A 57,671-nucleotide genomic window follows, 5' to 3' on the forward strand; every position below is an offset into this window, starting at 1 on the left:
TGCCCGCAGGTCCGTAACCGAATCGCAGACCTGCATCAATGCTCCAGCCGTAAAGCGACTGGCTTTGATCTGACCAATCAGCCGTTCATCGGCAAGATCAGGACGGTAGGCATTGAGACGACGATCAAGCATGCTCACAATGGTAACTCCCTGGCATTGGCAATCACAAGATCCCCCAGTCTTTCGACATAAAGCGCCCCTGTGACAGTTCTCTTTACGAGTACATTTCTGCGATCTTTTTCATCACGATGCCGGGATACGAGATCAAGCGCTCCCATCGTGTCGAGTGCGCGCGTAATCACCGGCTTGCTGACATCAAGCTTTGCTGCAAGCCCACGCACCGTATGGGGCGGGGGTTCGAGATAAATGGTCAGAAGAATCGCTGTCTGCCGCGTTGTGAGGTCAGGCATTTCATCGCGCACCTGCGCCAGCGACAATGTTCTTAGCAATGTCAGTGCCTGCAATGGCTTCAGTTCAACGGGCATATTTTACGCAACGCTCAATATCGTTTCGGTTCCGTATTATTCAACGCCGTTTTCACTTTGCAGGCAAGCGATTTCACTGAGCAGGATATTTATGCTTGAGATATGCATAGACTGCACGAATGGCCTGTGCTTCCCCACCCACAGGCGAGGCAGGTTTTTCAACGGGCACCCAGCCAAAAATATCGAAATGCACCCAGCTTTTTGCTTTCTCGACAAAGCGGCTGAGGAACAGGGCAGCCGTCACCGAACCGGCAAAGCCATCGGTGGTGACATTGTTGATATCTGCCACACGTGAGGACAGTTTTTGCGCATAGGGCTGCCAAAGCGGCATACGCCACAGCGGATCGGCGCTCTCAACGGCCTTTGCGGCAATGTTTTCAGCCAGAACATCATCATGAGTATAGAATGGTGGCAGATCCGGGCCAAGCGCCACGCGTGCCGCACCCGTCAGTGTCGCCATATCGATGATGAGTTCCGGTTCTTCCTCATCGGCCAGTGTGAGCGCATCAGCCAGAACCAGACGGCCTTCCGCATCCGTATTGCCGATTTCAACACTCAGTCCCTTGCGGCTTTGCAATATATCGCTTGGCCGGAAAGCATTGCCTGCAATGGAATTTTCAACAGCCGGAATGAGTACGCGCAACCGCACAGGCAATTTTGCATCCATGATGATGGAAGCAAGGCCCAGCACATTTGCAGCTCCGCCCATATCTTTTTTCATCAGCAACATGCCGCTTGCTGGCTTGATGTCGAGACCGCCCGTATCAAAACAGACGCCTTTGCCAACCAGCGTGATCTTTGGATCGCTGTCCTTGCCCCATTGAAGATCGATAAGACGCGGCGCAATACTGCCTGCGCGACCAACCGCATGAATCATCGGGAGATTCTGTTCAAGAAGCGCTTCACCTTCAACGGTGCCAAGAGACGCGCCATTTTTAAGTGCAAGATCACGTGCAGCCTGTTCCAGTGCATCCGGGCCCATGTCGTTGGTCGGCGTGTTGATGAGATCGCGTGCAAGCGTCACTGCATAGGCGATACGTTTGACTTCAGACGCATCCACATTGTCCGGCACGGCCAGACGGATCACCTTGTCGTTGCCCTTGCGGTAACGCGTGAAATTATAGCCGCCCATCAGAAAGGCAAGGGTTACGAGTTCTGCATGATCTGGTCTGCCTTCAATATGCCACTCACCCTCGGGCAATCCGCGTGCAAGCTTTCCGGCAAGCAATTGTGACTGTCCGCCTTGCTCCGCCTCACCTGTACCAAAAAGCGCACCTGCAATCGTGCCGTCTTTACTGGGGAGTATGAGAACACGACCTGCCTCACCGTTAAAATCATTGGCCTTTGCCCAAGCGCTAGCATCCGGCGCAAGCCCCGCCTGATCGATTGCATTCTTTCCGATAAACCAGACAGGGCGGCTATCGGCTGATTTCGCAGTAATGATTTCAACGGTCATGACATTCCTCGGCGATTAAAATACGAACCAATCAATAAACAAATAGCCAGCTGGCGTGAACCGGCTGGCTATTCAAATCTCTATGAGGTGAAATAACTCAGTTTCGTTCGGTCATCTGAATTTGTGCTGCCTGATAGTCAAAGGCAGAAGCAGGCTTGCCGGCAAAAAGTGCCATGCCACTGATGACAGCAATAATTGCAAGCGCAGCGATGAGTGTGCATTCAATCATCGCTGCACCTGATCTGTTTTTAAAGAAGCGCGTCATCAAAGCCGGCATATTATTTACCCTGAACTGAAGTCTCGTTGGGGTTCCTTTTAGTGCCTGCCAATTGTGATGAGTTTAAGAAATAAGGAAAATAAAACCTTAATATAGCCCGGCTTCTGCTTCGATGTGGTTTGGGTTAACGGATGGCAAATGCCGGCAACTGGCATTATATGACCCTGACAGCTTGTTTCTTTTCTGCCTGAAAGATGAAAAATGCCCGAATTGCCAGAGGTTGAAACTGTTCGCCGTGGTCTGGAACCTTTCATGGAGGGTTCAAAGATCGAAAAGATCGAGCAGAACAGGCCCGATTTACGGTTTCCTTTTCCGGATCATTTTGCTGAACGCCTTTCGGGGCGGCACATCAAATCTCTCGGGCGACGGGCAAAATATCTGACGATACATCTTGATGACGGGGTGTCGGTGATTTGTCATCTGGGCATGTCCGGTTCATTTCGAATCGAGGCTGATGACACGCAAGCCATGCCCGGCGGCTTTCATCATGAGCGATCCAAAATCGCTAAACATGACCATGTGGTTTTTCATCTTTTATGCGCAAATGGCTCGACAGCGCGGATTATTTATAATGATCCGCGGCGCTTCGGTTTCATGCTTCTTGCAGAAGATGGTGCTCTTGATGAACATCCTTTTCTTAAAGATCTGGGAGTTGAACCAACGGGCAACAGCCTTTCAGGTGAATTGCTCGGCTCACTCTTTGCAGGCCGAAAGACACCGCTTAAAACAGCGCTTCTCGATCAGCGGCTGATTGCTGGCCTTGGCAATATCTATGTCTGTGAGGCGCTGTGGCGCTCACATCTGTCACCGATGCGTGCAGCCGGTTCCATTGTTGATGACACAAATCTTCTCAACCGTCTGGCTGAAGATATTCGCAATGTGATTGCCGAGGCGATCAAAGCCGGTGGATCAAGCCTGAAAGACTATATTCAGGCTGATGGTGCACTTGGTTATTTCCAGCATTCGTTCTGTGTCTATGGACGAGAGGCTGAGCCCTGTCGCGCACCGGGCTGTAGCGGTATTATTGAGCGTGCGGTACAGTCGGGTCGTTCGACATTTTTCTGCGCATCCTGCCAAAGTTGAGGTTTAGCGAACCTTGCCAAAGCGAGGCAAGCGGTTCAACTTGGCTGCAAGATACGAACAGATTAAGGGGAAGAGGCTTTTCATGGCTTATGAAACGATTGTTGTAGAAACCCGGGGTGGCGTAGGGCTTATCCGTCTTAACCGGCCACAGGCGCTCAACGCGTTAAACAGCGTGGTTCTTGAAGAGCTGACCGAAGTTCTGGGCACGTTTGATGCGGATGGCAAAATCGGCGCAATCGTTCTTACAGGCTCTGAAAAGGCTTTTGCGGCGGGTGCCGATATCAAGGAAATGCAGCCGATCAATTTCGTCGATGCCTATTTGCAGGACATGTTCGCCGACTGGCGCAAGGTCGATCGGGTGCGTAAGCCAATCATTGCGGCGGTTTCAGGCTATGCTTTGGGGGGCGGCTGTGAGCTGGCCATGATGTGCGATTTTATCATTGCTGCCACCAATGCCAAATTCGGCCAGCCGGAAATAACCCTTGGCATCATGCCGGGCATGGGCGGCTCACAGCGCCTTGCACGCTTTGTCGGTAAATCCAAGGCGATGGATATGTGCCTGACGGGACGGATGATGGATGCGCAGGAAGCCGAGCGCTGCGGTCTGGTTTCACGACTTGTTGCACCGGAAGAACTGATCGAGGAAGCACTGAAAGCCGCCGAGCGTATCGCATCCTTCTCACAGCCATCGGTGCAGATGGTAAAAGAATCGGTCAACCGTTCGTATGAAACCACCCTTGATGAGGGATTGCGGTTTGAACGCCGTCTGTTTCATTCGCTTTTTGCAACACAAGACCAGAAAGAGGGCATGTCGGCTTTTATCGACAAACGCACGCCTTCATTCAAGAATCGCTGATTTTATGTGTTTATTTGGCCGCGCTGATCTTTGCAGAGGCAGAAAAAATTGCCGGAAGGCCGTATATCCGGCCTTTTGGCAGGTGTTGCGATCAGAATCCTCGTTGACGTGAACTCAAAGCTGATCTATAAGCCCGCCACGGATCGGCGGCCCTAGGCACTATGGCTGCCCTAGAGGTTTTGTGCCCGACGGTTATTGACCATGGGCTGCTGACAGAAAAAGAGAGGCATTTATGGCCAATACTCCTTCGGCCAAGAAGGCAGTGCGCAAGATCGCTGCCCGCACCGAAATCAACAAGTCGCGTCGTTCGCGCGTTCGCACATTTCTCCGCAAGGTTGAAGATGCGCTTTTGAGCGGCGACAAGGAAGCAGCATCGATTGCATTCAAGGCAGCTGAGCCTGAACTGATGCGCGCTGCTTCAAAGGGCGTTGTTCACAAGAACACTGCTGCACGTAAGGTCTCTCGCCTTGCTGCACGCGTTAAGGCTTTGAATGCTTGATATAGCCTAAATTTAAAACTGGATTTTAGAACCCGGCTTATTGTTAGCCGGGTTTTCTCTTTTTGAGCATTTTTCGAATGCCGGATAACATTGTTTTTGAATAATATTTTTTAGTATTCTTGCATGTTTATGCAAAACGGCTTCAGGAAATATGAAGGGATTAATAGAATTTCTCTTATTTTTTCAAAAGCTTGCAGAATATTATCCACATTTATCCACAGGGGCTTTGCAGGACTCGGAAGGGCTATTGAGTCAAGAAGATTTTTAAAAATTATTTTCTCAGAGGAGATATCGCGGTCTCCTAAAAAAACGCCAATCAAAACACATTGAATCCAAAGGCCTTATTTCTTTTGCACCCGATTCCCTTCATCGGCAAACATGCATTGCAAGCCTTGATCGAAGAAAAAACTACAGATTCGAGGCTTGCTCTTTGCTGCAAGGCTTCGCTAAGGTTAAGCCATAAGAGGGTAGGCCTTGAGCCTGGAGTTAGCATTAAATCAATAATTTGTCGGCGTGGGCAATCTTGCCTGCGATAGCTAAATTCTGGTCTTAAGTTCCTGTTCCTATTAAGTTTGTCATCTTTTGATGATTGCTTACTATTCATTAACTGGAATGCTGCTTTAGGCACATCCTCGTCAATTGAATGGTTGTCGCCAGAGTCGTTTGAGGCAATTGGCCTTGAGCAGGAATGGCAGCCTGATGAGCAGGGATTATATGTGTCTGAACACCGGGCCGGAAAGGAGAGCTTGGACATTGGTCCATGATCGATGTTTGAGGCAGTGATTTTTGAGTTTGTGTCTGACCTTCCTGGATGAAGTGTCAGTTTGAAATGAGTATCCGCGAGGTGGCTGGATCACATGATCAGCTAACCTTATGCAGGAAATAACGACAAGCGCCGTAAAAATGGCGCGTAAGAATGTGAAGGCAGGCGAGACGATGGCAATGATGACCGATAAGTCGGCGGCAACGATGGGTGATAATGCGCATGCGAACCGTATCCATGGATCTTCTGCAACAAGAAAAGAAAACGGCCTTGTGGTGAGTGCCGAAAATACGCTGAATGATGATGCCTTTGAACGCCTGACTGCAAAGCTCAAAGCACGTGTGGGCAGTGAGATTTATTCGAGCTGGTTTGGCCGTCTCAAGCTTGACGATCTCTCCAAGAGTGTTGCGCGCCTTTCTGTTCCGACTGCTTTCCTTCGTTCATGGATCAACAATCATTATTCCGAATTGTTGACCGAGCTCTGGCAGGAGGAAAACCCGCAGATTCTTAAGGTCGAAGTGGTCGTGCGCGGCATGAGTCGCGTTGTTCGCACCGCGGCACCTGTTGAAACGCCGGAAGCCGTCGAAGCCAAATCGCCTGTCACTATGCGTGAAAAGATGGTGTTTCCTGTTGGTCAGCCTAGTGCTGAAAAGCGGGGTTCTGCTGTGGTTGCCGATTCGGTTGCAGCATCAGGTGCTGTGCTCGGCTCTCCCCTTGATCCACGTTATACGTTTGATTCTTTCATTGATGGCGCTTCTAATCGCGTTGCTCTTGCGGCCGCCCGCACCATTGCAGAAGCAGGCTCAAGCGCCGTGCGCTTCAATCCGCTTTTCATTCATGCATCCGTTGGCCTTGGCAAGACTCACCTTCTTCAGGCTATTGCCGCAGCAGCTCTCCAGCGTCAGGAAAAAGCACGGGTTGTCTATCTGACGGCTGAATATTTCATGTGGCGTTTTGCAACGGCCATCCGCGATAACAATGCCCTGTCCTTCAAGGAACAGCTGCGCGACATCGATCTTCTGGTTATTGATGACATGCAGTTCCTTCAGGGCAAATCGATCCAGCATGAGTTCTGTCATCTGCTCAATACATTGCTCGACAGCGCCAAGCAGGTTGTGGTTGCGGCTGATCGTGCGCCATCGGAACTGGAATCTCTGGATGTTCGTGTCCGTTCGCGTCTTCAGGGCGGTGTGGCACTTGAGGTTGGAGCGCCAGATTATGAAATGCGCCTTGAAATGCTGCGTCGTCGCTTGACCGCAGCTCAGGTTGAAGATCCGAGCCTGAATATTGAAGATGAAATTCTGGCCCATGTTGCCCGTACAGTGACAGGATCGGGCCGCGAACTGGAAGGTGCATTTAACCAGCTTTTGTTCCGCCAGTCTTTCGAGCCGAATATTTCTATCGACCGTGTTGATGAATTGCTTGGGCATCTCACCCGTGTGGGCGAACCAAAGCGTATTCGTATTGAAGAAATCCAGCGCATTGTTGCCCGTCATTATAATGTTTCAAAGCAGGATCTTTTGTCCAATCGCCGCACGCGTACCATTGTGAAGCCGCGTCAGATTGCCATGTATCTGGCCAAGATGATGACGCCGCGCTCGCTGCCTGAAATTGGCCGCCGCTTTGGTGGACGCGATCATACGACTGTTCTTCATGCCGTGCGCAAGATCGAGGATCTGGTTGGTGCTGATGGCAAGCTGGCGCAGGAGCTTGAGCTGTTGAAGCGCCTCATCAATGATCAGGCTGCTTGATTAAACAGGCTTGGCCACTGTTTTGGTGGTTATCAACAAAAACGCCCACGCACTGACCTTTCGTCGCGTTGCGTGGGCTTGCTTTTAGGCACAAAAATCTGCCACTTTAGCAAACCTTCTGGCGCTCTGGCGCCTTATTGATGGGGGCGTCTGCCCATTGCGCAGTTGCCCTGTCCTAGAGAGCGAGTGCGTTTCAATATGCGTGTAACCCTGGAACGGTCGAACCTTCTTAAGTCCCTTAACCACGTCCATCGTGTGGTGGAGCGGCGCAACACGATTCCAATTCTTTCCAATGTGCTTTTGCAGGCCGAAGGTGCAAGCCTTGCACTCAAAGCAACTGACCTTGATCTTGAGGTCAATGAAGCAACCGCAGCCATGGTGGAACAGGCGGGTGCAACGACGGTTCCTGCACATCTTCTTTATGACATTGTGCGCAAGCTGCCGGACGGCGCTGAAGTGATGTTGGCCGCCAACCCCGATGGCGGCTCGATCTCGGTTATTTCCGGGAAATCCTCTTTCCGTTTGCAGTCGCTGCCCCAGTCTGACTTTCCGGAATTGACAGCCGGCTCTTTCACGCATTCTTTCCGCATTGATGCGCAGGCTTTGAAGCGTTTGATTGATCGCACGCAGTTTGCGATCTCGACGGAAGAAACCCGTTATTATCTCAATGGTATTTATTTCCATGCTATTGAAAGTGACGGTGCGCTGAAGCTGCGTGCAGTTGCAACCGACGGGCACCGTCTGGCCCGTGCCGAGCTTGAAGCGCCGGCAGGGACCGAAGGCATGCCGGGCATTATTATCCCGCGCAAGACGGTCGCTGAACTTCAGAAGCTCGTTGATGTACCGGATACGATTGTTTCAGTCGAACTTTCGGACGCAAAAATTCGCTTTACTGTTGGCTCGGTAGTTCTGACATCAAAGCTTATCGATGGCACATTCCCTGATTATCAGCGGGTGATTCCTTCGGGCAATGACAAAAAGCTGACTATCAGTCGTCAGGACTTTGCTGCATCCGTTGACCGCGTATCGACAATTTCCAGCGAGCGTGGACGTGCGGTAAAACTCTCCATTGCTGATGGCCAGCTTACCCTGACGGTTAACAATCCTGATTCGGGCAGCGCGACCGACGAACTCGCAGCAGATTACGATGCTGATCCGATCGATATTGGATTTAACTCGAAATATCTGCTCGATATCACCAGCCAGCTTTCAGGCTCTGATGCTATTTTCATGCTGGCCGATGCCGGCTCGCCTACGCTGGTTCGTGATACAGGCGATGAAGACGTGCTCTATGTTTTGATGCCGATGCGCGTTTAAGCTCTGAACACTGGTCGTGAGTATTTCTGAAACCATTACAAGCCGCCCGGATCGTGTCTTCGTCCGGCGGCTTAAGCTTGTCGGTTTTCGCAACTATGCAGAGCTTACGCTTCCGCTTGGTTCCGGTCATGTGGTGCTGACGGGTGAAAATGGGGCAGGCAAAACCAATCTGATTGAAGCTGTTTCCTTTCTGTCTCCAGGCAGAGGGTTGCGACGCGCTTCTTATGATGATGTTGCATCTGCAACGGCACAGGATGGTTTTGCCATTCATGCCATGCTTGACTGTATGATCTATGGCGATGTTGAAATCGGCACAGGTACCGCAGGGGTGAGCGAAGGCGGGCGCAAGGTTCGTATCAACGGTAATACTGCATCAAGCGACGAATTGCTCGATTATGCACGTATTTTATGGGTTGTCCCCTCAATGGATGGCTTGTTTACCGGTGGCGCTTCCGAAAGGCGGCGGTTTCTTGACCGTATGGTGCTGGCCATTGATACCGGCCACGGCAAACGGGTGCTCGATTATGAAAAGGCCATGCGTTCGCGCAATCGTCTTTTAAGTGACGCAAACAGCGACAATCAGTGGCTGGATGCGATTGAGAGCCAGATGGCCGAGCTTGGCATTGCCATTGCTGCGGCGCGTGCCCAATGTATGCAGCTGATTGCAGCGATGATTGAACGCCTGCCTTCTGAGGGACCATTTCCCAAAGCGGATTGCTTTCTTGAAGGTTCGCTTGAGCAGCGTATAGGTCTTGAAGCAGCCCTTGATCTGGAAGAGGATTTTCGCCGTATTTTGCGCGATGGCCGTATGCGTGATCGCTCAGCCGGGCGCACGCTTGAAGGCCCGCATCGCACTGACCTGATTGTCCAGCACCGACCCAAATCCATGCCTGCCGCTCTCTGCTCTACCGGCGAACAGAAAGCGCTGTTGATCGGTCTCATATTGGCCCATGCAAGACTGACCGGAGAACTGTCCGGCATGGCACCGATTCTGCTTCTGGATGAGATAGCCGCCCATCTTGATACGGGGCGGCGTGCGGCACTGTTTGGCATTCTCGATGATTTGGGCGGACAGGCTTTCATGACCGGCACTGATCAATCACTGTTTGAAGCGCTTGAGGGTGACGCGCAGTTTTTCAATGTTGCGGCAGGCAAATTGACAAGGATTTGAAAATAGTCGCTGACAGCGCAGTGCAGCAGGCTTATGCTTGAACATTATGAACGTATCCTCAAAGCCTTTTTCATCTGAAGAACTCGAGCGCTATGCGCGCCATATCGTGCTGCCGGAAATCGGTGGGCCGGGTCAGCAGAAGCTCAAATCTGCCCGGGTGCTGATTGTTGGTGCCGGTGGGCTTGGTGCGCCAGTCGTGCAATATCTGGCAGCAGCAGGTATTGGCACGTTGGGTATTGTTGATGATGATACGGTTTCGCTTTCCAATCTGCAAAGACAGGTGATCTTTGATACGCAAAGCATTGGTCAGGCGAAGGTGGAGAGTGCCAAAGCATCTATTGCCCGGATTAATCCGCATGTGCATGTTGAAACCCATGCATTGCGTCTGGATAGCGACAATGCACAGTCGTTGATTTCAGAATATGACGTGGTGGTCGATAGTTCGGATAATTTTGCCACCCGCTATACGCTGGCAGATGCTTGCGCCCTGGCAGAGCGTCCGCTGGTAACGGGGGCTATGGGGCGCTTTGATGGTACCGTTACAGTGCTGATGCCTTATGCAAAAGGCGCTGACGGTTTGCAAAATCCGTCCTATCGCGATCTGTTTCCCGATATGCCACCACCGGGCACTGTACCGACCTGTGCGCAAGCAGGTGTTCTTGGTGTTTTGCCGGGGGTGATTGGCAGTTTGCAGGCTATGGAAGTCATCAAGCTGATAGTGGGGATTGGCGAACCATTGGTTGGCAGGCTCCTGCTTTACAATGCGCTGAATGTGCGTTTTGAAACCATTCGCTACAAGGCCCGTAAACCCAAATGATATAATGATGCGTAAGAAATTTGGATGCGCAAGATATTTGCGCATCATGTCTGGTGTCCTGAACCTAATATTGTGTGGTCCGGTCAACCACATTTTCCAGCGTTCCATCCCGTTCAAAAGCTTCAATCTGGCGGATGATTAATGGAACGATTGCGTTCGCTGATGAGCTGGCCGCAGCATGTGGAGTGATTGTCACCTTCGGATGCGCCCAGAGTGGGTTGTCGGCAGGCAAAGGCTCCTGATTGAACACGTCAAGCGTCACTGCCGACAGCAATCCGCGATCAAGGGCGGCCAGAATATCGGCTTCATTCTGCAAACCGCCACGACCTGCATTGATCAATACAGGCGCACCAAGCGGCCCATCACTTTTCAATTGCGCAAACATGGACATAGACAATATGCCCTTGGTGTCTGGCGTCAAAGGCAGCAGGCAGACAAAAATATCGGCGCTCTTGAGGAAGGATGTAAAACCGTCCTTGCCGTTAAACGTTTGAACACCGTCCAGCTCCTGTGGGCGGCGGCTCCAGCCGCTCACATTGAAACCCAGCATTTTGAGCTTTTCGGCGGCATCGCGCCCCAATACGCCAAGCCCCATAATGCCGACAGTGACTTCATGCGCTGCCGGCTGGCGCGGGTCTTCGTGCCAGACGTGATTTTTCTGCTGCTTGCGATAGTTTGCACCAAGGCGATGATGATCAAGCACCTGCCAGACGACATATTCGCTCATACGCATGGTGAGATCATCGGAAATAACACGCACCAATGGCACATCCGGGATATGCGGATCGTGGAAGACATGATCAACACCGGCGCCCAATGAAAAGATCACTTTGAGATTGGGCAGATTGGCGAGCGATCCGGGCTTTTGTTTCCACACAAGCGCGTATTCAATGCTGGGATCATTATCTGCATGATCGGTTACGACAATGCGTTCAGGCGCATGGGCCTTGAAACTGTCGATCCAGATGGATGGATCCCAATTGGTCAGAGATAAAAATATCTTTTTATGATCAGATGTCATTGTTTTATTCCTCCCCCGGTCGCTTCCATATGGAAAGCTGCCGCCATCAGCGCTTTGGTATAGTCGGTTTTGGGATTGGCAAAGACTTCCTTTGACGTTCCATATTCAACCGCCTTGCCATTGCGCATGACCAGCACATCATTGGCCAGTGCCCGCACCACTTTCAGATCGTGACTGATGAAAAGATAAGCGAGTTCATGCTTCTTTTGCAATGCACGCAAGAGATCCACCACCTGCGCCTGAACACTCATATCAAGTGCCGAGGTCGGCTCATCCAGCATTACGAATTTCGGGTTGAGCACCATGGCGCGTGCAATAGCGATACGCTGGCGCTGGCCACCGGAAAATTCGTGCGGATAGCGAAAGCGGGTTTGCGGGTCGAGATTGACTTCTGCAAGTGCTGCCACCACCCGCTCATCACGTGCGTCAGCGGAAAGCTTTGGTTCATGCACCAGAAGCCCTTCCGCAATAATATCCGCAATGGTCATGCGTGGGCTGAGTGAACCGAACGGATCCTGAAACACGATCTGCATTTCACGCCGCAGCGGACGCATATCCTTGAAGCTGAATTGCGCAATATCGCGGCCATCAAAACGAATTTCGCCTTTTGATGAAATCATGCGCGAAAGTGCGAGACCAAGTGTCGTCTTGCCCGAACCCGATTCGCCCACCACGCCAAGCGTCTGGCCTGCACGCAGTTTTACATCAATACCATCCACCGCCTTCACATGATCGACTGTCTTGCGCAGAAAGCCTTTCTTGATCGGAAACCAGACACGGATATCCTTGCCTTCCATCACCGTTTTAGCGCTGAGATCGGCTACGGGTGGTTCGCCCTTTGGCTCTGCTGCAAGCAGGTGCTTGGTATAGTCATGCTGCGGATTATCAAAGATTTCTTTTGTTGGTCCCGTTTCGACAATTTTACCTTTGCTCATCACGCAAACCCGGTCGGCAATCTTGCGCACAATGCCAAGATCATGGGTGATGAACAGCATCGACATGCCCTGCGCTCTTTTAAGCTCGGCAAGAAGCTCCAGAATCTGCGCCTGCACCGTTACATCAAGCGCCGTTGTCGGCTCGTCTGCAATCAGCAGTTTTGGCTTATTGGCAAGCGCCATGGCGATCATCACACGCTGACGCTGGCCGCCGGAGAGCTGGTGCGGAAAGGATGCGAGACGCTTTTCCGGTTCGCGGATACCAACTTCTTCGAGCAGTTCCAGCGTACGCTTGCGTGCCGCCTGATCACCCATGCCCTGATGCATTTTCAGGATTTCAGTGATTTGCTGTTCCACCGTATGCAGCGGATTGAGCGAGGTCATCGGCTCCTGAAAGATCATTGTCACGTCATTGCCGCGCACACGCCGCAATTCAGGCTCGGATGCCTTCATCAGATCCTTGCCGTTGAAGATAATCTCACCGCAAGGATGACTTGCTGCCGGATAGGGCAGAAGCTTGAGGATGGAGAGCGCTGAAACCGATTTGCCGGAGCCTGATTCTCCCACCAGCGCGACAGTCTCCCCTTGCGCTATATCGAAGGAAACGCGATCAACGGAAATCCGTTCTTCCCCATTCTGGCGGAAAGCGACAGAAAGATCGCGAACGCTGAGCAGAGGATTTTTTACTGATCCACTCATTGAAATGCCTTTCGTGGATCGAATGCGTCACGTGTTGCTTCGCCGATGAAAATCAACAGCGACAGCATGACAGAGATCACCACAAAGCCGGTTATACCAAGCCATGGCGCCTGTAGATTGTTTTTGCCCTGAGCAAGCAATTCACCAAGTGAAGCCGAGCCGGGTGGCAGACCAAAGCCAAGGAAGTCGAGGGCGGTCAGCGTTGTGATCGAACCATTGAGAATGAATGGCAGGAAAGTCAGCGTTGCCACCATCGCATTGGGCAGCAGGTGCCGCCACATGATCGTGCCATTCTTCACGCCAAGCGCACGCGCTGCATTGACATATTCAAAGTTTCTGGCACGCAGGAATTCGGCACGGACAACGCCGACAAAAGCCACCCATGAAAACAGAAGCATAATGCCCAACAAGACCCAGAAACCGGGCGGTAATATCGCAGCAATGATCAGCAAGAGATAAAGCACAGGGATTGAGGACCAGATTTCAATCACCCGCTGGAAGATCAGATCGACCCAGCCGCCGAAATAACCTTGTACGGCACCCGCTGTCACGCCAATGACTGCGGAAAAAAAGGTGAGAATAAGCCCGAACAGCACGGAAATACGGAAGCCATAAAGCGCACGCGCAAACACATCTCGCGCCTGATCATCGGTGCCAAGCCAGTTGAAGTTGCCAAGAATACAATTGGGATCATTCACACCGAGCGGATAGCGCTGGCAGCGCTGTTCTGCTGTGTAAAGCCAGAATGGTTTGGAGGGCGCAGCTTCAGGAATATCATTATTGACGGTGTTGTAGGAATAGCGGACCGGCGGCCATAGCGCCCAGCCATTGCTGTTTATCTCGTCCTGAATAATGGGATCGCGATAATCGGTGACGGCATAAAAACCGCCGAATTTTTCTTCCGGGTAATCGACGAAAACAGGTGTCAGCAACTCGCCCTTATACGAAACGAGAATCGGCTTGTCATTGGCGATAAACTCAGAGCAGAGTGCTGCCACAAGCAAAAACAGGAAAATCCAGAGCGACCAGTACCCGCGCTTATTGGCCTTGAAATTCTGCCAGCGGCGTTTGTTGAGCGGCGAGAGAAACGGGCGCTTTACCGGCTTTATGGAAGGGGTGAGAGTGGTATCTGTCATCACACATCCCTCCGGTCAAAGTCGATGCGTGGATCAATCCATGTATACATCAGATCAGAGAGCAGGCCGACCAGAAGCCCGATCAGCGAGAAGATAAACAGGCTGGCAAATACCACAGGGTAATCACGATTGATAATTGATTGATAGCCAAGAAGCCCCAGACCATCGAGCGAGAAGATCGTTTCAATCAGCAGTGAGCCAGTGAAGAAAGCCGAGATGAAAGCGCCCGGAAAACCGGCAATGACGATCAGCATGGCATTGCGGAACACATGGCGGTAAAGCACCTGATGTTCGGTTAATCCTTTGGCTCGAGCCGTGGTTACATATTGTTTGCGGATTTCTTCCAGGAATGAATTCTTGGTCAGAAGCGTTGTCGTGGCAAAGGCTGAAAGCACCAGCGCCGTCACCGGCAAGACCATATGCCAGAGATAATCGCCAATCTTTCCCCATAGTGACATTTGCGCAAAATCAGGCGAGGTGAGGCCACGCAGCGGGAACCAGTCAAAGAATGAGCCACCGGCAAAAAGCACGATCAGCAGGATTGCAAACAAGAAGCTCGGAATAGCATAGCCGACAATGATGATGGCGCTGGTCCATGTATCAAAGCGCGTACCTTCCTTGATTGCCTTGCGAATACCAAGCGGAATCGAGATCAGATAGGACAGGAAAGTGAGCCAGAGACCAAGCGAGATTGATACGGGCATCTTTTCTTTGATGAGGTCGATCACGCTGATGTCACGGAAATAACTGCGGCCAAAATCAAAGCGCATATAATTCCAGAGCATATGTCCAAAACGTTCCAGCGGCGGCTTGTCGAAACCGAATTGCTTTTCAAGATCGGCAATGAATTGCGGATCAAGACCCTGTGCACCGCGATATTTGGAATTGACTGATCCGCTGTCTATTCCCATTTGTCCGGCATCGGCACCGCCGCCGGAAATACGGTCGAGAGCATCGCCCCCTTGGCCGGAGAGCTGCGCAATGACGCGCTCGACAGGTCCACCGGGTGCGAATTGAACAACAGCAAAAGAGATGGCCATGATGCCGAGGATTGTCGGGATCATCAAAAGCAGGCGGCGTAAAATATATGCGCCCATCAGCTCTCACAGCTCCGCATGTTCAGATTGTTTTCATGGCTTGCCAACAGCTTCCACTTTCTTTTCATCAATCCACCAAAGCGTCTCAACCGGGAAGCCATAATCGGGTTTTGGCTCTTTGAAGCCAAAACGATCCCAATAGGCAACCAGATGATTCGCTGCTGTCCAATTTGGAATCCACTCCAGTCGGATACGCAAGTACCGATCAAGCACCTTGATTGTTGCAATCAGTTCATCGCGGCTTGAAACCTTGCCGACATCATCAATCAATGCATCTATTATCGGGTCAGAAGTGCCGGGAAGGTTGTAGCTGCCCGGTGTTTTGGCTGATTGCGATCCAAACATGCTTGCGAGCGATTCTTTAGTCGGCGTTGCATTAAATTGCATGGCCATGCCCACCAGATCAAAATCGAAATCCTGTAACCGCGCCTGATACTGGCTGGGATCGACCAGCCGCAAGCTGGCATCAATGCCGATTGCCCGCATCTTCTGTACAAACGGATTATAAATACGCGAGAAGCTTTCCGAATTGCTGAGAATTTCCAGCGAGAATTTCTCGCCATTCTTGCTGTGGAACTGACCGTTCTTGCGCTCAAAGCCTGCTGCATGCATCAGTTCAATGGCACGGGAAAACTGCTTGCGGTCTCGCCCGGAGCCGTCTGATACGGGCATGAGAGGCACCTCGCCAAAAGCCGCTTCGGGAATTTTTCCGCGATAGCGCTCCAGCACCTTCATTTCGCCGGGCGTTGGTAAGCCCACGGCCTGAAAGTCTGATCCATTGAAATTGGATTGTGAGCGTTGATAGGTAGAATAGAACAGATTTGCATTGGTCCATTCAAAGTCGAAGCACAGATTGATTGCTTCGCGTATGCGCGGGTCACGAAACCGTTCTCGGCGCTGGTTCAATGCCCAGGCCTGCATCAAGGGGCGCTTTTCTCGCGTAAATGTGCGTTTGATGATTTTCTTTTGCTCGATAGCCGGAAAATCATAAGCGGTCGCCCAGTTTTTGGCGACACTTTCCTGCCGGAAGTCGATATTGCCCTTTTTGAAAGCTTCAAATTCCGGTTGGCGATCACGATAAAACTCGATTTTCAGGCGATCAAAGTTGTTCAGGCCGCGCTGCACCGGCAAATCCTTGGCCCAATAATCTTCAACGCGTTCATATTCGATGGACTGCCCGGCGACCACTTTGCCAACGCGATAAGCACCTGAACCAAGGATGGTTTCCATATTGGCGGCGTCGAAATCGCGATCTTTAAACCAGTCTTTCGATAATATAGGCAGCGTTACGGCATCAAGAATGGCGTCAGGACCACGATCAGTAGCAAAGCGCATCTGCACTTCCCGCTTGCCTTTTTCTTTCACGGATTGCAGTGCGGCAAGGGTTTGCCGGATAAGCGGATGACCTTTTTCCTTTAATATTGTGTAGGTGAAAACCACGTCTTTTGCTTCTATGGGCGAGCCATCATGAAAGCGTGCTTCCTTGCGCAGCCGGAAGAGACAGGTCTGACGGTCTGTAGAAAGCGTTACGCTTTTAGCAATCAGGCCATAGACGGCATCGGGTTCATCCAGCGCGGAAGCCATGAGGCTGTCAAAGGTCAGCTCCATGCGCGGCGGTGCGTCACCCTTGAAAGTGAGTGTGTTGAGCGTGTTGAAGGTGGATACATTCTGGTTCCAGAACCATGTGTTTGGTGCCAGTGTAAAAGTGCCGCCTTTGGGCGCATCCGGGTTTACATAGTCAAAATGGCTGAAATCTGCCGGATATTTCAGCTCGCCAAAGGCCGAGAGACCATGCAGCGGCTTATTGACGGCAAGCTTTGCAAAAGCCGTTGCAGGTAGACAGGCTGTGATTGCGGCACTGCCTGAAAGCCCGAGAAAATGGCGGCGATTCATGCGAAGAAAGGTCATTTTCTCGTCTGCCTACTGAATAGCGCTTTTGATTTTAGCATCCTTCGCAGGGTCTACCCACCAGGAGAACGGGTCAATTCCCCGATATTCGGGTTGCTTCTCAGGCATGCCGAACTTGTTCCAATAGGCCACATTGATATGGTCGGAATACCATTGCGGAATGACGTAGTAATTCCACAACAAAGCACGATCGAGTGCATGGGTTGCAGCAACCAGTTCCTCACGATCCTTGGCATAGATGACGCGGTCGATCAGCTTGTCGATAGCAGGGTTCTTGATGCCGGCATAATTGCGGCTGCCTTTGAAATCTGCGGCCTTGGAACCCCACATGTCACGCTGTTCATTGCCTGGAGAATCGGATTGAGGGGTTAGCGCAGATATAACATCATAGTCAAAATCATTGACCCGAGCCTGATATTGCGCGGCATCAACGGTGCGAATTCGCGCGTCGATACCTATTTTTTTCAGATTCTGGATATAGAGATTGTGAACGCGCTCAAATGCGCTGCCGTCATTTAGAAACTCGATGGTGAACTGGTTGCCATTGGCATCAACCAGCTTGTTGTTCTGTAGTTTCCAGCCAGCTTCATTTAAAAGTTGCAGCGCCTTGCGCAGATTATCGCGCGTCGCCTGTGGCGTATCATAAACGGGTGCCTTGAATTCATCTGTCAGTGCTGCTGCAGGCAATGCATCCTTTACTGTCTCAAGAATTGCCTTCTCTTGCTGAGTGGGTGCACCCTCGAGCTGCAACTCATTGCCCGAGAAATAGCTGTTGATGCGGGTATATTGATTGAAAAACAGCAGACGGTTCATTGTTTCAAAATCGAAAGCATAGGTAAGCGCTTCACGCACTTTCGGATCTTTGAACTTGTCTTTGCGGGTGTTGAGAAAATAGCCCTGCATCCGGCCTACAGCATTATATGGGAAGGAAGCCTTCACGACATCGCCGCGCTGTACGGCAGGGAAATTATATTGTTCAGCCCATCTTTGTGCACGATTTTCATTGCGATAATCATATTCGCCGCCTTTTTTAAAGGCTTCCCATGTCGCATCTTCGCTTAGATAATATTCGTAGCGCACTTCATCGAAATTGTTGCGACCGACATTTTCCGGCAAGTCTTTGCCCCAATAATCAGTGACCCGTTCCCAGACGACTGAACGTCCCGGTACAGCAGTTTTGATTTTATAGGCACCTGATCCGAGCGGAATTTCCAGTGTCGGACGGCTGATATCGCGCTGTTTTCCCTGTGCGTCCTTGCCTTCCCACCAATGTTTTGGAAGCACAGCAAGTTGCCCCACAATATGTGGTAATTCGCGGTTGCCTTTTTGTGAGAAGGTGAACTTCACTTCACGCTCGCCGGTCTTTTCGGCTTTTTCAACATCGCCATAATATTTGTTGTAAAGTGGTGACTGTTTTTTGAGGACATCAAACGACCAGATGACATCATCAACGGTAATCGGTTGTCCGTCATGCCATTTCGCTTTTTCGTTGAGCCTGAACTTCACCCAGGAAAAATCGTCGGGATATTGCAGTGCTTCAGCGATTTGCGGGTATTGGGTGGACCCTTGATCAAGGGCGTCACTCATCAGCGTGTCATAAAGCATTCCGCCGCCGAAGTCAGAAAGACCGGCCGCAGCAACACCTTGAATGACATAGGGATTAAAGCTGTTGAATGTACCGACTGCGACCTGATTGAGGGCGCCACCTTTGGGTGCGTCGGGGTTTACATAGTCGTAATGCTTGAAATCTGCCGGGTATTTGGGTTCGCCGGTGAGGCTGGAAGCGTAACGCCATTGGGGTTCGTTATCTGCCGTAAACCCGAAGGATATTGTGCTTGCCAACAAGGTTATTGCGAAAGCACCTGCCCAAAAACCCCGCATCCTGCATCTCCATTTTTGTTTCGCCCGTTCTGGAAGCGATTCTTAGGGCTTTTTGCGGAGGAAGAAAGGCAGAAGTTGAAAAAACATGCGTGCAATAAGAAAGCCGGATTAATATCCGGCTTTCTTGCAATATTCCAATCAGCTCAATTTGCCGGTTCTGGTTGAGCCGGTTCTGGTTGAACTGGCGCGTCCCCGTTGCTGGCCGGAGCCTGTTGCTCAGGCTTTGCTTCATCACCCTCAGCGGGTGCTGCTTCAGCCGTTGGAAGCGGAGCAGGATTGTCAGAGAGCGTGCGCAGGAAAGCAATCAGATCTGCACGTTCATTGTCCTTCTTGTCGCCGGCAAAGCCCATGGCTGTGCCTTTGATATAGCCCTTTGGCGAAGTCAGGAACTTGTTGAGATGTTCATAATCCCATTTGTTTCCATTCGCGCCAAATTCCTTCATGGCAGCCGAATAGCCAAAGCCCTCAACAGAAGCTGCCGGGCGATCCAGCACATCCCAAAGATGAGGCCCAACCTTGTTGGCCCCTCCTTTTTCAGATGTGTGACATGCGGCACAACGTTTGAAAACTTTTTCACCGCGTTCAGGATCAGCAGATTGCATAAGAACGGCAATCGACACTTCTTCCTTGGCAGGCGCAGCTCCGCCACCTGTCGAAGCTTCTGCGGTTTCGATTATATAGCCTGGCTTTTCAGGCGCGGGCGCATGAAACAGCGAGTCGGACAGGATGCCCGTTGTCATGACAACGAAAACCGTTGCCAGAAAAGCCATGATAAATTTATTTGTCCGGGTTGAATTCATCGCCGGTCAGCGCTCCCTCTACTCAACGCCTCCAAAGGCCGGCATGCAAAACATAAGTCTGGCAAGTCTCTCCCCGGCATCGGGCGAAAACTAGGTGGTTTAAGGGGGGGATGCAACACCTATAAGCGGTTCTGGCCCCGTGACTTTTTGACACTTTTGCTGCAAGGCATGGGTAGATAAATGTCGAAAGAAGGCGCAATAAGAGTTTTTGGCCAAACCACATATGAAGAGGCGGTCATGCTTCAGACTTTGAAAACACTGACACTTATCCCGGCACGTATGGCTTCGGTTCGCTTGCCGAACAAGCCGCTTGCCGATATTTGCGGCAAGCCGATGATCGTGCATGTGGCTGATCGGGCTGTGGCAGCAAAGCTTGGCCGTACGGTGGTTGCAACCGATAGTGAAGAGATTTTTGCCGCAGTTCAGGCTCATGGTCATGAAGCCATAATGACACGCAGCGATCATGAGTCGGGCTCGGATCGTATTTATGAGGCACTGCAAAAACTCGATCCGGATGGTGAAATAGAGGCGATCGTGAATGTGCAGGGTGATCTGCCGACAATCGATCCCGAAACGATCCGGCGTGTATTGTTGCCGCTTGTTGATGGACCTGCCGATATTGCCACACTGGGCGTCGAGATTACTGTTGCTGAGGAAAAGACCAATCCGAATGTCGTCAAGATTGTCGGCTCGCCCAAGGTTTTAGGTTCGCCCAGGGTTTTAGGTTCGCCCAAGATTTTAGGCTCGCAACAGAATGAGGGTCAGCGTTTGCACGCGCTTTATTTCACCCGTGCGACTGCACCCTATGGCGATGGACCGCTTTATCATCATATCGGGCTTTATGCCTATCGCCGGGCAGCACTTGAGCGGTTTGTAAAGATCGGCCCATCTGCACTTGAAAAGCGTGAAAAGCTTGAGCAATTGCGCGCGCTTGAAGATGGAATGCGCATTGAAGCCGAGATTGTCCGCGCTGTTCCGCTTGGTGTTGATACACAGGCTGATCTTGACCGGGCGCGTGAAATTATCGCAAAGGGATTATGACGAACAAGCTTCGATTGTTGCGGAGCATTTGAGAAAGTACAAACACGATGAAGACCAACCGGATTTCCTTTCAGGGTGAAGCAGGCGCCAATTCCGATACGGCTTGCCGCAACATGTTTCCCGATATGGAGCCTTTAGCGTGTCCGACTTTTGAAGATGCTTTCAATGCGGTTGAAACTGGCGCTGCCGATCTTGCGATGATTCCTATTGAAAACACGCTTGCTGGTCGCGTTGCTGATATTCACTATCTTCTGCCGCTGGCTGATATGCATATTGTCGGCGAATATTTTCTGCCGATTCATTTCCAGCTGATGGTGCTGCCCGGCGTCAAGCGCGAAGAGATCAAAACGGTTCACAGCCATATTCACGCGCTTGGTCAGTGCCGCAAGGTTATCAGACAGAATGGCTGGAAGCCGGTGATTGCCGGCGACACTGCAGGTGCTGCACGCCTTGTAGCCGACATGAAGGATCGCTCGATGGCAGCCTTGGCGCCAAGTCTTGCGGCTGAACTTTATGGCCTTGATATTCTGGAAGAGAATGTCGAGGATTCGGAAGATAATGTGACCCGCTTCGTTGTTTTGTCGAAGACGAAGAAATGGGAGCCTCGCCCCGAAAACGATGAACGCATCATGACGACCTTTGTGTTCCGCGTCCGCAACGTGCCAGCAGCTCTTTATAAGGCGATGGGCGGTTTTGCGACCAATGGTGTCAACATGACCAAGCTTGAAAGCTATCAGCTTGGCGGGCGTTTCATCGCTACGCAGTTTTATGCGGATATTGAAGGCCACCCGGAAGACCGCAATGTGCAGCTCGCTTTGGAAGAACTGGCCTTTTTCTCAAAGGAAGTGCGGATTCTGGGCGTCTATAAGGGCAGCGATATTCGCGGCACGCAATTGCTGGCAGCGGAATGATCAAAGCATGTCTCTCAAAACTGGGAACCGGTTTTGGGAGACATGCATTAAAACAAATAGACTCTAGCTTTCCGCCCAGGCTCTGATCAGATGGGTTGCGATGGCACCGGATGCCGGTACGTGCAGCCCGTTTTCATGGCTACCTTCAATCATGGCACGTACCTCTGCCTTGCTAAACCAGCGACCATCTTCCAGTTCTGAACGGTCAATGGTGAAGTCATCGGATAGCACTTCCGCATGACAGCCGATCATCAGCGAATAGGGGAACGGCCATGGCTGGCTCGCATAATAGCCAACGCGACCGATTTGAAGCCCCATTTCCTCAAGACTTTCCCGTCTTACCGCAGCTTCAATTGTCTCGCCATGTTCGATGAAACCGGCAAGGCAGGAATAAGATCCAGCGGTAAAATGTGCGCTGCGGGCCAGAATGCATTTTTCACCACGAATGGGCAGCATGATTGCCACCGGATCGGTGCGCGGAAAATGCTCCGCCTGACAATGCGGGCAGACACGTTTTGCACCTCCGGCACGCATTTCACTCTTGTTTCCGCAACGTCCGCAAAAGCGGTGATTGCTGTGCCATGCTGTCAGTGCCGCAGCCTGTGCCAGCGCACCAACAATATCTGAAGGGACCAGACCTTCCATATAGATGCTGCGATAGTCCTGTGCGCGAAAGGGATGTTGGAGGGTTTCTGGATCAAGTAACGCCATTAACGCCACAATCGGCGTGCCATCCTGCAAACCGAGCAGGACGGGTTCATGCAAATCTGGCGAGAAAGCCTGCGCTTGCTCAAGCGAAAACAGAGCGCGGGGTGCCAGTTCCTCAGTATAATCGAGCAACAGCTTATTGCCGCCCAGAATCATTATGCGGGTCTCAGGCAGTTCCAGTGCAGTGAAAGCAGAATCATCCTGCCGTTTTTCGGAAAGCCGGTCGATGCGGTTTGCTGCAAAGCCAACAAGCTGGCTCGGCTCAGTCTCCGGCAGGTCGTAAAGGCGAAAAGCCATCATGTTCTCGGAATATAATGTGAGGGAATCAGAGTGCTGCGCGAATATCTTCGATCAGTTTTTGTGCGTCGTTATCATGATAGGCTTCGCGAGTGCCGTGGCCCCAGACAGGGCCGGGCCAGCCCGCATCGTCTTCATTGCGGGCAATGACGTGGATATGCAACTGGCGTACGATATTGCCAAGCGCCCCGCTGTTGATTTTTTGGCATTTTGTCAGCGTCTTGAGCGCCTGTGCCACAATGCCCGTTTCAAAAGTCAGCATGGTCTGGTCAAGCGGCGTCATATCGTGAATTTCACTCAAGTCAATACGGCGCGGAACAAGGATCAGCCATGTCCAGCGCCTGTCATTCATAAGTCGCAGCTCGCACAGGCCAAGTGAGACCACTGAAAAAGTGTCGGCTGAAAGCCGTTTATCGAGTTCAAACTGTTTCATGGGATAATTCTATCAGTTTTTTTGCCTCTGCGCTTGCTTTTTGCGTATTAATTGACGATATGCAGCGTGGGAGGTTGGTGGTGGACGAGCCACTCGCCAACCGGGTCAGGTCCGGAAGGAAGCAGCCCCAACGAGCACGGCACGGGTCATCGTGCCAGCCTCCCACCTTTCTTCACGACGATAATGGTCCTTCATGACGATCATGACTGTTGATGGTTGATAAGCCAGTGTTGAAGCCACTTTCGTCTCCCGTCCAAACTGTTTAGAGTTTGTTGATCGGAACAGCGAACAGAGAACGGAAGGGTCGCAATGGACACAAAATCCGAAACTGGCGCTTATCGCGTTCTCGCCCGCAAATATCGTCCGCAGAATTTCAATGATCTGATCGGCCAGGAGCCGATGGTCCGCACGCTGAAAAATGCATTCGAGACAGGCCGTATTGCGCAAGCCTGGATGCTGACCGGTGTGCGTGGTGTGGGCAAGACGACCACAGCGCGTATTCTCGCGCGTGCGCTCAATTACAAGACTGATTCTATTGATCAGCCGACCATTGATCTTTCCGTGATGGGTGAGCATTGTCAGGCAATCATGGAAGGCCGCCATGTCGATGTGATTGAAATGGATGCGGCTTCGCATACAGGTATCGATGATATTCGCGAAATCATCGAACAGGTGCGCTATCGTCCTGTGTCGGCGCGTTACAAAGTCTATATTATCGACGAAGTACACATGCTCTCCAATCAGGCTTTCAATGGCCTGTTGAAGACGCTGGAAGAGCCGCCGCCGCATGTGAAATTCATCTTTGCGACCACAGAAATCCGTAAAGTCCCGATCACGGTCTTGTCGCGCTGTCAGCGATTTGACCTGCGCCGTATCGAATCGGGCACGCTGGCCGCACATCTGCGCCGCATCGCACAAGCAGAAGCAATCGAAGTCGATGATACTTCACTTGCGATGATTGCGCGTGCAGGCGAAGGCTCGGCACGCGATTCGCTGTCAATTTTTGATCAGGCGATTGCCCATGGCGCGGGGCATGTCTCGGCGGAAGCTGTGCGCTCTATGCTCGGTCTTGCTGATCGTGCGCGTATTATCGATCTGTTTGAAATGTTGATGCGCGGTGATGTGGCCGGTGCTTTGACCGAATTTCGGGCGCAATATGATGTTGGAGCCGATCCATCGGTCGTGCTGACGGATCTGGCTGATTTCAATCATCTGGTCACACGTCTGCGGTTTACGCCCGATGTGGCGGACGATGTATCGCTCTCGGAAGACGAGCGCGTGCGTGGTCGCGATTTTTCGCAAAAACTCTCAGTGCGTGTGCTTTCACGCACTTGGCAGATGCTGCTCAAGGGCATTAACGAAGTGGATACCGCAACGCGGCCCGTACAGGCGGCGGAAATGCTGCTGATTCGTCTAGCCCATGCAGCCGATCTGCCAACGCTTGATGAAGCGCTGAAGGGGCTGGAAAATGGCTCTGTTTCTGCACCACGTCCGCAGCCTTCAGGAGGGGCGAGGCCGAATGGCGGCTCGCAGCCAGAAGCGCGTGGCCCAGAAACCAGTAGTAATGTTGATGCGGTTTCATCTTCGGTTGTGCCTGCATCAGGTGGTCCTGCAACGGCCATGCGTCTGGTGGAAACACAGCCGCAGCAGGTCCAGCCGGCTGTTGCGCAACCATTCGTCGATAATACGCCGCAGCCTTCGGTTCCGATTAACAGCCTTGACGATATTGTGGCGCTGGCTGACAAATATCGCGACATGCAGTTCAAGATTCTGGTCAAGAACTGCGTGCGCCTTTCGTCGATTGCCGCCGGGCGGCTTGAAATTGGCCTGACCGATGATGCGCCTAAATCGCTGCCGAGCGATATTTCGCTGCGTTTGCACAACTGGACCGGCATTCGCTGGGTGGTGAGCGTTGCACGCGATGTTGCGGGGCAGACTGTTGCAGAAGTGGAAACCGAGCGTCGCGATAATCTTGTGACCGATGCGCGTGCTGATCCTGATGTTGCTGCAATTCTGGCAGCTTTTCCGGGTGCAAGGATTACCGATGTCCGCATTGCCGTTGCAGAACAGGGTGATGATGACGATATAGATCTTGATGTGGTTGAAGACGTGCCCGGTGCGCCTTCTGACGACGACTGAGTTTTTACAGATAATGGAGTGAACCCATGCGTGACATGATGGGCATGATGAAACAGGCGAAAGAATTGCAGGCCAAGATGAAGGCCATGCAGGATGAGATCGCCAATCTGGAAGCAACTGCCTCTTCGGGTGGTGGTCTGGTAACAATCACGCTTTCGGGCAAGGGCACCTTGTCTTCGCTCAAGATCGACCCTTCGATGATGAAGGAAGAGGACACTGAAATCCTCGAAGACCTGATCATCGCAGCACATAACGATGCTAAAGCGAAGCTTGAAGCTGAAATGGCCGAAAAGACCCAGTCACTGACCGCTGGTCTGCCAATTCCTCCGGGGCTCAAGCTGCCATTCTAAGACCATTCGGGGGAGCGCTTCAGCTCCCTTTTTTACCCCTTTATGATACCTCAACCTTTTATAGCAAAATGTCCAAACGTATTGCCGGCCCTGAAATCGAACGTCTGATCCAGCTTCTGGCCCGCGTGCCGGGATTGGGGCCGCGTTCTGCGCGTCGTGCGGCGCTGCATCTGATCAAGAAGAAAGAGGCGCTGCTGGTGCCGCTTGGCGGCGCCATGCAGGAAGCGGCTGAAAAGGTGCGTATCTGCTCGTGCTGCGGCAATGTCGATACATCCGACCCCTGCACGATCTGCACGGATGTGCGACGTGATCTGTCGATGCTGATTGTGGTCGAGGATGTGTCTGATCTTTGGGCGCTGGAACGTGCAGGCACCATGAATGTGCGCTATCATGTGCTGGGTGGTCGCCTGTCGCCGCTTGATGGCATTGGTCCGGATGATCTCAACATCAAAGGTCTGGTGGAGCGTGTGGCATCGGGTGAAATCAGGGAAGTGATTCTCGCAGTCAATGCCACTGTCGAAGGGCAGACGACGGCGCATTATATCACCGATCAGCTGGCAAATTTTGAAGTCCGTGTCACCCGGCTTGCGCATGGCGTGCCGGTTGGCGGTGAGCTTGATTATCTTGATGAAGGAACGCTTGCGGCGGCTTTGCGCGCACGCACAGCACTCTGATATTCAATTCGGGAGACATATATGAAGGCTGCATTCTGGAAACTAAGCCTGATGGCGGCTTTTTGTATCGCTGCATGCGCTGTCTCCCCATCTGTTGCCGCCCCTTCCAAAGCGCAGGTCGAAAGACAATATCGCAACTGGATTGAAAAAGACCTCTGGCCAGAGGCAAAAGCAGCAGGCGTTTCGCGTGCAATTTTTGATCAGGCTTTTGCAGGTGTCAGCATTAACTGGAAACTGCCTGATCTGGTCATTCCGGGCGAAAAGCCGACAACGCCGAAAGAGCAGAAGCAGGCCGAGTTTGGTGCTCCGGGCAAATATTTCAATCCGAAGACTATTGGTGGCGTCACCAATGGCGGCAAGGCGCGTCTTGGTCAGCATGCAAGCCTGCTCAAACGCATCGAGAAACAATATGGCGTGCCGGGGCGTATTGTTGTTGCCATTTGGGGGCGTGAATCGGGCTTTGGCACCGTAAAAATTCCCTATAATGCTTTTGAAGTGCTTGGTACCAAGGCTTTCATGGCAACGCGCAAGGATATGTTCCGTAAAGAGCTGATTGCGGCCCTTCAGATCACGTCACGCGGTTACATTGCCAATGGCGCGATGAAAAGCTCGTGGGCGGGCGCTCTGGGTCAGCCGCAATTCATGCCGACTTCCTATCTCAAACATGCCGTTGATTTTGATGGTGATGGCAAACGTGACATCTGGAATTCGGTGCCCGATACACTGGCTTCAATTGCCAATTATCTTAAAATCCATGGCTGGCAGGCAGGGCGTGACTGGGGTTATGAGGTCAATGTGCCTCAGAATATTTCGTGCTCGCTGGAAGGGCCGGATCAGGGCAAGACATTTGCTGAATGGGCAAAGCTTGGCATCACCCGCACCAATGGCAAGGCATTTCCGGCCAATGAAATGCGGGGCGAGGGCTTCTTGCTGATGCCCGCTGGCCGCTATGGCCCGGCCTTTATCGTGACGCCGAATTTCTACGTTATCAAAGATTACAATATGAGCGATCTTTATGCGCTTTTCATTGGTCATGTTGGCGACCGTATTACCTATGGCGCGGGTGATTTTCAGACGCAATGGGGCAATGTCGGCACCATGTACCGTTCTGAAATTCTGGCGATGCAGAAACGCATGCAGGCGCAGGGCTATGATGTTGGCAAGGCCGATGGTCTGCCGGGTTTTAAAACCCGCCGTTCGATCGGTCTTTGGCAGTCAAAACATGGCATGGCGCCGACCTGCTTTACCCAGTCTGAACTGGTAAAATCCATTCGTTAAAATAATTTTCCGGGAGGCAAAAGCTCCCGGAAAATCGTGTTTAGGGTCAGGACCCATTAGTTTGATGAGAATGGCATCTGAAATGACCAGATTTGCAAGGAGAGACGTGAGGACCGGGGTGGTTCCCCCGGTTGAGCGGCTCGACGCAGCAGATCGCCAAGTCATTTCGATGTCCGAAGGATGTGGTCCATCCGCCCGCCTACTTCGTCGAAAAGTCTTGAAAATGAACCACATTTCCTTCGCCTTTTCTTCTCGTATCCGAACGGATGGCCTCACACCATTCCCGTCAAATTAATGGGTCCTGACCCTAAGCAGCCTTTGTCAGCATTCCGTGCGGGTCGAGAACAAATTTCTTCGCCACACCCTGATCAAAGCTTTCATAGCCCTGCGGCGCTTCTTCCAGCGAAATCACCTGCGCATTGACTATGTCTGCAATATTAAGACGTCCATGCAGAATGGCCTGCATGAGCTGGCGGTTATATTTAACCACTGGCGTCTGACCTGTATGGAAAGACTGCGCCTTTGCCCAGCCAAGGCCAAAACGCAGCGACAGACTTCCCTGCTTGGCGGCATTATCGACAGCGCCCGGATCTTCCGTCACATATAATCCCGGAATGCCGATGGAACCTGCCGGACGGGTGATTTCCATCATCTGGTTGAGAACAATGGCCGGTTGTTCGCCGCCACTATGCCCGCGGGCTTCAAAGCCGACTGCGTCAATGGCACTGTCCACTTCATTGCTGCCCGTTACTTCCGCAATCATGTCGCCAAGGCGATCACTTGCGGAAAGATCGATCGGCTCAAAGCCAACTTTTCGTGCGTGGTCCAGACGTTCCTTGTTAAAGTCGCCAACCATGACGACCGCAGCACCCAGGATTCGCGCCGAGGCTGCGGCAGCAAGCCCGACGGGTCCGGCACCGGCTACATAGACAATCGAGCCAACGCCAACACCTGCTTTCACCGCGCCATGAAAGCCGGTGGGCAGAATGTCGGAAAGCATGGTCAGGTCGCGGATTTTTTCAATCGCCTGTTCACGATCCGGGAATTTCAGCAGATTGAAGTCGGCATAAGGCACCATGACATAGCGGGCCTGTCCGCCAATCCAGCCGCCCATATCAACATAGCCATAAGCGCCGCCTGCACGGGACGGATTGACCGTGAGGCAAACGCCGGTATCCTGAGATTTGCAGCATCGGCAGCGCCCACAGGCAACGTTAAAGGGCACGGAAACGATGTCGCCCACTTCGAGCATTTCGACATCGCTGCCTTTTTCAATCACTTCGCCGGTGATTTCATGACCAAGCACGAGGCCGGGCATGGCGGTCGTGCGGCCACGAACCATGTGCTGGTCGGAGCCGCAAATATTGGTTGTGATCACTTTCAAAATGACAGCATGATCGAGCTTGCGCCCATCAGGTGCGCTTAACACCGGATCATCAATATCACGAACTTCGACTTTACCCGGGCGCATATAAACAACGCCTCTGTTCCTGCTCATGTCTACCTCCTCCAGATCGACTGTGCGGATCGTTCCCGATCCGCATATAGGGCCGGGATGTGCGGGATATACCCGTGTAACAAGCCTATCGTGATTATCGGTCAAAGAGTTATCCTGTGCGCGACATGTCCGGTTCTCTCATCAGCATATCAGTGAAAGATTTGAGCGCTTTTGTTTGATAGCGGTCATTGAGTGAAAGCATCAGAAACTGACGCTGGGGCAGGGAAAAATCGGCTTTTACCAATGTACCTGCCGCAAGATGGGGGGCTGCGACCAGTTCTGAAATTGCCGTGACATAATTTCCAGACAGCACAGCGGAACAGATCGCCTCGTTGGATGGAAGCTCAAGCGCGATGTCAAGACGTGCAGGATTGTAACCGGCTGCCCGTATCGCATCTTCAAACACGCTGCGGGTGCCAGATCCATGTTCGCGTAATATCCACTGGCTTTGATAGAGCGAATCCCATGTCAGTTTTCCGGCACTGCGCCATGCATGATCAGGCCTTGTGACAACGATAAGCTGATCCATGCCAACCTTGCGAAGTGAGAGGGCAGGAGCCTGTACTGCGCCTTCAACAAGACCGATATCTGCCAAACCTTGTTGTGTGGCCTGTGTTACACTTTCGGTGTTTCCAAGCGTCAGTCGCACATCAATCATGGGATAGGTCGCATGAAACTGCGCCAGATAAGGGGGCAGCCAGTAGCTTGCGATGGTCTGGCTGGCATGAATGGCAAGCATGCCCCGTTTGCCGCCGCCAAGTTCCGATAGCATGCGTTCAGCGGAGTGAGCACGCGATACTGTTGCACGCGCTTCATCCAGAAACAGGTGGCCATCGCCGGTCAGTTCGATGCGCCGCCCGATCCGGTTGAAAAGCAGCGCACCATAGCGGTCTTCAAGCGTGCGAATGGCCGAACTTACCGCCGACGGCGTGAGATGCAGTGCTTCTGAAGCACGGGTCAGATGCTCACGCTCGGCCACTTCGATGAAAATACGCAGTTGTTCCAGTGTCATAGCTACAATCATTCGATTTTATCGAACGAATTGTGCCATATTATGCGATGGAATGAACAGAAGAAATAGCGCATCTGATTGAAAAATATTTCTCAACCTATGAATGCTGCTTGAAATGACCACCGCAACCATTACCAAATTCCAGAATATTCTCCCCGGACTGGGCCTAAGTATCGCTGTTTCGGCTCTGGCCGTCGGCCTTGAAATGCTTGAGGCGCATTACACAGGCAAAGCGTGGCTGGAGGCACTGGTTCTGGCAATCCTCATCGGGACAGCGGTGCGCACTCTTTTTCGTCCCGGAAAGCAATTTTCCAAAGGCATTAATTTTTCAGCAAAGCTTCTTCTGGAGATTGCCGTGGTACTGCTTGGCGCCTCGATCAGTGCGCGTGCAGTGATTGATGCCGGGCCGGGTCTTATATTGGGTATTGCCAGTGTGGTGGCGATTGCGATCATGCTCAGCTATGGCATGGGGCGGCTGTTGAAGCTGCCACATCGCATGGCTATTCTGGTTGCTTGCGGCAATTCGATCTGCGGTAATTCTGCTATCGCCGCAACTGCCCCTGTTATTGGCGCTGATAGTGAAGATGTCGCCGCATCAATTGCTTTCACGGCCATTCTCGGGGTCGTGGTTGTGCTGTGCCTGCCGCTGCTGGTGCCTTTGCTGGGATTATCTTATACACAATATGGCGTATTGGCGGGGCTGACGGTCTATGCGGTGCCGCAGGTGCTGGCTGCAACCGCACCTGTTGCCATGATCAGTGTTCAGCTTGGCACGCTGGTCAAGCTCGTTCGGGTGCTGATGCTTGGGCCTGTTATTCTGGCGCTTTCTGTGCTGGCTGGTAACAAGGACGCTGAAGTGAAGCCGGGCCTGTTGCAACTGGTGCCATGGTTCATCATTGGCTTTCTGGGCATGATGGCATTGCGTTCGCTGGACCTGATCCCTGAAACTATTCTCCCCCTTATTGTGTCAGCATCTACAGCCCTCACGATTATTTCAATGGCAGCTTTGGGGCTTGGTGTGGATGTGCGCTCTGTGGCCTCTGCTGGTGGACGTGTTACGCTCGCAGCAATCCTGTCTTTGCTTGCGCTGGGCGCGATCAGTCTCGGCCTCATTCATTTGCTTGGTGTGGTTTAACGCGTATCTTTTACGTAAAAAGTGGGAAATGAACTTTTGGATATGAAAAAGCCCGCCAGATGGCGGGCTTTCTCTTATTTGAATTGAAGCTTGAAAACTTAGTTGTTTTCCGACTTCTTCATAGCTGCAGCAAGAATGTCGCCGAGCGATGCACCGGAATCGGTCGAGCCGTACTGAGCGACTGCTTCCTTTTCTTCAGCGATTTCCAGAGCCTTGATGGAGACCTGCAACTTGCGGGTCTTCTTGTCGAAGGCGATGACGCGAGCGTCAACTTTCTGGCCCACGGTGAAGCGTTCTGGACGCTGTTCGTCACGATCACGCGACAGATCCGAACGCTTGATGAAGCTGTCGAGATCGTGGTCAACGAGACGGACTTCAAGGCCACCATCGGTAACGGCTGTGACTTCACAGGTTACAACGGCGTTCTTGCGCAGTTCACCCGAAGCTGCTGCTTCGCCGACCTTGTCGCCGGAAAGCTGCTTGATGCCGAGCGAGATGCGTTCCTTTTCGATGTCAACGTCGAGAACAACGGCCTTAACAACTTCGCCCTTGTTGTATTCTTCGATGACCTGCTCGCCTGGACGGTTCCAGTCGAGATCGGAAAGGTGAACCATGCCGTCAACGTCGCCGTCGAGACCAATGAACAGGCCGAATTCGGTCTTGTTCTTGACTTCGCCTTCAACGATTGTGCCCTGTGGGTACTTGTCAGCAAAGGTCGTCCATGGGTTGTCGAGAGTCTGCTTGAGACCGAGCGAGATACGGCGCTTGACCGGATCAACTTCGAGCACAACAACTTCGACTTCCTGCGTGGTCGAAAGAATCTTGCCTGGATGTACGTTCTTCTTGGTCCACGACATTTCTGAAACGTGGATCAGACCTTCGATGCCTGGCTCGATTTCGACAAATGCGCCGTAATCGGTGATGTTGGTTACAGTACCGGTGATCTTTTTGCCGATCGGGTACTTCGCACCAATGCCATCCCAAGGATCGTTCTCGAGCTGCTTCATGCCGAGCGAGATACGATGTGTATCCTGGTTGATACGGATGATCTGCACCTTGACCGACTGGCCGATGGTGAGGATTTCCGAAGGATGGTTGACGCGGCGCCATGCCATGTCGGTAACGTGCAGGAGGCCGTCAATGCCGCCGAGGTCAACGAACGCACCATAATCGGTGATGTTCTTGACAACGCCGTCAACAACCTGACCTTCTTCAAGGTTCTGAACGATTTCCGAACGCTGTTCCGCACGGCTTTCTTCAAGAACTGTACGGCGAGAAACAACGATGTTGCCGCGGCGCTTGTCCATCTTGAGGATTTCGAAAGGCTGTGGGACGTGCATAAGCGGGGTAACGTCGCGGATCGGACGAATGTCGACCTGTGAACGTGGAAGGAAGGCAACTGCGCCATCCAGATCGACGGTGAAACCACCCTTGACCTGGTTGAAGATGACGCCGTCGACGCGTTCGCTGTTTGCGAATTTCTGTTCGAGCTTGCCCCAGCTTTCTTCACGACGTGCTTTTTCGCGCGACAGAACAGCTTCGCCGAGTGCGTTTTCGATGCGCTCAACGTAAACTTCAACTTCGTCGCCCGGCTTCATCGAGCCGTCTTTGCCCTTCGCGCCGAATTCCTTCAGCGGTACGCGACCTTCGACCTTGAGGCCGGCATCAATGATTGCCATATCTTTTTCGATGGCAACGATGCGACCCTTTACAACATAACCTTCTGCAAGGTCATTATTGGCAAAGGATTCAGCCAGCAGCGATTCGAAGTCTGCGAGGGAGGGATTAAATTCAGACATAAATACTCCTGATGCATCCGGCATAAAACAAACATCGGATGCGGCGCCGGGGGTTAGAGTTGCGTTAGGCCTGTCCTTCGGCTCCGTCTCTCAAGAGACAACCGGCGCGTGGAACGCGAAGTCAGGTTATAAAGATGAGTAAGCCCTATATAGGAACAAACCCGGAATTCTCCAGCATTATTCTATCAGAAAGTCGCTAAACTGTCTCGAAATTATGCCGTTCGCTGCGCAAAAGCATGATCAATCAGCTTTTTCGCCGCCAGAAATGCTGCTTCTATACTCATTTTGCTTGTATCTAGCAAGTGCGCGTCTTCTGCGGGCTTGAGCGGTGAATCCGTGCGGTTCATGTCGCGCTCGTCGCGCTTTTTGAGATCAGCCAAAATCTCATCAAAATCAGCTGTGCCGCCTTTGGCAATAATCTCGTCAAAGCGGCGTTGTGCACGCACTTCAGGCGATGCAGTTACAAAGAGCTTTATCTGCGCCTGCGGGCAAACAACCGTCCCAATATCTCGTCCGTCAAGCACGCTTGAAGGCAAAGCATTGGCAAAACTGCGCTGGGCTTCAACGAGCGCCCGGCGCACTGCAGGCATGACCGCTACTTTCGATGCCGCTTCGCCAATGGTGTGGGCTGAAAGCACAGCCTTATCCATGTCATGCAGATTGAGATTGAGCGCCACATCCGCCGCAATCGCCTCATCATCAAGCGGGAGCGCCTTATCAAGCAGCGCTTTCGCGACTGCACGATAAGTCAGGCCGGTATCAAGATGTGGCATGCCGTAATGAATGGCGATCCGCCGGGCAAGGGTTCCCTTGCCCGAAGCAGCAGGTCCGTCGATGGCTACGACGAAACTTGTCATTGCTTCTCGCTGACTTCGATTTTCGCACCAAGGCCCGGCATCATGGTCATGAATTCCGGGAATGAAGTGGCGATCATCAAGCTGTCGTCAACGGTGACTGGCTTTTCAGCGGCCAGACCCATGACAAGGAAGCTCATCGCAATGCGGTGATCCAGATGTGTTGCAACCGTACCGCCGCCAAGGCCTTTGCCGCCTGGACGACCGCGAACCGTCAGCGACATCTCGCCTTCGGTGCAATCAACGCCATTGGCTTCAAGGCCGCGAGCAACGGCTGCAAGCCGGTCTGATTCTTTGACGCGCAATTCGTCAAGACCGTCCATCACTGTTTCACCTTCGGCAAAAGAAGCTGCAATTGCCAGAACCGGATATTCATCAATCATCGACGGTGCGCGTTCAGGCGGCACCACAACGCCTTTGAGTTTGGATGACTTCACGCGAAGATCAGCAACATCTTCACCGCCGGCAAGACGCGGATTGATGATTTCAATATCTGCGCCCATTTCCTGCAATGTCAGGATAAGCCCGGTACGGGTCGGGTTCATCAGAACATTGAGGATAGTCACATCCGAACCTTCAACCAACAGAGCTGCGACAAGCGGGAAAGCGGTCGAGGATGGATCGCCCGGCACGTCGATGGTCTGGCCGGTGAGTTTGCCCTGTCCGACGATGCGGATATGACGCACGCCTTCCTTGTCGGTCTCAACCGTGAGGTCAGCACCAAAGCCTTGCAGCATTTTCTCTGTGTGATCGCGCGTCATGACCGGTTCAATGACCGTTGTAACGCCCGGCGCGTTGAGACCGGCAAGCAGAACTGCCGATTTCACCTGAGCCGATGCCATGGGAACGCGATAGCTGATCGGGTTTGCAGTCTTTGGACCTGTGAGCGTCAATGGCATGCGGTCGCCTTCTGCGGCCTTTACCTGCACGCCCATTTCACGCAGCGGATTGAGCACCCGTCCCATCGGGCGTGAGGTCAATGATGCGTCCCCGATAAAGCTTGTCGTCATGTCGTAGGTGCCGACAAGCCCCATGGTAAGGCGGGCGCCGGTTCCGGCATTGCCAAAATCAAGCGGAGCTTCCGGCTGCAAAAGGCAACCATTGCCGACACCATTGATGACCCAGACATCGCCATCTTTGCGAATCCTGGCACCCATCGCCTGCATGGCGCGGCCTGTATTGATAACATCTTCACCTTCAAGCAGGCCAGTGATGCGGGTTTCGCCCGCAGCAAGGCCGCCGAACATGAATGAACGATGCGATATGGATTTGTCACCCGGAATACGTATTTCGCCCGTCAAAGCCTCTGAACGGCGGGCGGTGGCAGGTTTCGGGGTAGCGGAATGGGACATGGATTCTTCACTGTCTCATTTTGGCGTTATTCACGCTGGATTAATCAAAGCGGCAGCTTCCTAACACAGGAACAAGGCGTGGTCATCCGCCAATATGTGTTTTGAGGCATAGTTAGCGTGCAGAATGTGTCTTTGGCTTTGACAAAAGCTGCAAATTGCGTTTATGCACCAAAACAACACTGTAAGGCGCGTCTTCCGCCTTCTCCCGACTGATTGCCGGTTGAGGAGTTTGATGGCAAGCTGAAAGCATGAAAATGTCGCTGGCGCGACGGCGAAATCAACTCAAGAGGCTAAACGTGGCAAAAGCTGAACTTGGTACCAAGCGCATCGACCCGGAAACGGGCAAGAAGTTTTATGATCTCAATCGTGATCCGATTGTCTCACCTTATACCGGCATTTCCTATCCGCGTTCTTATTTTGAAGCGACTGTCGCTGAAACCCGCGCGGCAGAACAGGAAGAAGACGAAACCGAAGAGCTGGATACAGCACTTGAAAAGCCGGAATTCGTGTCTCTCGAAGACGCGGATGACGAAGCTAAGGGTGGTGAAGATCTTCCGGATATCGATGATGACGTCGATCTGGGCGATGACGATGAAGATACATTCCTTGAAGAGGAAGAAGATGAAGACGACGACGTTTCCGGCATTCTTGGCGGTGGCGTTGGTGGTGATGATGACGAAGTCTGATCACCGTTTTCTCGGATAGATTTATACAAGGCGGCTCAGTGGGCCGCCTTGTTGTTTTTGCGGTTTTTGCGGCTTGTGGAACATAATCTGCAATTATTTTCGAGCGTTACGAAAAGAGTTGCGATTTAGCTCTTGATCTTCTCGCAAACGCCATTTAAGAAGCCGCCACACCGGGTAGAAATTCTGTCTGGACGACCTCGAAAGAGGACTGATGGGGCCATAGCTCAGCTGGGAGAGCGCTTGCATGGCATGCAAGAGGTCAGCGGTTCGATCCCGCTTGGCTCCACCAATAACCTTGCAAGTCTTGGATATTACTAAGTTTCATATAAAATCATTGGCTTAGGTTCACAGTGTAGAACTGGATCGGTTATTTGTATTTGAGTGCAGAATGCCGCAATCGATAACGCGCTTCGGCCATTCGCAGTTAAATACGAACGGCCTCGCTCTTGAAGTGGCAAGCTTTCTTATGACTTGCCCTGTAATCCAAATATGGCATCAGCAATGCTGGATTGGCTCAGCCCGTTTTGCCTTGAATCAACATCTTCGGTTAAAAGCACACCGACTTGACCAATGCCAAGGTCATCCAGCTGATCGGGCGTACCAAAACCATATTCCATATGCCCGCGACCGATGATGCCAATGACGAGCGCTTCCGGCTTTTCTTTAAGATAGGCTGCGATATTGCAGGCAAAAGCCCGGTCCCATGTTTGCTGTGCGCGAACAAAGCGATCAAATTCTGGTGCATCCGCTGACTTGCCTTGCATAGAAGGAGGTCCGCCATTTGTGAGGCGAAGGAGGTGCTCACGATGCGCAAGGCTGGCAGGACGTGCAGGCGTTAATCCATCACGATCGACTTCAGGAATGGCATCCCACCCTTCTTTGCCCACGCGCGTAACAAGATCGCGACGACAATTGAGTGCCAGCATTTTCACTTTGAACTCGCGGCAGAAATGAAAAAGCGGCCAGTAGAGATCAGCCTCAAAACCCCAGACCTTGCCCCATTCTGCCTTTTGCAGAAATGAGGCCTCATCCAGATGGCCTGCAACCCATTCATCCAATACAGATTGCAGCCGTCTTGGAAACATTTCAAAACCCACAGCAATCTGGTCTCTAAGGGCAAGAAGAGAAGCTGCAACATTCACCTGCCAACGGTGAATGTCATATCGATCATGGGTTTCTCCGAGAAGAACGACACGATTTTCAGCCATTTCTTGCATCACAGATCGATGAGTGCGGATTGTCAGGGATTTGGGATCAACCCATTGTCCCGGTTGGAAAGAAAGCAATTCTGAAGTCACTGAAACGCCTCCTTATTGGCAGAGATGACAAGGCCTGTTTCCTGCCCGCTCGCATCAAGCGCATAAAAGCGATGCTCATTTCCCTCTTCTGCTTCACGCCAGGATGCAACGTGACCTGCTTTAAGATGCAAGTGGAAATCGGGTTTCATGACATTAATAAAACCGCGGGATGGGCGCACTTCCGGCATTTCACCACTCCATTCCTGTTTGAATGCCGGCAGATCAAGGGCAATACGCACTTGAGCCTTATTGCGCTGAGCCGCAACAAATGGCTTCAAGCCGGGTTCGTCATCACCGATTTCTACCGCTTCACTGTTGCCGCGATTCTTGTCTTTGGGGGGAAGCTGAGAGAATGCAAATTCTTTCAGAGCCTGATCGAACGGCTCCGCCCCATCAAAGCCGATCACACTTCCGATCACACTCTCATCTTCAGCGATAAGGTCGATACGGGGATAGACCTTATCCTGCATGATGCTGCTGCGATCAGCAATCAGCGAGACAATTGCCGAAAGATCTATGCGCGAATGATGCTCATCACCTGAGAAGTAAATCCAGCCGTCACGCACCTCAACTGTTTTCACCACACCAATTCGCTCATGCGTTGCGCCACCACTTTTGGAATTGATCATAAGCTTGCCCATTGCAGGCAGTGTTTTGAGAATATCAGCCGCATCGGCCAGAAGTTTTACGCGGGTCGGTTGTTCGCTCATAATTTCCTCATGCAGTTTGTAGGACAGGTGCTTGCGTTTGGGGTGCGCCAAACGCCTCAAGATCAATCACTCTGTCGATTGAAAGATTTTCCGGCTCCCTATGAGCCAGAATAATGATGGTTGAATTGGGAAGCTCATGGCGCAGAAGATTGAGCAACTGCGTTTCAGACGGTTTATCCAGTGCACTCGTTGCTTCATCGAGAAAGAGCCAGTCCGGCTTCATCAACAAGGCGCGAGCAAGGGCAAGTCTTTGTAATTCGCCGCCAGATAATGTTCCCGGCGCAATATTCTCAGCCGATGCCGCAGGAAGTGACAGTTTTGATAATCCAACCTTGTCAAGGACAGTATCTATTTCAGCCTGATCAAATTGTTCTGCAAAAAGCGGATAGCTTATCGCATCATAAAGAGATGCATTGGGCATATAGGGCTTTTGTGAAAGCACAAGCATTGTCGCGTGAGGGCGGTGGAGTGTGCCGCTGGCAAAATTCCAGGCGCCTGCAATAAGACGAAGCAATGTCGTCTTACCCAGGCCCGAACGCCCCCGCAACCAGACAGTTTTACCCGCTTCGATATCGAGATTAGAAATTTTCAACAAATCCTGCCCATCGGGCGTTTTCAATGTGACATCACGCAAATTGAGTGATGAATGTGCAGGCTGTGCAATGGATATCTGTCCCTCACGACCAACAGTTTGAATTGCATTTAAAAACCCGGACAGTCGTGAGACTGCCGATACGAGTTCAGCCAATTTTCTATAATTGAATATGAACCAGGAGAGATTGGTGGAAACATGCGAGAAAGCCTGCCCGAGCTGCATCAGCCCGCCGAATGTCAATGAGCTTGCAAAATATGCCGGTAAACCAAGAAAGGTTGGAATTTTGAAAATGCTGTGCCGATAGGGAAATGTGAATATGCCAAGCTGTACCTGACGGAAGACCAATCGGAACCAGTTCTCTCGGACAGCCGAAAATTTATCTGCCAGGATCTGCTTCTCCCGGTTTTCACCATTCATCACGGCAATATCGCCGGCATGCTGGCGTAGATGCGCCATAGCAAAGCGAAAATCTGCTTCTTTCTTCTGTTGTTCAACGAAGGTTGTTTTTAGACGCTGTCCGAAGAAATGCGTCATAAATGATGAAATGAACACATAGAGAAAAGCTGCCCAGAGCATGTAACGTGGAATAGCGATATCCATGCCGAAAATGCTAAAGCTTAGCACATAAGTTGAAAGACCCCAGAGCACTGCGACATATGAAAACAGAGCTATGATTGTCGTGATCAGATCAATGCCTTCCGCCAGTGTATGTTTAACAAATAGCTCGCAATCCTCGGCAATACGCTGATCCGGATTATCGGGTTTATGTCCATCTTTGCGGATTGCCAGATGCCAATAGGCTTTGTTTGCCATCCAGGCAGAAATAACAATCTCTGTAAGTTTCTGTCGCCAGCGGATTCTCAATGTGCCTTGAAGATATTCGCCACTAAGACCGATACAGGTATTGATAAGGACAATAAGCCAGAAAACTCCGATTTGATTGATTGCAACAGAAACATTGCGTTGCTCAAGCGCATTATAAAAATCTGCTGTCCATTTGATGAGCCAGAGACCTGCATAAATACCGACCAGTTTCAAAGCGAATATCAAAGCCAGAAACAGCCAGCTGAGAGCTTTTCCCTCACCTGAATTGCAATATTTGAGCAATTGCCAAAATTGTTTAAGCACAATGAGCATAATCAACCATTACTGACATGAGAAAGCCGGGGCAGCTTTAAACCTGCCCCGGCATATTGATCATCATTTGCGATCAGAAACGCATCGTGGCGCCGATCTTGAAGGTACGGCCCGGTGCAATCTGCATCTCAAGTGGATTGACATTGGCAACCGATGAGGAAGCAGGACTATTCGCATAGCCTGTCAGCGTATTCGGGAAGTAGCGCTTGTCGAAAATGTTTTCGATGCCGAAATTCACATCAATATGCTTGGTCGGAGACCATTTTGCATAGGCATCAAACACCGAGTAATTCGATGGTTTGAAAGCATTTTCGTCGGCACGCCGCTTTACACCGGACGCAAAAGTACCGACAAATTCAGTTTCAAGGTTCCACTCAGGAATAATATAACGCAGACCAAGAACCGTGGTCAGCGGTATGGCGCCGTCGAAAGGTGTCTTTTCAGAATCGGCATCAACACGTTGATCACCGCGCATATAGGAAAGAGCGGCATTGGCGAAGAGGTTGTTATAGACCTCATATTCACCGCCGAACTCAATGCCCCAGATTTTTACACTTCCAACATTGTCTGATGTATATTTATCAGCCGTTCCCGGCACCTGTTGCAGGCTGCGAATGAAATCCTTGTAATCTGAATAAAATGCAGAAGCACTGAAATAGCCGTGATCAAACTCGCCGCGCAGACCTGCTTCATAGCTTCGAACAAATTCAGGTTTCAGCTTCGGGTTTGGAATAACCTCTACCATTCCCGTTGCGCCAATAGACGTCGATGAGACGAACAATTGCTGAGACGTTGGCATTTTGAAGCCTTCGCCATAGGAAGCAAATACCGAATAGGTATCATCAAGTTTATATATGGCGCCGAGCCGCTTGATCAGGCGCGTCTTGTCCATTTTTTCCGGCTCGAAACCATCAAGCGGAACATAATCGCCATCCTTGGTCGGATCGATGGAATATGTAGCCAGACGCAATCCTGGGGTCAGCGTCAGACGCTCATCCAGCAGTTTAATTTCATCCTGAACATAAAAATCGGCACGAACCGTATCGACTTTCGGAAAGTTAAAGCCTTGACGCGGCGTGATCGTGGTGATGCCCGTGTTGAGATTGGTGGTGATATTCTCACCGTCATAATTGCTCTTGGTGATATCGCCCGCAAAACCATAGATTAATTTATGGCTTGTCTGACCAAGATCAAATGACGATGTCAGCTGGACATCAGCCTGTAGAAAATCCTCGCTATAGTTGCGGATCTGTATGCGCTCTTCACGCCGTGGCGGCGCGAGAAGCGTGTAATTACGGATTTGATTGCTGGTCGTATCGCGCTTTTGTGGCGAATAGGATATATTCCACTTCAATTCATCCAGCCAGGATGCTCCGACGTTCCAGCGATGCTCCAGAGCAAAGCGAGAACGCTGCATTTTTAGCGAACGATCCCAGCTCTCGTTTTCATAGTAAAAGCTGGGTCTGCTCAGATAGAGCGGATTGGCTGCACCGGAATCATATTTCTGATCAACATCGCTATTGCGTTCAAACCATTCGCCGGTCAGCTTGAACTCATGGTCAGCCGATGGATTCCATTGTAATTTCATCAAACCATTATAGGAATCAGTATCCATAGGGGATGCTTTATTGCATGGCCAGATGGCTTCACGTGGGCACCCCCATATGCCGCCATCGGCCCTTGCTTTACGCATATCAGGCTCAGATGCATTCATATGTCCGAAACTGCCGAGAATCTTGAAATCACCAGCTTCGGCAGCGCCTGTAATCTGCTGCCGAAAAGACTTGTCAAAACTGTCATAGCTGAACTTGGTTTCAACAGCCCAGGGCTTTGTACCGTCCAACAGGTCGTCTGGATCGAGTGTCTTGAAAAATACGACACCCCCGAGAGCATCTGCACCCCATAGAACAGAATTTGGACCGCGTGTAATTTCCACTGACTTCATATTGAAGGGATCAACGAAGTCACGGCTACCATCTGTAATCCGCTCCTGAACACGGGCGCCATCAACCAGAATCTGAACACGATTGCCGCCGACGCCACGAATATTAAAGCTGTTGAGCTGTCCGAAAGGATTGGCGAGCGACGTCTGCCGGTCGACACTTACACCGGGTTCATAACGCACCATATCCTGAATATCGCGCACCTGATGACGATCAAGTGTATCACGATCAATCACACTGATGGACATCGGAACATCAAGCACATTTTTGGCTGCGCGTTCTGCGCTCAATGTGATTGTCTTGAGCTTGATCGTCTCTGCGCTCTCATTCACATCAGATTGGGTGCTCTGTGCCGAAGCGCGTTCAGGCACAGCCTGCGCATGGGCAGGTGTTACTGCTAATAAAGCGACTGATGCTGATAAGGCTGCCAACCAGCGGCGATTGACGGTTGTTGAACAGTGTGGAGTCCCCGGCATAATATCCCCGAAATAAGCGTTGCATAATCGCTGGCTTGCCTACTGGGACTTGCTGGCTAAAAGTTGATAAATGTGCTCATATATTATTCGCTCGAATATTCAATGGCTCTATTTTACGAAGATCAGCGATTACACATAAATGAACAATCGATGATGCCTAATTGCAACATGCCGAAATTTACTCATTTAGCAGTGAAAATGTTTTGGTTGTGTTTTTCTGAAATTACAATTTTTTCTAGACTTTTCGTTCGATATCACTACACCAATTCAATGAAATAATTTCAGTGAAGTGCAGTATGAAAAGACTTGTTGAATTCGATGGATTGCGTTTTTTGCTTTGTATGGGAATTGCAATTTTTCATTATTCATTCAGAATTCCTGTAAAGAATGATGTGCTTCAAAGTGTAATATTAACTTTTGCTTATTTTACAGATATTTTCTTTCTTATTTCCGGATTGTTTCTGGCAGGGCGAAGTGAATATATATGGCGTTGGCGTCAATATGCCGGCTTTGTCGGAAAGAGACTTGCGCGTATTTATCCGTTGCATGTCGCAACTTTCTCCTGTTTCGCACTCTTGTCAGTGCTGACTGCTGCTGGTCTTCTTCATCCGAGCCAGGAACCCAATATGAGTTTATGGGATGGGCTTGCGCAATTATTTCTTGTTCATGATTGGGGCTTGGGGAAAACCCTCTCTTACAATTACGTCAGTTGGTCGCTGAGTGCGCTTTTCCTGATGTATCTTTGTTTTCCGCTATTCGACATGCTTTGTCGTCGACTGGGAGTGACAATTCTTATTATTGTTGTTGCAGCCATTCTGGGTGGAGAATATCTGGCGCATAAATTGAATGCTCCGTCTCTGACGCGGGTTCAATTGGCTGATTTGGGTATATTGCGTGCATTGCCATCATTTCTTTTTGGCATGTGGCTTGCACGGCAGAAACATTACCAGATGCCCAAAGCTCTGATTATGGTCGCGCTTTTTGTCTGCCTGAGTGTATTTTTATTCTATCATCCTGAAAATACTATTGGTGAACCTGCAACACTTGAAGGTCCATGGCGCCTGACCTTCTTATATTTCAGCATTTACATACTGTATCTTGCTGCGAAACAAGACATATATACACCATTGCGCTGGTGGCCTTTTGTAAAATTATCGCGTTACAGTTTTGGTATTTTTATTATCCACCCGCTTGTAGGACTGGTGTTTTTCAATGCTGTTCCGCAACATTGGGGAGATACCACCACAGGGGCAATATTGCTGATTGGCGGCGGTGCTTTATTAAGCCTGCTTGCTGCAATTGTTGCCTGGCATCTTTATGAAAATCCGGTCAATAACTGGTTGGTAACACGTATCAACAGGTGGATGAGCCAGGAAAACGAAACTGCGGTGCAGCCTCTTCAAAAGGAAATGCCCATTGGCCCTGAAGCCTGAGCCGCTTTGTCCAGATCGATGGAAACTATAGAAAATCAGCCCTTTCATGAGGTGATTCCGACCCTGAAAGACAAGGAAGATTTTCGTTGATTTTGCCGCTTCTTGCACCCTTGCAATCGGAAGCCGGAAATGCATTCTTATCAGATCATGAAAGCACGCTCCCCTTCAGGAGCATGATTCTGAAAGAACCTGTGTGATTTCGGATAATATTATGGCTCTGATGTCGCAAAAGGGCAGTGGTGTGGCGTGCTTTTGGAATGACCTTTTAAGATCGCGTGATTGAAATAAAAGGGAGGACCGGCAATTCGGTGACGCAGATGCGTTGCGCTTTGACCGGTATGGGTTGTCTGGGGGCATCGGGAAATACGAGGCCTTGCAAAGGAGAAAAAGAATGAACCACAAGCTTCTGTCCAGCGTGGCTTTTGCCGCTACTCTCGGTTTTGCCAGTGCTGCTTATGCGGATATTACCGTTGGCCTTGTTGCACCGCTTACCGGTCCGGTTGCCGCTTATGGTGATCAGGTCAAGAAGGGCGCGGAAACCGCTGTTGAAGTCATTAATGCCAATGGCGGTATCAAGGGCGAAAAGATCGTTCTGAAATTTGCTGATGACGCCGGCGAGCCAAAGCAGGGCGTTTCGGCTGCTAACCAGCTGGTTGGCGAAGGCGTCAAGTTTGTTGTTGGTCCGGTTACGACCGGCGTTGCAATTCCCGTTTCCGATGTTTTCGCTGAAAACGGCGTGTTGATGGTTACACCAACTGCAACCGGACCGGATCTGACCGCTCGTGGACTGGAAACTGTGTTCCGTACATGCGGCCGTGATGACCAGCAGGCAGATGTCATGGCGGCATATTTCCTGAAAAACCTGAAGGACAAGAAGGTCGCTATCGTTCACGATAAGGGCGCTTACGGCAAGGGTCTGGCGGATTCCTTCAAGGCGGCAATCAACAAGGACGGCATTACGGAAGTCCAGTATGATTCTGTTACGCCCGGCGACAAGGATTTTAGCGCTCTCGTATCCAAGTTGAAGGCTGCCGGCACTGAAGTTGTCTATTTCGGTGGCTATCATGGTGAAGGCGGTCTTTTGGCACGTCAGTTGCATGATGCAGGTCTGAAAGCATTGATCCTCGGCGGTGAAGGTCTTTCCAATACCGAATTCTGGGCAATTGGTCAGGACAATGCCGAAGGCACGCTGTTCACCAATGCCGTTGATGCGACGAAAAACCCTGCTTCGAAGGAAGCTGTCGATGCGCTGACCGCTAAGAACATTCCGGTTGAAGCATTTACAATGAATGCCTATGCCGCTGTTCAGGTTCTTGCAGATGGTATCGAACGCGCTGGCACGACGGATGATGTGACTGCTGTTGCAAAGGTGCTTCGTGATGGTCAGCCAATTGAAACCGTTATCGGTAAGCTGACTTATGGTGAAACGGGCGATCTGTCTTCACCAAGCTTTGACGTGTTCAAATGGGAAGATGGCAAGATCGTTGGTCTTGACTGATCCACTCTTTGAATTGAATGGAAACGCCGGGGATTTCCCCGGCGTTTTTTATTCTTACAAATTCACAGAAAGTAAGTTTTGGTTAACCATGTCGGCATAATCTAGCTGTATCAAAATGGGGCATTTAGCGGAGCAAGCTTATGCAGCGCTATAGATTTGACGATAAAAGAGTTTTGATAGAAGCAATTGTCGAGCTTCTCAATCGTGGTGTTGAGCCGGACGAGCTGGATATGGTCTTGAGCCGGATCGGACCGGTTGATCTTGATCTGATGCGGCAATGTTTGATCGAGGTCTGGAACTATAATCATCCGGCATCGGTTGAAACGCCGATGGCAGCCTGATTGATCGGCTGGTGATGTCATAATCTTGAAATACACAGCTATTAAATCTGTCTGTGTATCGGGGATTCATTCGGTAATGTGACCACGGATGTACTGGCACATAACCGCAATGAAAGCGGAAGGTCGGGTTTAGCCCGGCCTTTTTCGTTTGAGCATAGAAGTCCTGTCGCAACGACACGACGATTGATATGATTATATTTCAAATAAAACATGTTTTAGAGCATGATCCGATTTTCGTTCAACGAGGATCGATACGATTATGCTTAAGGTAGAAAGAGTTAGAGCGCCGATCTGATTCAATCAGATCGAAACGCGCTCTAATGAGATTTTTGAACGGGAGTGGGCTGAATGCTGCGTCATATCGTGCTTGTGAAATTCAGATCGGATGTCGAGGAAACCTCAATCAATGCGGCATTAGATCAAATTGTTGCGTTGCGCGAAAAAATTGCTGGTATTACTGCAATCAGCACGGGAGCCAATGTCAGTCCTGAAGGGCTGGAAAAAGGCTTCCGGCATGGTTTTGTGGTCGATTTTTTAGATGAAGCCTCACGCGATAGCTATCTCACCCATCCCGACCATGTGATTGCGGGCAGTGAACTGGTCAGGCTTGCAGATGGCGGGATCGATGGAATTCTTGTCTTTGACTATAATTATTGATCGATTTTAGGGTCAGGACCCATTAATTTGATGAGAATGGCATCTGAAATGACAAGATATGCGAGGAGAGACGTGAGGACCGGGGTGGTTCCCCCGGTTGAGCGGCTCGACGCAGCAGATCGCCAAGTCATTTCGATGTCCGAAGGATGTGGTCCATCCGCCCGGCCTACTTCGTCGTAAAGTCTTGAAAATGAACCACATTTCCTTCGCCTTTCCTTCTCGTATCCGAACGGATGGCCTCACACCATTCCCACCAAATTAATGAGTCCTGACCCTAGATCAGAAGTCCGCCAACCCCCATTTGACCAAGCTCCCCGGCATCGAGCTCCATGCCCACCATCAGGCGATCCAGTATCCAGTCAAGGCTGTTTTCACGGGCACTTCGCGCAGATCCGGGGGCGACAACGATATATTTTCCGTTGAGCCTGGCCAGAATGAGAAGATTGCCGGGGTCGACAGGAACCCCCATGCGCAAAATATGGCCACCACAATTGATGATTGCACGTGGAACAATGTCAGCTTCGTCGGCAACGGAAGAGGCGCTGAAAATAACGATCACATCGCAAGAATCTGCTATTTGCTTGATTGATTGTGACAGTGCGGTCGGTTCATGTTCAACGCGAAGTTCAACGCTGATGGAACCGTGATTGCGGTTGGCCGGCTGGAAATCAGCTCTTTTGTTTTTTCGAGTACACTTTCGCGTATTGCAGGCATTCGCGATTGTATGAGGCCAATCCGCGTGGCTTTGAACGCTTTGACGTCGATTGTTTCAGCCGTGTTCTGTGTGTCGTGGAGCTTTTTGATTAATGTTTCAGGAATGGCAAAGGGGATGATTTTGACCGTTGCGATCATTTGGCCGCGATCAACACGCAAGTTGTTGCGCAAGGTCGCAATCGATATGCGTGGATCAAGCAGATTGATCATATCGATGATTGACGGTCTGACTTGAAATAAACCATCGTGCCGGGCGAAAAGATTGATGCGACCGGTTACAGCTTTGCCGGCTTCGACATTTTCTGAAATCAGCATTTGCCCAATTGCAAACGCTGCTTCATTTTCAAAAATATCCCCATTCTCCAAACGTGCTGCGTGAATATGCGTGATACCTTGCTGTTTCAGTATCGCCAGATGTTCGCTTGTAAGCAGAGTACCTTTGCGAAAACTGTGGGCGCCTGCGGCAATTGCATAGCCAAGTATCGCTCCTTCAGCTTCTTCAATTGGCAAGTTACCAAAAATCATGTATGTCTCTTCAGGTTTATTTCTCGCAAATATAAAACAATCATTTACAATATTTATTATACTTGCGATTTTCTTATGAGCATATTTTCTAAATTCGGTTAATTGCGGTTAGTTTACGCTAGAATATCGTCTTGAATCTTTTGAACTGAACTTGTAGAGAGCCGCAAACTGCGACTGGTTTGTCTGATTTGATTCTGAATGAGTCGAATATGACTCGCCAACACCCCATAGCCGCGACATTTCGATCCAATACATTTTTAGTCAGAGGCGTGACAAACGGGATTATTCGTTATAACGGTACTTTTGAAATTTTCAGAATTTACCGAAATCTAGGAAATGACGAATGCGCCGGACTGATGTTCTGTGCGCAGGATGGAAAAACAAATGAAACACGGCACCCCCCGGACGATCGTTTCGTTCGCCGTCTTGGCCCTCACGGCGTTTCTCGCCGGCTGCGAGAACCAGGTCCTGCTTTCTCCGAAAGGAGAAGTTGGTATGGCAGAGCGCGATCTCATTTATTTTGCAACAGGTCTCATGCTGCTCGTTGTACTCCCGGTCATTGGTATGACGCTTTACTTCGCCTGGAAGTACCGCGCTACCAACGAAAAAGCGGAGTATCTGCCTGATTGGCATCATTCCAACAAAATTGAAGCGGCGGTCTGGTTGATCCCCGTGGTGATTATTATTGTGCTTGGAACCGTGACGTGGATTGCGACGCACAAGCTGGATCCTTATCGTCCGCTGGTGTCCGATGTAAAGCCAATCAATGTCGAGGTTGTGGCGCTCGACTGGAAGTGGCTGTTCATCTATCCTGATCTCGGCGTTGCCTCGGTCAATGAAATGGCCATGCCTGTTGATGTTCCTGTGAACTTCAAGCTGACATCCAGCAGCATTATGAATTCCTTCTTCATTCCTGCGCTTGGCAGTCAGGTTTACACCATGCCAAGCATGCAGACCAAGCTTCATCTGATTGCCAATTATGAAGGCGAATTCGACGGGTTTTCGGCCAATTACAGTGGTCAGGGCTTTGCGCAGATGCGTTTCAAGGCACGCTCACTGGATCAGGCCGGTTTTGACAAGTGGGTTGCTGACGCGAAAGCTTCCGGTCAGGAGTTGACTCGTGAGCGTTATGCTTCGCTGGTACAGCCCAGTGAAAAGGCGCCTGTGCAATATTTTGCCTATGATGATAAGGCGCTGTTCCACAATATTGTGAATCGTTGCTGGGATGGCAAGTCGGTCTGTATTGATGATCTTATGCATCAGGAGCAGATGGTGCGTGAGGCGCGTGCGGATCTGCGCAAGTCTTCGCCAGTCGATTTCAGCCAGTGGGCAAATGATATCCTTTGTCTGACTCAGCCGCAGCGTATGACGCAGCTTGAAAACTGATTTGCCGATGCAGCATGGTCCCGGATATTCAAACCGGGACTTATGCTGCTGATCGCACTCCAATCGAAGTAAGAATAGAAATGTTCGGAAAACTTACGCTCGAAGCGATTCCCTATCACGAGCCTATCATCATGGTCACATTGGCCGCGGTGGCTGGTGGGGCGCTCGCTATTCTCGCAGCCATTACCTACTATAAAAAGTGGGGCGTGCTATGGAATGACTGGCTGACATCGGTCGATCATAAACGCATTGGCGTGATGTATATTATTCTGGCTTTCGTGATGCTGTTCCGCGGCTTCTCGGATGCTGTTATGATGCGTGCGCAGCAGGCTATTGCCTCGGGCGCCAATGAAGGTTTCCTTCCGCCTCATCACTATGATCAGATTTTTACCGCTCACGGTGTGATCATGATCTTCTTTGTGGCGATGCCTTTCATTGTCGGTCTGATGAATTTTGCCGTGCCGCTCCAGATCGGAGCACGCGACGTTGCATTTCCTTACCTCAACTCCTTGAGCTTCTGGCTGACCGTTGCCGGTGCTGTTCTGGTCAACCTGTCGCTCGGTATCGGTGAATTTGCCAAGACCGGCTGGCTGGCTTATCCGCCGCTTTCCGGTATTGAGTTCAGCCCGGATGTTGGTGTCGATTACTATATCTGGGCTTTGCAGATTTCCGGTATGGGCACGCTTCTTTCCGGCGTTAACCTCATCACCACCATCATCAAGATGCGTGCGCCGGGCATGGGCATGATGCAGGTTCCGGTTTTCACCTGGACTGCACTTTGCTCGAACGTTTTGATCGTGGCTGCGTTCCCGATCCTGACCGTGACCCTGGCTCTGCTTTCGCTTGATCGTTATCTGGATTTCCACTTCTTCACCAATGACAGTGGTGGCAATCCGATGATGTATGTGAACCTGATCTGGATCTGGGGCCACCCGGAAGTCTATATTCTGGTTCTGCCGTGCTTTGGTGTATTTTCGGAAGTTGTCTCGACCTTCACGGGCAAGCGACTTTTTGGTTATACGTCAATGGTTTACGCAACTATTGCGATTACTGTATTGTCATTCCTGGTCTGGGTGCACCACTTCTTCACCATGGGTGGTGGTGCAAGCGTCAATGCCTTCTTCGGCGTTGCAACCATGATCATCTCGATCCCCACGGGCGCGAAAGTCTTCAACTGGCTGTTCACCATGTATAAGGGGCGGATCCAGTTCACGACACCAATGTACTGGACGATCGGCTTCATGTGCACTTTCGTTATCGGTGGTATGACCGGTGTTCTTCTTGCTGTTCCGCCGGCAGATTTCGTGCTGCACAACTCGGTGTTCCTGATTGCTCACTTCCATAATGTGATTATCTCGGGCGTGTTGTTTGGCTGTTTTGCCGGTCTCGTCTACTGGTGGCCGAAGGCATTTGGCTTCAGGCTGCACGAAGGACTGGGCCGTAAGGCATTCTGGTGCTGGCTCGTTGGCTTCATCCTTGCATTCATGCCGCTTTATGTGCTCGGCCTGATGGGTATGACCCGCCGTCTGAACCATACAGAAAATCCAGCCTGGCACATCTATCTGATCATTGCAGCAATTGGTGTTGCAGTCATCCTGTGCGGTATCATCTTCCAGGTTCTCCAGATCATGATCTCGATCCGTGATCGTGAAAAGTTGCGTGACAACAATGGTGACACATGGGGCAATGGCCGTACGCTGGAATGGTCGATTGCTTCGCCTCCGCCATTTTACAATTTTGCTGAAGTTCCGCATGTCCGCGATCATGACAGCTGGTGGGATATGAAGCAGAATGGATATGTGCGTCGTACCGAAAAATTTGCCCGCATTCACATGCCAAAAAATACCGGCACGGGCTTTATTATCGGTATCCTGAATATCCCGCTTGGCTTCGCTCTGGTGTGGCATATCTGGTGGCTGGCAATTGCCGCAGCCGTTGGCATTCTCGTGGTTGCTATCGCCCACTCGTTTAACAATGACAGGGACTATTATGTCTCGGCCGAAGAAGTACAGCGCATCGAAGATGCACGTACCCGGCAATTGAATGCTCAGGAGGCTTGATCCATGAGCGCTACCGTTCATAACGCTGGACCTTTCAAGGGCGGCAACGAGCATCCTGCTCACGAAGACCATCACGATGCAGGGTCGACCACGCTGGTCGGCTTCTGGATCTACCTGATGAGTGACTGCGTTCTCTTCTCGGGTCTTTTTGCAACCTATGCCGTGCTGGCACATCAGTTTGCGGGCGGACCAACCGGCCGTGAACTGTTTGACCTGCAGTTCGTGCTGACAGAAACCATGTTCCTGCTGGCATCATCGCTGACCTATGGTCTGGCGACATTGTCAATGTACAGAAACAACCGGGCAGGCGTCCTGTTCTGGCTGGGGGTTACTTTCCTGTTCGGCGCAGCGTTTCTGGTTATGGAAATCTATGAATTCCATCATCTGATCGTTGAAGGTGCAGGTCCGGGCCGCAGTGCATTCCTTTCGGCTTTCTTTGCGCTGGTTGGAACGCATGGTCTGCATATTACCTCGGGCCTGATCTGGATTCTGGTGCTTTCGGCCCAGCTTCTTCGTGATGGTCTGACTGAAACAAACCGGACGCGCGTGATGTGCTTGAGCCTCTTCTGGCACTTCCTGGACATCATCTGGATTGGCGTCTTTACCCTTGTCTATCTGCTGGGTGTATTGTGATGAGCTCTGGACACGAAACACACGATCAAGCCGCACATGGCAGCCTGAAATCATACCTGATCGGTCTGGTACTGGCAATCATCCTCACCATCGTTCCGTTTATGCTGGCGATGAATGGCTATTTTACACCAGCAACGACTGCAGCGATTGTTATCGGTATGGCTGCTGTGCAGATCGTGGTGCATCTGGTTTACTTCCTGCACCTTGATCCAAAATCAGAGAATGGCTGGAATATTCTGGCGCTTATTTTCACGGTTATCATTCTGGCGATCGTGCTTGCTGGCTCCATCTGGGTCATGCATCACCTCGATACCAATATGATGCCGATGTATATGAGCCCGGATGATGCGCGTAATCTGCCATAGTTGAATGTCTGTGCGCATCCCGAACAGGGATGCGCTTTTCGAACGGGATGCCTGAAAGCAGACAAAGCGAGCATCTCCAGATTATCAAAGTGATTCAGGGGGAATTTGCCCCTGATTGCCTAAACCCGGTCTAACGGCCCGGTTGCGCGGCTTTTTCCTCCCTCTCCCCCCTTAAAAGCCGCGTTGCGCCCCGGTTCCCTCCGGGGCGCTTTTCGTTTAGAGCGCATTTCGAAAAATGTGAGACGGTTATTGAGAAAAGATGCGCGTTAAAACAGGGATTTGAGACGCGAAAATATTACACATTCAGTTCAAAGAACATTTTCTCTGAAGCGTCGCGATTAAATAAACAACAGATAAAGCTTTATTAAATTTGTGATGATGCTTTTCAAACATCGAAACTTCTCAGCTCTCAAAAAGCCAGAATGTTATCAAACGCTGATCGAAAATTTGCGACAAAGCCGTTGCGACCAGCTGTAAGCCAACAGTTGATTTCTTCCCGGAGCAGATCACTGACGATGTGTCCGAGCCGCGAGAGCGGGGAAACCACCCCGGTCCTCACGTCTCTTCCCGGTTACGCATCAACAAAACTGTTGCAGGTATAGCTATTTAATCGACGACTATCGTCGAATCTTGCTCTGGGCACAGCCCGAAGCAAGTTTTTAGTATACTCGCTCTTTGGATCATTAAAGATTTCCTCTGTCTCCCCTTCCTCCACGATCTTGCCAAAACGCATAATGGCTACTCGATGAGCAAATTGTCTTACAGTGCTCAAATCATGGGTAATGAATAAGAAAGAGAGACCTTGTTCTGCCTGAAGATCCGCAAGCAAGTTAAGAATTTGCGCTCTGACTGACACATCAAGGGCGGACACAGCTTCATCGGCGACTATAAATTCAGGCTCTAAGGCGAGTGCGCGGGCAATTGCTACTCGTTGCCTTTGTCCGCCTGAAAACTGATGCGGATATCTTTTCGCTGCGGAAGGATCCAGCTCAACTCGGCGTAAAAGCTCTTCAACGCGGAACTCTCTCTCCTTGGCATCACCGATTCCATGGATCTCAAGTCCATCCGCAATTGCTTGCCCAACTGTTCGGCGAGGGTTCAATGAAGCGTAAGGGTCTTGAAAGATAGTTTGAACTTTCTTACGAAAATCGAAAAGACTCTTTCCCTTAATGGAAGACACATCCTCACCACAGTACCGAATTTGCCCTGAGGTTGGCGTGTCAAGTCGAGCAACACAACGCCCTAAAGTGCTTTTACCGGAACCGGATTCCCCTATGAGAGCACAGGTTTTCCCACTCTCAACTGTAAGATTAATTCCGTCCACAGCACGTAAAATCTTGGGTTTTAAACTGAGTAGACCGGCTGAAAGAACATAGTGACGTGAAAGATCTGTGATCTCCAGCACGGGTCCCGCAGAGTCATTTTCGGAATCGGAAGCGGGAGATACTGTGATTGATGCATTAGCGTTATTTTTCGTGCGCCTATCGCCTGACGCCTCGCCAAAAATCGCTCCTTTATCGACCGTTGGAAAACGAAAGCCTTTTTTGGCGGGCATTTCAACGTCAGGAGCTGCGGCAAGCAAGGCTTTTGTATAGGGATGGGCTGCGTTTTCAAAAATGCTCTTAACATCGCCTTGTTCGACAACTTTTCCGTTGTAGAGCACGATCACTCTATCTGCGATTTCGGCAACGACGCCAAGATCGTGAGTGACGAAAATTAACGCGCAACCCAGCTCTTTTTTCAGGTCATACAGAAGAGCGAGAACTTGCGCCTGTACGGTGACATCAAGTGCAGTCGTTGGTTCATCTGCTATGATGAGTGCAGGTTTTGCCGCACATGCAATAGCTAACATGACCCGTTGACGCATGCCCCCTGAAAGTTCATGTGGAAACGCTCTTTCTCTCAGCTTTGGGTCTGGAATACCTACGCGTGTTAAAAGAGCAATAACGCGTGCACGGGCTTCTGATCGAGAAACCTGTGAGTTTAGCATAATCATTTCGCTTATTTGCTCACCCACGCGTTTCGAAGGATTGAGCGCTGTCATTGGTTCCTGGAAAATCATACTGATCTGGCCGCCGCGGATGTTACACATCCTGGCTTCCGAAGCGTTATCCATTCGACTGCCACGAAACCAAATTTCGCCTTGTTGTTTGGCTGATTCATCCAGCAGGCCTATGACAGCTTTTCCCGTCACCGATTTACCTGAACCGGACTCGCCAACAAGACAAACCGTTTCGCCAGGCTGAACATCAAAGCTTATGTGGTCGACTGCTGTAAAACTTCCGAAGCTGACAGATAGGTCACGGACCGATAGGAGAGACTTCATTTTCTTAGCTCCGGATTTAAAATATCTTGGATGAAGTCACCGAGAAGATTGACAGCGAGCACGACCAGAAGAAGCGCACAAGCAGGAAAAATAATTGGTAATGGATTGATAAATATATAGTTTTTAAGCGTGCCAACCATTTGTCCCCAAGAGGAGATTGGTGGCTGAACCCCTAATCCTAAAAAGCTAAGACCCGCCTCCATCAGCAAGGCAAAAGAGAATGTCACAGAAGTTTGGACCGCTATAATGGAATATAGGTTTGGAAGTGCTTCAGTCCGAATGAGCCTTAATTTTCCTGCACCTAATGATTTCGCAGCTAAAACATAATCGCGTGATCTTATACTTTTGGTCATATCAAATATAACGCGCACGAATTGTGGGCAGTAGATAAAACCAATGGTGAGTATCAGTGTTGGAAGACTGCCCCCGAAAAGCGCAAGGACAATGATTGCTACGAAAGTTTCAGGGATTGAAATCATCAGATCAATGATCCGCATGAGAGCTGCTTCGACCCGCGGTCCTGCAAACCCAATTGAGACGCCCACAATTGTCCCGATTGTCCCCGCGATTATCACGGCGGCAAAGGCAACACCCAACGAAATTTGTGCTCCATAGACGATCCTGGACAGAAGATCGCGACCCAGTTCGTCGGTTCCTAGCCAATGCTCTCTCGATGGGCTTGAAAGAATATTTAAAGTGTCGAGAGCCACGGGATCCTGCAATGGGAGAACCGTCGCAAAGGATGCTAGAAATATAACTGTCATCAAAAACAACATAGCCAGGATAGCTGGTATGTTTTTTACTTTAAAAAGCTCACCGGTAAGAATCATAAGTTTTCCAGAGATCATCACGCAGCCCTCAAACGTGGGTCAAAAATACTTTGAGTGAGGTCGATCAACAGGCTTATGAGAATAAAAATCGCAAAAATTGCTAAAAGTGATCCTTGCATCAGTGGATAGTCTCTAGCAAAAGATGCGCTCACCAAAAGTGAACTAAGTCCCGGCCAATCGAACAGTGCTTCTATTATGACTGCCCCGCCAAGCAAACTCCCGGCACGAATTCCGACAATAGATATGACCGGTACCAAGGCGTTTGGCAGGGCGTGCCGGTTTAACGCCTGGCTGCGCGTAAGGCCTTTTGACCTCGCTAGAGCAACGTAATCTTTGTGCAGAATGTCAACCAGACTGGCGCGTGCGACCCGGCTGACAACTCCCATGAAATTGAGACCTATCGCCAAAGCTGGCATTACCAGGCATGATAGATGCAACCAGGGATCCTCTGCAAACGGAACAAATCCCGAAGGCGGCAATATCTGTAGCCAGACTCCAAATACCAAAACAAGCAATACTCCAGTCACAAAAACCGGGGCAGAAAAACCGATTGTGGCAATAAAGGAGGTCAAACCGCCAAGTAAGTTTCCGCGATTGCGAGCAGAGATGATACCCAGTGGAAGGCCGAGGATTACGGAAATCATCAACCCCGCTCCGATGAGCTCAAGGCTTCGCGGAATACGACGGAGCACTTCGCTCAAAACGGGTTCGCCGCTTCTGATCGAGACCCCCAAATCTCCATGAAGAAGCCTTTCCAGCCAAAAAAAGAACTGCATCGGCAATGGTTTGTCCAGGCCCATTTCTTGCCTGACACGCATCACGACAGCAGGGTCGCCGCCGGCGCCTTCTCCCAGCATGATCATGACTGGATCGCCTGGGATTAAGCGAACGATGAGAAAGATTGCGATTGCCGCCAATGCCAATGTTACGGCAGCAGACGCAGTACGTCGGTAGAAAAAGCTGAACATAAGCGCCTCAATGGCGCCCGACTTTTAAACAGAAGCCGGGCTTTTTTGTGCTACAGCATAATTCCTTAAGCCAGAAGAGATTGAGGTGAAATTATGCAGCAAATATAGCGTGTTAGAGCGTTTTCTAGGCGCCTTGCACTCTAGCGGAAAGACATTGAGGGCAAACAAATCGCAGCCGCACTCTCATTAAGAGCTCCGGGGATATGGACGTAACCCGAAACTTTACGGAGATAGGCCTGGGCTTGCTCTCTGAAGTTTATGAAAATCCACGGCATCGTTTCTAACAAACGTTCTTCTACTTTTTGATATATGAGTTTCCGCCGCTCAAGATCAGTTTCCGCCCTGCCTTCATCAAGCAAAGCTTCTAAAACATCATCCCTATAGCCAATCGGTTTTGCCCAATATGTTGATGTTGAGCCGAAATAATAGCTATAGGCATCAGGGTCATTCAGCTTCATCGATACGCCATAAAGCATAGCATCGTAGTTGCCAGAGTTTTTACGGTTAATAAGGTCCGACCATTCAACAAGTTTGATGGTCACATTTATACCTACCTGCTTCAAATTCGCCTGAAGTATCTGAGCTGTGGTCGTATAAACACCCAATCCCTGAAATACGATAAGCTCCATGGACAGACCTTCAGCATATCCAGCTTCTTTAAGAAGTTTCTTGGCTTCTTCTAAATCCAGGGAGACACTGTTTTTTAAATCGGCATTATAAAATGGCGATTCTTCTGGGGTTGGCGCCCCGTAGATAGGCGCTCCATGACCAAAGAATGCAGCTCGAGAGACGGCTTCTCTGTCGATAGCGAATGCGATAGCTCTGCGCACCAATGGATTGTCCCATGGGCTTCGTGACGCATTAAACCAAATATTCATGAAACCGCCACTGGCAGAATCGACTTTGAAATTAGGCATACGTCCAAGAACGTCAATGTCCTTCCATGGTACAAAGTCAATCATGTCAAGAGTGCCGCCCCGAAGTGCACTAACTCTCGCATCGTCGCTCTTGATCATTCGGAAATCCACACCGTCCAGCAGTGGCTGATCCTTGTGAAAATAGCTGTCATTCTTGAGCAATTTTGCCGATACGCCCGGCTCGTAAGACGCCAGATGGAATGGTCCCGTACCATTCGCATTGGCCTTTATATTCACACCTGAATTGACCCATGCTCTGGATAGAATTGCCGCTTCTGGAAGGGATAGCACTGAGAGAAGAGAAACATTCGGCGCCACACTTTTTAACTCAATCGTCTGCGGATCCAGTATTTTGACAGACACATCATTGAGATAGTTTCGAAGTGTTGCTCCTGTAGCCTCGTTCTTTATTCTTTCGAGTGAAAAGAGAACATCGTCTGCCACAACGTCAGAACCGTCATGATACTTAACACCTTGGCGCAATTTGAAGATGATCGTGGACGCATCTGGCTGCTCCCACGATTCTGCAAGCCCTGCTACCATATTGCCGTTCGTGTCATTGGTAACAAGCGTCGAATAAATCGAGCCAATAAGCACTTTCCATGCAGTTCCCCCGTAAACATGAGGATCCAGGTTTGTGACTTCGGTCACTGTACCATAGCGCAGAAGATTTCCGCGCCCCTGGCCAAAAGCTGGTACCGCACCGTTAGTGAGAACGAACCCGCCGATAGCGCATAAGC

The 57,671-nt window shown here is 50.8% G+C and carries 51 protein-coding genes, 1 tRNA gene and 1 other RNA gene (2 of these 53 cut by a window edge); 25 read left to right on the forward strand and 28 right to left on the reverse strand.

Annotated elements, in window-relative coordinates:
- From FHY56_RS08655 to FHY56_RS08670, 4 genes are all read right to left on the reverse strand, one after another.
- Positions 1 to 132, reverse strand: the 5' portion of a protein-coding gene (locus FHY56_RS08655) for a C40 family peptidase (RefSeq protein WP_193556775.1). It extends 723 nt beyond the left edge of the window; only the first 132 of its 855 coding nucleotides appear in the window; its start codon is at positions 130 to 132; its stop codon lies off the left edge, out of view.
- Between the two features lie 2 nt (positions 133 to 134).
- The gene (locus FHY56_RS08660; RefSeq protein WP_140904772.1) at positions 135 to 485 is read right to left on the reverse strand and encodes a MarR family winged helix-turn-helix transcriptional regulator; all 351 of its coding nucleotides are present in this window, start codon (positions 483 to 485) and stop codon (positions 135 to 137) included.
- Between the two features lie 73 nt (positions 486 to 558).
- Positions 559 to 1,941, reverse strand: coding sequence for a leucyl aminopeptidase family protein (locus tag FHY56_RS08665; protein ID WP_140904773.1), 1,383 nt, complete (start codon positions 1,939 to 1,941; stop codon positions 559 to 561).
- Between the two features lie 97 nt (positions 1,942 to 2,038).
- Positions 2,039 to 2,218, reverse strand: coding sequence for a Flp family type IVb pilin (locus FHY56_RS08670; protein WP_140904774.1), 180 nt, complete (start codon positions 2,216 to 2,218; stop codon positions 2,039 to 2,041).
- Between the two features lie 201 nt (positions 2,219 to 2,419).
- On the opposite strand from FHY56_RS08670, the gene mutM reads away from it, so the two are divergent.
- The 7 genes from mutM to FHY56_RS08710 all read left to right on the forward strand — a co-directional run bounded on the left by mutM (position 2,420) and on the right by FHY56_RS08710 (position 10,475).
- Positions 2,420 to 3,301, forward strand: a complete 882-nt coding sequence (mutM, locus tag FHY56_RS08675; protein WP_140904775.1) for a bifunctional DNA-formamidopyrimidine glycosylase/DNA-(apurinic or apyrimidinic site) lyase — start codon at positions 2,420 to 2,422, stop codon at positions 3,299 to 3,301.
- A gap of 82 nt (positions 3,302 to 3,383) precedes the next feature.
- On the forward strand, positions 3,384 to 4,157 hold the full coding sequence (locus tag FHY56_RS08680; RefSeq protein ID WP_140904776.1) for an enoyl-CoA hydratase: 774 nt from the start codon (positions 3,384 to 3,386) through the stop codon (positions 4,155 to 4,157).
- A 232-nt stretch (positions 4,158 to 4,389) separates the two neighbouring features.
- Positions 4,390 to 4,656, forward strand: a complete 267-nt coding sequence (rpsT, locus tag FHY56_RS08685) for a 30S ribosomal protein S20 (RefSeq protein ID WP_140904777.1) — start codon at positions 4,390 to 4,392, stop codon at positions 4,654 to 4,656.
- Positions 4,657 to 5,598: 942 nt separating this feature from the next.
- Positions 5,599 to 7,170, forward strand: a complete 1,572-nt coding sequence (gene dnaA, locus FHY56_RS08695; RefSeq protein ID WP_140904779.1) for a chromosomal replication initiator protein DnaA — start codon at positions 5,599 to 5,601, stop codon at positions 7,168 to 7,170.
- Between the two features lie 198 nt (positions 7,171 to 7,368).
- Complete coding sequence (gene dnaN / locus FHY56_RS08700; RefSeq protein ID WP_140905021.1) at positions 7,369 to 8,487, forward strand: DNA polymerase III subunit beta; 1,119 nt, start codon at positions 7,369 to 7,371, stop codon at positions 8,485 to 8,487.
- A gap of 16 nt (positions 8,488 to 8,503) precedes the next feature.
- Entirely contained in the window at positions 8,504 to 9,658 is a 1,155-nt protein-coding gene (recF, locus tag FHY56_RS08705; protein WP_140904780.1) for a DNA replication/repair protein RecF, read from the forward strand.
- A 46-nt stretch (positions 9,659 to 9,704) separates the two neighbouring features.
- Positions 9,705 to 10,475, forward strand: coding sequence for a molybdopterin-synthase adenylyltransferase MoeB (locus tag FHY56_RS08710; RefSeq protein ID WP_140905022.1), 771 nt, complete (start codon positions 9,705 to 9,707; stop codon positions 10,473 to 10,475).
- A 64-nt stretch (positions 10,476 to 10,539) separates the two neighbouring features.
- Here the strand turns inward: FHY56_RS08710 and FHY56_RS08715 are convergent, their stop codons facing one another.
- The 7 genes from FHY56_RS08715 to FHY56_RS08745 form a co-directional block, all read right to left on the reverse strand.
- Positions 10,540 to 11,496, reverse strand: a complete 957-nt coding sequence (locus tag FHY56_RS08715) for a 2-hydroxyacid dehydrogenase (RefSeq protein ID WP_140904781.1) — start codon at positions 11,494 to 11,496, stop codon at positions 10,540 to 10,542.
- Complete coding sequence (locus FHY56_RS08720) at positions 11,493 to 13,130, reverse strand: ABC transporter ATP-binding protein (RefSeq protein ID WP_140904782.1); 1,638 nt, start codon at positions 13,128 to 13,130, stop codon at positions 11,493 to 11,495. Before FHY56_RS08720 ends, FHY56_RS08715 begins: the two co-directional genes overlap by 4 nt.
- Positions 13,127 to 14,266 carry an ABC transporter permease gene (locus FHY56_RS08725; protein WP_140904783.1) on the reverse strand — a complete coding sequence of 380 codons (1,140 nt, stop codon included), beginning with the start codon at positions 14,264 to 14,266 and terminating at the stop codon, positions 13,127 to 13,129. Before FHY56_RS08725 ends, FHY56_RS08720 begins: the two co-directional genes overlap by 4 nt.
- Complete coding sequence (locus tag FHY56_RS08730) at positions 14,266 to 15,363, reverse strand: microcin C ABC transporter permease YejB (RefSeq protein ID WP_140904784.1); 1,098 nt, start codon at positions 15,361 to 15,363, stop codon at positions 14,266 to 14,268. The genes FHY56_RS08725 and FHY56_RS08730 overlap by 1 nt, the downstream gene beginning before the upstream one ends.
- Before the next feature lie 33 nt (positions 15,364 to 15,396).
- Positions 15,397 to 17,271, reverse strand: a complete 1,875-nt coding sequence (locus FHY56_RS08735) for an extracellular solute-binding protein (RefSeq protein ID WP_140904785.1) — start codon at positions 17,269 to 17,271, stop codon at positions 15,397 to 15,399.
- 12 nt (positions 17,272 to 17,283) lie between these two features.
- Entirely contained in the window at positions 17,284 to 19,152 is a 1,869-nt protein-coding gene (locus FHY56_RS08740; RefSeq protein WP_140904786.1) for an extracellular solute-binding protein, read from the reverse strand.
- A gap of 143 nt (positions 19,153 to 19,295) precedes the next feature.
- Entirely contained in the window at positions 19,296 to 19,952 is a 657-nt protein-coding gene (locus FHY56_RS08745; protein WP_140904787.1) for a c-type cytochrome, read from the reverse strand.
- 237 nt (positions 19,953 to 20,189) lie between these two features.
- Here FHY56_RS08745 and FHY56_RS08750 point away from each other — a divergent pair, with 237 nt between their 5' ends.
- On the forward strand, positions 20,190 to 20,993 hold the full coding sequence (locus tag FHY56_RS08750; RefSeq protein WP_140904788.1) for a 3-deoxy-manno-octulosonate cytidylyltransferase family protein: 804 nt from the start codon (positions 20,190 to 20,192) through the stop codon (positions 20,991 to 20,993).
- Between the two features lie 47 nt (positions 20,994 to 21,040).
- Positions 21,041 to 21,904 (forward strand): prephenate dehydratase, encoded by an 864-nt coding sequence (locus tag FHY56_RS08755; protein ID WP_140904789.1) that lies wholly within the window; start codon positions 21,041 to 21,043, stop codon positions 21,902 to 21,904.
- Positions 21,905 to 21,967: 63 nt separating this feature from the next.
- Here the strand turns inward: FHY56_RS08755 and nudC are convergent, their stop codons facing one another.
- Both nudC and FHY56_RS08765 read right to left on the reverse strand, forming a co-directional pair.
- Positions 21,968 to 22,909 (reverse strand): NAD(+) diphosphatase, encoded by a 942-nt coding sequence (gene nudC, locus FHY56_RS08760; RefSeq protein ID WP_140905023.1) that lies wholly within the window; start codon positions 22,907 to 22,909, stop codon positions 21,968 to 21,970.
- Positions 22,910 to 22,937: 28 nt separating this feature from the next.
- The gene (locus FHY56_RS08765; protein ID WP_140904790.1) at positions 22,938 to 23,342 is read right to left on the reverse strand and encodes an HIT domain-containing protein; all 405 of its coding nucleotides are present in this window, start codon (positions 23,340 to 23,342) and stop codon (positions 22,938 to 22,940) included.
- Positions 23,343 to 23,411: 69 nt separating this feature from the next.
- Between FHY56_RS08765 and ffs the strand changes: the two genes are divergently transcribed.
- The 5 genes from ffs (at position 23,412) to FHY56_RS08790 (ending at position 27,783) form a co-directional block, all read left to right on the forward strand.
- Positions 23,412 to 23,508, forward strand: an RNA gene (gene ffs, locus FHY56_RS08770) — signal recognition particle sRNA small type.
- A 143-nt stretch (positions 23,509 to 23,651) separates the two neighbouring features.
- Positions 23,652 to 25,481 (forward strand): DNA polymerase III subunit gamma/tau, encoded by a 1,830-nt coding sequence (locus FHY56_RS08775; RefSeq protein WP_140904791.1) that lies wholly within the window; start codon positions 23,652 to 23,654, stop codon positions 25,479 to 25,481.
- A gap of 26 nt (positions 25,482 to 25,507) precedes the next feature.
- Positions 25,508 to 25,831 (forward strand): YbaB/EbfC family nucleoid-associated protein, encoded by a 324-nt coding sequence (locus FHY56_RS08780; protein WP_140904792.1) that lies wholly within the window; start codon positions 25,508 to 25,510, stop codon positions 25,829 to 25,831.
- Positions 25,832 to 25,899: 68 nt separating this feature from the next.
- Positions 25,900 to 26,505 carry a recombination mediator RecR gene (gene recR / locus FHY56_RS08785; RefSeq protein WP_140904793.1) on the forward strand — a complete coding sequence of 202 codons (606 nt, stop codon included), beginning with the start codon at positions 25,900 to 25,902 and terminating at the stop codon, positions 26,503 to 26,505.
- Positions 26,506 to 26,526: 21 nt separating this feature from the next.
- Positions 26,527 to 27,783, forward strand: coding sequence for a lytic murein transglycosylase (locus FHY56_RS08790; RefSeq protein WP_140904794.1), 1,257 nt, complete (start codon positions 26,527 to 26,529; stop codon positions 27,781 to 27,783).
- 307 nt (positions 27,784 to 28,090) lie between these two features.
- On the opposite strand, the gene fdhA is transcribed toward FHY56_RS08790, so the two are convergent.
- Positions 28,091 to 29,281, reverse strand: coding sequence for a formaldehyde dehydrogenase, glutathione-independent (fdhA, locus tag FHY56_RS08800; protein WP_140904796.1), 1,191 nt, complete (start codon positions 29,279 to 29,281; stop codon positions 28,091 to 28,093).
- Between the two features lie 109 nt (positions 29,282 to 29,390).
- A complete protein-coding gene (locus FHY56_RS08805; protein ID WP_140904797.1) occupies positions 29,391 to 30,293 on the reverse strand; it encodes a LysR family transcriptional regulator in 903 nt (300 codons plus the stop codon).
- Between the two features lie 115 nt (positions 30,294 to 30,408).
- On the opposite strand from FHY56_RS08805, the gene FHY56_RS08810 reads away from it, so the two are divergent.
- Complete coding sequence (locus FHY56_RS08810) at positions 30,409 to 31,428, forward strand: YeiH family protein (protein ID WP_140904798.1); 1,020 nt, start codon at positions 30,409 to 30,411, stop codon at positions 31,426 to 31,428.
- 98 nt (positions 31,429 to 31,526) lie between these two features.
- Here FHY56_RS08810 and rpsA read toward each other — a convergent pair whose 3' ends face one another.
- From rpsA to aroA, 3 genes are all read right to left on the reverse strand, one after another.
- Positions 31,527 to 33,227, reverse strand: a complete 1,701-nt coding sequence (gene rpsA / locus FHY56_RS08815) for a 30S ribosomal protein S1 (RefSeq protein WP_140904799.1) — start codon at positions 33,225 to 33,227, stop codon at positions 31,527 to 31,529.
- Positions 33,228 to 33,439: 212 nt separating this feature from the next.
- Complete coding sequence (cmk, locus tag FHY56_RS08820; protein ID WP_140904800.1) at positions 33,440 to 34,084, reverse strand: (d)CMP kinase; 645 nt, start codon at positions 34,082 to 34,084, stop codon at positions 33,440 to 33,442.
- Positions 34,081 to 35,433 carry a 3-phosphoshikimate 1-carboxyvinyltransferase gene (gene aroA, locus FHY56_RS08825; RefSeq protein WP_140904801.1) on the reverse strand — a complete coding sequence of 451 codons (1,353 nt, stop codon included), beginning with the start codon at positions 35,431 to 35,433 and terminating at the stop codon, positions 34,081 to 34,083. Before aroA ends, cmk begins: the two co-directional genes overlap by 4 nt.
- Before the next feature lie 296 nt (positions 35,434 to 35,729).
- Here aroA and FHY56_RS08830 point away from each other — a divergent pair, with 296 nt between their 5' ends.
- Both FHY56_RS08830 and FHY56_RS08835 read left to right on the forward strand, forming a co-directional pair.
- Entirely contained in the window at positions 35,730 to 36,119 is a 390-nt protein-coding gene (locus tag FHY56_RS08830) for a TIGR02300 family protein (protein ID WP_140904802.1), read from the forward strand.
- Positions 36,120 to 36,332: 213 nt separating this feature from the next.
- Positions 36,333 to 36,408, forward strand: a tRNA-Ala gene (locus FHY56_RS08835).
- A gap of 175 nt (positions 36,409 to 36,583) precedes the next feature.
- Here the strand turns inward: FHY56_RS08835 and FHY56_RS08840 are convergent.
- The 4 genes from FHY56_RS08840 to FHY56_RS08855 all read right to left on the reverse strand — a co-directional run bounded on the left by FHY56_RS08840 (position 36,584) and on the right by FHY56_RS08855 (position 42,278).
- Positions 36,584 to 37,417: a ChaN family lipoprotein gene (locus FHY56_RS08840; RefSeq protein ID WP_140904803.1), complete on the reverse strand. Its 834-nt coding sequence runs from the start codon at positions 37,415 to 37,417 to the stop codon at positions 36,584 to 36,586.
- Positions 37,414 to 38,127 (reverse strand): hypothetical protein, encoded by a 714-nt coding sequence (locus FHY56_RS08845; protein WP_140904804.1) that lies wholly within the window; start codon positions 38,125 to 38,127, stop codon positions 37,414 to 37,416. The genes FHY56_RS08840 and FHY56_RS08845 overlap by 4 nt, the downstream gene beginning before the upstream one ends.
- Before the next feature lie 7 nt (positions 38,128 to 38,134).
- Positions 38,135 to 39,850, reverse strand: a complete 1,716-nt coding sequence (locus tag FHY56_RS08850; protein WP_158447742.1) for an ABC transporter ATP-binding protein/permease — start codon at positions 39,848 to 39,850, stop codon at positions 38,135 to 38,137.
- 82 nt (positions 39,851 to 39,932) lie between these two features.
- Positions 39,933 to 42,278, reverse strand: coding sequence for a TonB-dependent hemoglobin/transferrin/lactoferrin family receptor (locus FHY56_RS08855; protein ID WP_140904806.1), 2,346 nt, complete (start codon positions 42,276 to 42,278; stop codon positions 39,933 to 39,935).
- 296 nt (positions 42,279 to 42,574) lie between these two features.
- On the opposite strand from FHY56_RS08855, the gene FHY56_RS08860 reads away from it, so the two are divergent.
- The 4 genes from FHY56_RS08860 (at position 42,575) to FHY56_RS08875 (ending at position 46,207) form a co-directional block, all read left to right on the forward strand.
- Entirely contained in the window at positions 42,575 to 43,711 is a 1,137-nt protein-coding gene (locus FHY56_RS08860) for an acyltransferase family protein (RefSeq protein WP_140904807.1), read from the forward strand.
- Positions 43,712 to 44,102: 391 nt separating this feature from the next.
- Positions 44,103 to 45,209, forward strand: a complete 1,107-nt coding sequence (locus FHY56_RS08865) for an ABC transporter substrate-binding protein (RefSeq protein WP_140904808.1) — start codon at positions 44,103 to 44,105, stop codon at positions 45,207 to 45,209.
- Positions 45,210 to 45,349: 140 nt separating this feature from the next.
- On the forward strand, positions 45,350 to 45,550 hold the full coding sequence (locus FHY56_RS08870) for a hypothetical protein (protein WP_140904809.1): 201 nt from the start codon (positions 45,350 to 45,352) through the stop codon (positions 45,548 to 45,550).
- A 348-nt stretch (positions 45,551 to 45,898) separates the two neighbouring features.
- Positions 45,899 to 46,207 carry a Dabb family protein gene (locus FHY56_RS08875; RefSeq protein ID WP_140904810.1) on the forward strand — a complete coding sequence of 103 codons (309 nt, stop codon included), beginning with the start codon at positions 45,899 to 45,901 and terminating at the stop codon, positions 46,205 to 46,207.
- 274 nt (positions 46,208 to 46,481) lie between these two features.
- On the opposite strand, the gene FHY56_RS18170 is transcribed toward FHY56_RS08875, so the two are convergent.
- Positions 46,482 to 46,766, reverse strand: coding sequence for a molybdopterin-binding domain-containing protein (locus FHY56_RS18170; protein ID WP_235889454.1), 285 nt, complete (start codon positions 46,764 to 46,766; stop codon positions 46,482 to 46,484).
- A gap of 14 nt (positions 46,767 to 46,780) precedes the next feature.
- Entirely contained in the window at positions 46,781 to 47,446 is a 666-nt protein-coding gene (locus FHY56_RS08880) for a molybdopterin-binding domain-containing protein (RefSeq protein ID WP_235889456.1), read from the reverse strand.
- A gap of 384 nt (positions 47,447 to 47,830) precedes the next feature.
- Here FHY56_RS08880 and cyoA point away from each other — a divergent pair, with 384 nt between their 5' ends.
- From cyoA to cyoD, 4 genes are all read left to right on the forward strand, one after another.
- Complete coding sequence (gene cyoA / locus FHY56_RS08885; RefSeq protein WP_140904811.1) at positions 47,831 to 48,832, forward strand: ubiquinol oxidase subunit II; 1,002 nt, start codon at positions 47,831 to 47,833, stop codon at positions 48,830 to 48,832.
- A gap of 80 nt (positions 48,833 to 48,912) precedes the next feature.
- Complete coding sequence (gene cyoB, locus FHY56_RS08890; protein WP_140904812.1) at positions 48,913 to 50,892, forward strand: cytochrome o ubiquinol oxidase subunit I; 1,980 nt, start codon at positions 48,913 to 48,915, stop codon at positions 50,890 to 50,892.
- A 3-nt stretch (positions 50,893 to 50,895) separates the two neighbouring features.
- Positions 50,896 to 51,525 (forward strand): cytochrome o ubiquinol oxidase subunit III, encoded by a 630-nt coding sequence (gene cyoC, locus FHY56_RS08895; protein ID WP_140904813.1) that lies wholly within the window; start codon positions 50,896 to 50,898, stop codon positions 51,523 to 51,525.
- Complete coding sequence (gene cyoD, locus FHY56_RS08900; protein WP_140904814.1) at positions 51,525 to 51,890, forward strand: cytochrome o ubiquinol oxidase subunit IV; 366 nt, start codon at positions 51,525 to 51,527, stop codon at positions 51,888 to 51,890. The genes cyoC and cyoD overlap by 1 nt, the downstream gene beginning before the upstream one ends.
- Positions 51,891 to 52,461: 571 nt before the next feature.
- Here the strand turns inward: cyoD and FHY56_RS08905 are convergent.
- The 4 genes from FHY56_RS08905 to FHY56_RS08920 form a co-directional block, all read right to left on the reverse strand.
- The gene (locus FHY56_RS08905) at positions 52,462 to 54,216 is read right to left on the reverse strand and encodes an ABC transporter ATP-binding protein (RefSeq protein WP_140904815.1); all 1,755 of its coding nucleotides are present in this window, start codon (positions 54,214 to 54,216) and stop codon (positions 52,462 to 52,464) included.
- A complete protein-coding gene (locus tag FHY56_RS08910; RefSeq protein WP_140904816.1) occupies positions 54,213 to 55,046 on the reverse strand; it encodes an ABC transporter permease in 834 nt (277 codons plus the stop codon). Before FHY56_RS08910 ends, FHY56_RS08905 begins: the two co-directional genes overlap by 4 nt.
- A 17-nt stretch (positions 55,047 to 55,063) precedes the next feature.
- Entirely contained in the window at positions 55,064 to 56,014 is a 951-nt protein-coding gene (locus tag FHY56_RS08915) for an ABC transporter permease (RefSeq protein ID WP_140904817.1), read from the reverse strand.
- Between the two features lie 140 nt (positions 56,015 to 56,154).
- Positions 56,155 to 57,671: the 3' portion of an ABC transporter substrate-binding protein gene (locus FHY56_RS08920; protein WP_140904818.1), read on the reverse strand. The gene runs 34 nt beyond the window's last position; the window shows 1,517 of its 1,551 coding nt (coding positions 35-1,551); its start codon lies beyond the right edge, outside the window; its stop codon occupies positions 56,155 to 56,157.

This window comes from Brucella gallinifaecis, assembly GCF_006476605.1.
GTDB classification, from domain to species: domain Bacteria; phylum Pseudomonadota; class Alphaproteobacteria; order Rhizobiales; family Rhizobiaceae; genus Brucella; species Brucella gallinifaecis.

Coding starts and splice junctions, on each gene's coding strand:
- FHY56_RS08845 (WP_140904804.1), bottom strand. CDS start 38,127: ATGAGCGAACAACCGACCCGCGTAAAACTTCTGGCCGATGCGGCTGAT.
- FHY56_RS08910 (WP_140904816.1), bottom strand. CDS start 55,046: ATGATTCTTACCGGTGAGCTTTTTAAAGTAAAAAACATACCAGCTATC.
- cyoD (WP_140904814.1), top strand. CDS start 51,525: ATGAGCTCTGGACACGAAACACACGATCAAGCCGCACATGGCAGCCTG.
- cyoC (WP_140904813.1), top strand. CDS start 50,896: ATGAGCGCTACCGTTCATAACGCTGGACCTTTCAAGGGCGGCAACGAG.
- aroA (WP_140904801.1), bottom strand. CDS start 35,433: ATGTCCCATTCCGCTACCCCGAAACCTGCCACCGCCCGCCGTTCAGAG.
- FHY56_RS08810 (WP_140904798.1), top strand. CDS start 30,409: ATGACCACCGCAACCATTACCAAATTCCAGAATATTCTCCCCGGACTG.
- FHY56_RS08805 (WP_140904797.1), bottom strand. CDS start 30,293: ATGACACTGGAACAACTGCGTATTTTCATCGAAGTGGCCGAGCGTGAG.
- FHY56_RS08860 (WP_140904807.1), top strand. CDS start 42,575: ATGAAAAGACTTGTTGAATTCGATGGATTGCGTTTTTTGCTTTGTATG.
- dnaN (WP_140905021.1), top strand. CDS start 7,369: ATGCGTGTAACCCTGGAACGGTCGAACCTTCTTAAGTCCCTTAACCAC.
- FHY56_RS08765 (WP_140904790.1), bottom strand. CDS start 23,342: ATGAAACAGTTTGAACTCGATAAACGGCTTTCAGCCGACACTTTTTCA.
- FHY56_RS08775 (WP_140904791.1), top strand. CDS start 23,652: ATGGACACAAAATCCGAAACTGGCGCTTATCGCGTTCTCGCCCGCAAA.
- recR (WP_140904793.1), top strand. CDS start 25,900: ATGTCCAAACGTATTGCCGGCCCTGAAATCGAACGTCTGATCCAGCTT.
- FHY56_RS08745 (WP_140904787.1), bottom strand. CDS start 19,952: ATGAATTCAACCCGGACAAATAAATTTATCATGGCTTTTCTGGCAACG.
- FHY56_RS08720 (WP_140904782.1), bottom strand. CDS start 13,130: ATGAGTGGATCAGTAAAAAATCCTCTGCTCAGCGTTCGCGATCTTTCT.
- cyoB (WP_140904812.1), top strand. CDS start 48,913: ATGTTCGGAAAACTTACGCTCGAAGCGATTCCCTATCACGAGCCTATC.
- FHY56_RS08725 (WP_140904783.1), bottom strand. CDS start 14,266: ATGACAGATACCACTCTCACCCCTTCCATAAAGCCGGTAAAGCGCCCG.
- rpsT (WP_140904777.1), top strand. CDS start 4,390: ATGGCCAATACTCCTTCGGCCAAGAAGGCAGTGCGCAAGATCGCTGCC.
- FHY56_RS08665 (WP_140904773.1), bottom strand. CDS start 1,941: ATGACCGTTGAAATCATTACTGCGAAATCAGCCGATAGCCGCCCTGTC.
- fdhA (WP_140904796.1), bottom strand. CDS start 29,281: ATGAGCAGGAACAGAGGCGTTGTTTATATGCGCCCGGGTAAAGTCGAA.
- FHY56_RS08670 (WP_140904774.1), bottom strand. CDS start 2,218: ATGCCGGCTTTGATGACGCGCTTCTTTAAAAACAGATCAGGTGCAGCG.
- rpsA (WP_140904799.1), bottom strand. CDS start 33,227: ATGTCTGAATTTAATCCCTCCCTCGCAGACTTCGAATCGCTGCTGGCT.
- FHY56_RS08735 (WP_140904785.1), bottom strand. CDS start 17,271: ATGACCTTTCTTCGCATGAATCGCCGCCATTTTCTCGGGCTTTCAGGC.
- FHY56_RS08865 (WP_140904808.1), top strand. CDS start 44,103: ATGAACCACAAGCTTCTGTCCAGCGTGGCTTTTGCCGCTACTCTCGGT.
- FHY56_RS08875 (WP_140904810.1), top strand. CDS start 45,899: ATGCTGCGTCATATCGTGCTTGTGAAATTCAGATCGGATGTCGAGGAA.
- nudC (WP_140905023.1), bottom strand. CDS start 22,909: ATGGCTTTTCGCCTTTACGACCTGCCGGAGACTGAGCCGAGCCAGCTT.
- FHY56_RS08905 (WP_140904815.1), bottom strand. CDS start 54,216: ATGAAGTCTCTCCTATCGGTCCGTGACCTATCTGTCAGCTTCGGAAGT.
- FHY56_RS08730 (WP_140904784.1), bottom strand. CDS start 15,363: ATGGGCGCATATATTTTACGCCGCCTGCTTTTGATGATCCCGACAATC.
- FHY56_RS08750 (WP_140904788.1), top strand. CDS start 20,190: ATGCTTCAGACTTTGAAAACACTGACACTTATCCCGGCACGTATGGCT.
- FHY56_RS08880 (WP_235889456.1), bottom strand. CDS start 47,446: ATGATTTTTGGTAACTTGCCAATTGAAGAAGCTGAAGGAGCGATACTT.
- FHY56_RS08855 (WP_140904806.1), bottom strand. CDS start 42,278: ATGCCGGGGACTCCACACTGTTCAACAACCGTCAATCGCCGCTGGTTG.
- FHY56_RS08660 (WP_140904772.1), bottom strand. CDS start 485: ATGCCCGTTGAACTGAAGCCATTGCAGGCACTGACATTGCTAAGAACA.
- cmk (WP_140904800.1), bottom strand. CDS start 34,084: ATGACAAGTTTCGTCGTAGCCATCGACGGACCTGCTGCTTCGGGCAAG.
- FHY56_RS08755 (WP_140904789.1), top strand. CDS start 21,041: ATGAAGACCAACCGGATTTCCTTTCAGGGTGAAGCAGGCGCCAATTCC.
- FHY56_RS08710 (WP_140905022.1), top strand. CDS start 9,705: ATGAACGTATCCTCAAAGCCTTTTTCATCTGAAGAACTCGAGCGCTAT.
- cyoA (WP_140904811.1), top strand. CDS start 47,831: ATGAAACACGGCACCCCCCGGACGATCGTTTCGTTCGCCGTCTTGGCC.
- FHY56_RS08915 (WP_140904817.1), bottom strand. CDS start 56,014: ATGTTCAGCTTTTTCTACCGACGTACTGCGTCTGCTGCCGTAACATTG.
- FHY56_RS08740 (WP_140904786.1), bottom strand. CDS start 19,152: ATGCGGGGTTTTTGGGCAGGTGCTTTCGCAATAACCTTGTTGGCAAGC.
- FHY56_RS08790 (WP_140904794.1), top strand. CDS start 26,527: ATGAAGGCTGCATTCTGGAAACTAAGCCTGATGGCGGCTTTTTGTATC.
- FHY56_RS08680 (WP_140904776.1), top strand. CDS start 3,384: ATGGCTTATGAAACGATTGTTGTAGAAACCCGGGGTGGCGTAGGGCTT.
- FHY56_RS08780 (WP_140904792.1), top strand. CDS start 25,508: ATGCGTGACATGATGGGCATGATGAAACAGGCGAAAGAATTGCAGGCC.
- dnaA (WP_140904779.1), top strand. CDS start 5,599: ATGATGACCGATAAGTCGGCGGCAACGATGGGTGATAATGCGCATGCG.
- FHY56_RS08715 (WP_140904781.1), bottom strand. CDS start 11,496: ATGACATCTGATCATAAAAAGATATTTTTATCTCTGACCAATTGGGAT.
- FHY56_RS08870 (WP_140904809.1), top strand. CDS start 45,350: ATGCAGCGCTATAGATTTGACGATAAAAGAGTTTTGATAGAAGCAATT.
- mutM (WP_140904775.1), top strand. CDS start 2,420: ATGCCCGAATTGCCAGAGGTTGAAACTGTTCGCCGTGGTCTGGAACCT.